Below are 56,901 nucleotides of genomic sequence, written 5' to 3'. Positions count from 1 at the left end.
GGCCGCGACTGGTTCCGCCAGTCGACGCTCATCAACCGCAACGTCTTCAACGACGGCTCGCCGCAGTATCTCTACCTAGATAATGCACAGCCCTATAACTACACCAAGTACGGCCTGATCACCGCCGGCCCGCTGCAGGGCACCGCGTTCGACCAGTCCGGCAACCCGTTCCAGTTCCAGTACGGCTCCAACGGCGTGCCGCGGCGCGACGCGGCCGGCACCGTCGCCGGCTGCTATCCGGGCTTCTGCATCGGCGGCGACCTTTCGGGGAACGTCGACGCGGGCCGCTCGCTCCAGTCGGGCATCCAGCGCCTGAACGGCTATACCCGCATCGGCTATGACTTCGCGCCGAACAACGAGATCTACGTCTCGGCGAACATCGCGCAGGTAAAGACGAACAACGTGCCGGTCGCCGGCGCGAACCGCCCGAACCTGACGATCCAGTGCGCCAATCCGTTCGTGCCGGCGCTGGTTCGCTCGGCATGCGCGACGGCGGGGATTACCAACTTCCAGTTCGGCACCAGCAACGCAGCCGTCGGTGACGCCAAGGTGCACACCGATCGTCGCCAGTATCGCTTCGTCGTCGGTGCCAAGGGTCGCCAGTCGGTGTTCGGCTCCGACTGGAGCTACGACGCCTATTATCAGCGCGGCCTCAACTACTCCGACATTGACGTCAGCAACGTGCTGATCTCGCGCCGGTTCAACCAGGCGATCAACGCGACCACGCTGAATGGCGCGATCGTCTGCGCCGATCCGGTCGCACGGGCAAATGGCTGCCAGCCGTTCAACGTCTTCGGCGGCAATCCGTCGCAGGCGGCGCTGGATTACGTCCTTCCCGCCAACGGCCCGTTCCAGCGTACGCGCCAGACCCAGGATGTCGTCAGCCTCAACTTCTCGGGTTCGCCGTTCAGCCTGTGGGCTGGGCCGGTGTCGTTCGCGTTCGGCGGCGAATATCGCCACGAATATTACAAGGTGCGTGCCGACGCCTATGGCGCGGGCATCGCGAACACGCCGTTCGACGACGCCTATCCGGCCGACCCGGTCCTGCTGCCGGACGGCAACAACTGGTATGCCGGCAACTACAAGAACGGCAACGGCGCCTACAGCGTGAAGGAAGCCTTTGTTGAGGTCGACGTGCCGATCCTCGACTCCGACACGCTCGGCCGTGCGAACATCAACGGCGCCGGCCGTGTCACCGACTACAGCACCTCCGGCACCGTCTGGGCGTGGAAGGTCGGCGGTACCTGGGATCTGCCGGTCGACGGTTTCCGCCTGCGCGGCGTGACCTCGCGCGACGTGCGCGCGCCGAACCTGTCGGAACTGTTCGCAGCCCCCGTCACGACGACGCTGCCGAACTTCTTCGACCCGTTCAACAACCAGAACGTGCTGGTCATCCAGAACACCATCGGCAACACCAACCTGACGCCGGAGATCGCGCGCAACACGACGGCGGGCATCGCGTTCGCGAACTCGTCGTGGCTGCCGGGCCTGAGCGTGTCGGTCGATTACTACCACATCAAGATCACCGACGTGATCTCGAGCCTGGGCGCGCAGGAAATCGTCAACCTGTGCTACTTGGGAATTCGTCCGGAAACCTGCGGCGTGTTCAACCTGAACAACCAGTCGGGCCCGAACTTCGTGAACGTGCAGGCGTTCAACCTCGCCTCCATCGTCACCGAGGGTGTCGACATCGAGGCGAGCTATCGGTGGCAGCAGCCGCTGGGCCTGCCGGGCACCTTCACCGCGCGCGTCCTGGCGACCAACATCCGCAAGTTCGTGACCGACACCGGCCTGCCCAACCAGATCCCGGTCGACAGCGCGGGCGTGAACATCGGCAGCACGCCGGACTGGAAGTGGCTGGCGCAGCAGACCTATGCGACCGACCGCTTCTCGATCCTGCTTCAGGAGCGTTGGTTCAGCGACGGTGTGCTCGGCAACCAGTATATCCAGTGCACGCCCGGCAGCTGCCCGACCTCGACCAACAACCGGCCGACCATCGACAACAACTTCATCCCGGGGTCCTTCTACATGGACGTGGGCGGTACCTATAACGTGACGGACGCGGTGACGGCCTATTTCAAGGTCGACAACCTGTTCGACAAGGAGCCGGAGCCCTCGCCCTACTTCGTGAACCCGGCTTTGTACGATGTGCTTGGCCGAACCTTCCGTGCTGGCGTACGCTTCCAGTTCTGACGCATCGGTCCGGGGGCGCGAGCTCCCGGACCATTTGCCGCCAGGCGGTGCCGGTGCGGCGAAGGAGATTTGACGTGAAGCTTTTCCGACTGGCCATTCCGCTGTTGCTGGCGACGTCCCCGATGCATGCGGCTGTTGCTGCCGGGCCCGAGCGGCCGGTCGGCGCCAACCCGATCATCCGCGACAAGTTCACTGCCGATCCCGCACCGATGGTCGATGGCGACCGGCTGTACCTCTACGTCGGGCACGACCAGGCGCAGCGGGACGAGATGTTCAACATGAAGGAATGGCTCGTCTATTCCACGACCGACATGAAGAACTGGCAGGACCATGGTCCGATCATGAATGTCAGCGACTTCAAATGGGCGAAGAAGGACGCCTGGGCGGCCCAGACCATCAAGAAGAACGGCAAATACTGGTTCTATGCCGCGGTGGAGCATGACAACACCCACCCGGGCAAGGCGATCGCGGTCGCCGTGTCGGACAGCCCGACCGGTCCGTTCGTCGATGCGAAGGGATCGGCGCTCATCACCAACCAGATGACGCCCAAGGGCACGCACAGCTGGGAAGATATCGATCCCACCGTCTTCACCGACGATGACGGCACGACCTGGATCGCCTGGGGCAACCGGCAGGCCTATATCGCCAAGCTGAAGCCCAACATGATCGAGATCGATGGCGAGATCACCGAGATCACGCCGCCGCATTTCGAGGAGGGCCCGTGGCTGCACAAGCGCGGCAACCTCTATTACCTGACCTATGCCTCGCTCGACCGCAGCACGCATCGTGACGAGCGCGTCTCCTATTCGACCGCGCCGTCGATCAAGGGCCCCTGGACCTATCGCGGCGAGCTTACCGGGTCGGGCAAGTACAGCTTCACGATCCACCCGGGCATCACCGAGTTCAAGGGCAAGTGGTACCTCTTTCTGCACAATGCCGCGCTGGAGATCGGGGACCTGAACGGGTCGATCGGCCGTCGCGCCGTCACCGTCGAGCACCTCCAGTACAATCCGGACGGGACGATGGTGCCGGTGGTCCAGACCGACGCTGGCGTCACCGCACCGCCGCCGCCGCGCAAGAAATAACTCGTCGCCGGCCGGGGCCCCACGGGGACCCCGGCCGCATGGCGGTCAGTCGAAGTTCTTGCGCTCCAGGGTGAGCCGGCCGTCCTTGCAGAAGCCGCAGTTGCGCCCCTGGAAGCGCCGCGCCGCCGTCGGATCATTCCTCAGCCGCCAGTCGAGCCAGGCGGTAACGACGCTGGCGCCGACGCCGCCGTGCGGCTCCATATAGGTGCCGCCGTGGCCCACGGGGATGTTGACCAGCGCCGCCGGGATATGGCGAATGCGCTTATAGTCGTCGGTACCGTTCGCCACCGCGATGTCGGTGGGGCCGCCCAGCACGTAAAGCACCGAGCCGCGTAGCGTCTTCAGCAGTTCCTTGTCCGAAACCACGCCCTGGATCGGGTTGGTGCCCGGGCTGAAGAAGCCGCTGTTCATGATGACCGCGGTCTTCACGCGCCGGTCCTGCGCCGCCGAAAGCGCCTGGAGCCCGCCGCAGCTGAAGCCGGAAGCGGCCACCTGATCGGTGGCGATGCGCCCCTTGAAGGGGCTGTCGGCGCGGTCGTTCTCTCGCTGTGCCCAGTCGATCGCGTCCGTCAGCGCGCGCGTGGGCGTCGCCGCCTCGAGCCGGCCGACCGGGCCGGGAGCGGGTTCCGGGCGATCTGCGCGCGGGATGACGCCGGATGCGATCACGAGATAGCCGTGCGACGCGATTTCGAGCAGGTGGTTGCGCGAGCTGGTGCCGTCGGCGCTGCATCCGCCGTTGCCGAACACATAGACCGGCAGTGCGCGCTGCCCGAGCGCATCGAGGTTCGCCGGGCGATAGACGACATGGTCGGGCAGGTCCGGCCGTTCCTCGTACAGCGCCGGGAAGGGGCCGCTGCCCACTTCGGGAGCAGGATCGGCCGCGTGGGCCGAGGCACAGAATCCAGACAGAATCGCCACACCGGCAAGCGCGCGCAGTCGCATCCATGATCTCCTGACGTCGTTATGTCAGGAGCGAACCTGTCACGGGTGCCCCGGCGCGGCAATGGCCCCCGCCGGGCGTGCCCGATCAGTCCGGGCGGGAAGGCCGCTCCGTCGATTCCCGCTCGATCAGCTCGTGTTTCAAGACCCGCGGGCGGCGCGCGACTTTCGCCGGGCTGGAGCCTTCGCGCATCTCGCGGATCAGGAGCTGCAACGCTTCGGAGGCGAGTTCCTGCACCGGCTGGCGGATGGTCGTGAGCGGCGGCCAGAGGGTCACTGCCGCGGTGCTGTCGTCAAAGCCGGTGACGGTGAGGTCGCCGGGCACGTCGAGGTGGCGGCGGTGCGCAACCGAGACGACCGCGGCGGCCATGTCGTCGTTGCTCGCAAAGACGGCGGTCGGCGGGTTCGTGGCGTCCAGCAGCTGCTCGCCCGCGACCAGCCCGGACGCATAGCTGAAGTCCCCCTGCACGACCTGGGTCGTGACGTCGCCGGCCTCGTCCACCGCTTCCTCAAAGCCCTGCAGCCGCTCTGCGCTGGCGGACTGGTCGGGATTGCCGAGGATGAAGCCCAGCCGCCGGTGGCCGAGTTCGATGAGGTAACGGGTCATGTCATAGGCCGCCGCCCGGTTGTCGATGCCGACCGAAATCGCCCCGCGGGCGGTGGCGCCGACGACGGCGACGGGCAGGTTCGCATCCTGCACCACCTGGCGCACCGCGGCGACTTCGCCCAGCGGCGGCGCCAGGATGATGCCGCCCACGCCCGAAGCGATGAGGCCCTCGACCGCTTCCTTGGTCGGCGGCTTGCCATCCTTGCCCTTGAGCAGGATGAGCTGGGCGGCACGCGACGAAGCTTCCTCGAACACACCCGCCAGAAAGTCGCTCATGAACGCGGCGCTGGGATTGGAATAGACGACGCCGATCCGGATCTCACGCGACGTCACCAGGCTGCGCGCCATCATGTTGGGCTTGTAGTTGAGTTCGCGGATCGCCTCCGTCACCAGCGCGCGCGTCTGATCGCGCACGCCCGGGTCTGCATTGATGACGCGCGACACCGTCATGGGTGAGACACCCGCGTGTTTGGCGACATCGATGATGGTGACCCCGCGGGGACGTCGGGTAGGCTGTACCAAGCTTTTCTCTGAACCTCGCGAGCAGGATATAGGGGACGTGCATCGCCAGTTGCGACCTCGTCAATGCCCTTCGACATTCGACTTTGGTCGCAATCTTTCATCACGCTGCGTGCATCGGTCGCAATAACAGGTCTATTCTCGGCGCAGTGCCTTGCGCTAGGCGCTCCCGAACGCCTACGAGCGACGTGGTAACGTTACCGGGAGGGGTGCGGCAGGGTGAAGCGTTTTCCCTATATTCGCTGGACGATCATCGGCCTGTTCGTCGGTGCGATGGTCATTAACTATTTGACCCGCAGCATCCTGGGCGTGGCGGCTCCGGCCATCATGACCGAGCAGAATATCTCCTCGGAACAATATTCCTGGATCACCGGTGCCTTCCAGATCGGCATCATGTTCCAGCCGGTCGCGGGCTATCTGCTTGACCTGATCGGGCTGAAGACCGGCTTCTCGCTGTTCGTCATCGTCTGGTCGCTGATCACCATGGCGCATGGCCTGGTGACGGGCTGGATGGGCTTTGCCGCGCTGCGCGGGGCGCTGGGCGTGGTCGAGGGGTCGGGCCAGCCGGCGGGCATGAAGGTGGTGGCCGAATGGTTTCCCGCACGCGAGCGCGGGGTGGCCGGCGGCATCTATCAGATCGGAGCCTCGTTCGGCGCAGTGCTGGCGCCGCCGCTGGTCGCCTGGGCGGTGCTCAACCACAGCTGGCGCGCGGCCTTCTTCGTCGCGGGCGGGCTGGGGCTGATCTGGGTGATCGCCTGGCTGTTCTGGTACGCGCCGCCGGGGCGTCACCGCGCGCTTTCCAAGGGCGAGCACGACCTGATCGTCAGCGGGCAGGAGGCGTCACTTGCCAAGCAGCGCAAGCGGCCGCCGATCGGCGAGCTGCTGCGCCGCCGCAACCTGTGGGCGATCGCGGGCGCGCGGTTCCTGGCGGACCCGGTGTGGGGCATGCTGTCGCTGTGGATGCCGCTCTACCTGGTGCAGGTCCGCAACTTCGACCTCGCCCAGATCGCGATGTTCGCATGGCTGCCGTTCCTGGCGGCGGATCTCGGATGCCTGTTCGGCCCGGCGGTGGTGGCGTGGCTCCAGCGGCGCGGCGTGAACCTGATCGACGCTCGGCGCGGCGCTTTCACGCTGGGCGCCGTACTGATGATGGGCATGATGTTCGTCGGCACCGTCGACAGCCCCGTGGCCGCGGTCGCGCTGCTGTCGCTTGGCGGCTTTGCCCACCAGACGCTGTCGGTGACGGTGATCACCATGTCGTCCGACCTGTTCCCGCAGGATCAGGTCGCAACCGCCACCGGCGTCTCCGGTACTGCCGCCAATCTCGGCGTGCTGATCTTCACCCTGGTGCTCGGCTCTCTCGTCGACGAAGTCGGCTACCAGCCCTTTTTCATCCTGCTCGGCCTGCTCGACCTGCTCGGCGCCGCGCTGCTCTGGACCTTGGTGCGAAAACCCGCATGACCATCCGCAACCCGATCCTTCGCGGCTTCAATCCCGACCCGTCGATCGTCCGCGTCGGCGACGATTATTATGTCGCCACCTCCACCTTCGACTGGTTCCCGGGGGTGCAGATCCATCATTCCCGGGACCTCGCCAACTGGCGGCTGGTCGCGCGTCCATTGTGCCGCCCGGGCCAGCTCGACATGCGCGGAAACCCGGACTCCTGCGGCGTCTGGGCGCCGGACCTGACCTATGCGGACGGGCGCTTCCACCTGATCTACAGCGACGTGAAGCGCTATGGCCGCACGACCGTGGACGGCGCCAAGGGCGCGTCGCTGCGCGACTTCCACAATTACTGGAGCTGGTGCGACCGGATCGATGGCGACTGGTCCGACGCCGTCCACCTCAACAGCAGCGGCTTCGACCCGGCGCTGTTCCACGACGACGACGGGCGCAGCTGGATCCTCAACATGCTGTGGGACCATCGGCCGGGCCGCCGCCGCTTCGCGGGCATCGTCGCGCAGGAGATGGACCTCACCAGCGGACGGATGCTCGGCGAGCGCCACGTGATCTTCGAGGGCACGTCGCTCGGCTTCACCGAGGGGCCGCACGTCTACAAGCGCGACGGCTGGTACCATCTGCTGGTCGCGGAAGGCGGCACGGAGCGGAACCATGCGGCGGTGATGGCACGGTCGCGCTCGCTGCTGGGGCCGTATGAGGTGCATCCCGATTGCGCGGTGCTGACCGCGCGCGACAAGCCCGACGCGCCGCTGCAGCGCGCCGGCCATGCCGACTTGGTGGAGACGCCGACCGGCGAGACGTGGATGGTCTATCTGTGCGGCCGCCCGCTGCCGTCGAGCGACCGCTGCGTGCTGGGGCGCGAAACCGCGATCCAGCCGATGCGCTGGTGCGAGGACGGCTGGCTGCGGACGCTGGACGGCAGCGCCACGCCGGTGCTGGAAGTGCCGGTGGACGGCGCGGACAGCGTGGAAGCGCTGACCGAGGATCGCCATGCGTTCGACACCGGCACGCTGCCGGAGCCGTTCCAGTGGCTGCGGACGCCGTACCCCGAGGAAATCTTCAGCCTGGATGCGCGGCCCGGGCATTTGCGGCTCTATGGTCGCGAGACCATCGGCAGCTACTTCACCCAGGCGTTGGTCGCGCGCCGGCAGCAGGCATTCCGCTATCACGCGCAGACGCTGGTGGACTTCGAGCCCGAGCATTTCCAGCAGGCGGCCGGGCTCACCTGCTATTACAACAGCACCAAGCTCCATTACCTGCACGTGACCGCCGGCGATGCGGGCGAGCGGCAGATCCAGGTGCTGTCGGTACTGCCGGAAGGTGAGGGGCGCAGCCTCCTGACCGATCCGATCCCGGTCGGTCCCGGCCCGGTCGAGCTACGCGTCGAGGTGGACCATGAAGCGCTGCGCTTCGGCTATCGCATGGCCGGTGCGGACACGTGGCAGTGGCTTCCCGAGACGTTCGACGCCAGCATCCTGTCCGACGAGGCGACGCTGCAGGGCCTGCCGAACTTCACCGGCACCTTTGTCGGGATGGCGTGCCAGGACATGTCGGGCGCGGGCCGTCACGCGGACTTCGCCTATTTCCACTATGTCGAGCATGCCGACGACGGCACGCCGTTTCCGCACGGCGAGGGCTGAGGCCGGAAGCACAGCCGGATCAGAACCGGAGCGTCTGCACCTCTGCGCCCGGAGGGAGCGGCGGCGCCCCGGGGGCCCGCCGCACGAGGACGTCAGCGAGGGCGAGCGTAGCCTGTCCCGAGGCCGACTGGCGATCCAGGACCTCGACCCCGGCGGAACCCCGCGTGCCGCACAGGAACGACTCCCGTGGGCCGACGCCATCGGCCGGGGCCGCGAGGCGCGCGGACTGCCAGTCGAGACCGGCGGCAAAGCCGCGCCCGCCAAGCGCCGTGAGCAGGGGGACCAGGAACAGCCGGGCGATCGTCATCGCCGCCGTCGGATTGCCGGGAAGCCCGAGCACGTGCCGGCCCTCGATCATGCCGTGCCACGCTGGTTTGCCCGGCTTCATCGCGACACCGGCGAAACTCGTGACGAGTCCCAGCGGCGCGAGGCTCGATCGCGCGAGGTCGCGTTCGCCGCGCGAGGCGCCGCCCGCCATCACCAGCACGTCGCATTCGAGCAGCGCCGCTTGCGCCGCGGCGGTGATGGCGGCGGCATTGTCGGGCACGCGGGTCGTACCCGCGGGCTGCCCGCCCCATTGGCGGACGAGCAGCAGTGTCGCCTCGGAAAGGCTGTCCGGCACCAACGGTTCGGCGGCGGACGCATCGCCCGGAGCAACCAGCTCGTCGCCGCTCGCGATTACGTGCACACGCGGCCGCTGCCAGACCGTCAGCTGCGCTGCGTCGGCTGCGGCGGCGACCACCAGCGCGCGCGGGTCGAGCATCCGGCCGGCGGGGAGGACAGGGGTGCCCGCGGCGAAATCGGAGGCCTGGGCGCGGACGTGCCGCCTTTCCGAAAGCGTCTGCGGAAGCAAGACCCAGCCGTCCTCCTGCGTCAGCAGCTCGACCGGGACCACGCGGTCGGCACCCTGCGGCAGTGCGGCTCCGGTAGTGACGCGCACCGCGGCTTCCCTGACGTCGCCGACGAAGGGGCTGCCGGGATAGGCCGCGCCGACGATCGGGAACCGGCGCTGGCCGGCGTCGAGGTCGCACGTGCGCACGGCAACGCCGTCCATCGCGACCGCGTCCCGCCGCGGTGAGTCAAAGGCGGCGCGTACCGGCTCGGCCAGAACCCGCCGGCCCGCCTTGCCGAGGCGTACGCGCTCGGTGCCGAGCGGCGCGGCGCGCTCCATGAGGATGGCGTGTGCGGCGTCGAGGTCGACCTCGGCCCAACAGACGGTCTGCTCGCCCGATGTCACTGTGACCTGTCCTTTCACGCGCGCACGCTTTTTCCAAATCCCGGGAACTCCATCCGGTTGCATCGCGACCGGTTACGGCGACGATTGCGTGTCCACGGCCCGTGCTTGAAAGCCGGGGCGCCGGGGTCCAACGGGTTGGCACCAGCGGCGGAACGCGCAGGCGGCATAGGGAGCGGGCCTGAATGAAGAAAGACGATCTGTACGCGAGCGGGCAGGTGGTACGCGAATCGCTGGTCTGGATCGGCGTGAATGGGGAGCGGTCGGCAGTCGAACGGCCGATCGCGGTAGAGCGGCCGATCGCGATCGAATTCAACGGCCTAGGCTATGCGGTGGTCATGGCGACGCCGGCCGACCTTGCCGACTTTGCGACCGGCTTTGCGCTTTCCGAGCGGCTGATCGAGCGCGCCGAGGAGGTCGTCGACGTGGACGTGCATTCGACGCCGGACGGCGACCTGCTTCGCGTGACCCTTGCGCAGAACCGTGTTGCCGGGATTGTCGAACGGGTCCGCCATCGCGTGACGGAATCCTCCTGCGGCCTGTGCGGGATCGAGAATCTGGAGCAGGCGATCCGCCCCCTCCACCGCGTGCCCGAGGCGCCGGAGCCGGCCGAGGCCGCGATCTTCGCGGCGGTGGAGCGGCTGCGCGCGCACCAGCCGTTGAACCGCGCAACCGGCGCGGTCCATGCCGCCGCGCTTGCTGCGGCCGACGGTACGCTGCGGCTGGTTCGCGAGGACGTGGGCCGCCACACTGCCTTCGACAAGCTGATCGGCGCGATGCTGCGCTCCGGACTGACCTGGGATGGCGGCTTTGCCCTGCTCTCGTCGCGCTGCTCCTATGAACTGGTCGAGAAGGCGGCGCTGTCGGACTGCCCGATGCTGGTGACGATTTCGGCGCCCACCAGCCTGGCAATCGCGCGCGCGCAGGACGCGGGCGTCCGGCTGGTCGTGCTCGCGCGATCGGATGCGGTGCTGGCGGTGCCGGAACGGCAATGAGGATCCTTGGCGCGATCCTGGCCGGAGGACGGGCGAGCCGGTTCGGCTCGAACAAGGCGCTGGCGCTCTATCGCGGCGAGCCGCTGATCGCGCATGCCGCGCGGACGCTGGGGCGGCAGGTCGAGACGGTGGTGGTGTGCGGCGGCGGGCGCCTATTGCCGGGGGTGGTGCATCTTTCGGACCGGCCCAAGTCTGGACTGGGCCCGCTCGGGGGCCTCGCTGCCGCGCTGTTTCACGCCGAGCACGATGGATTCGATGCCGTGGTGAGCGTCGGCTGCGACACCCCGGTCCTGCCGGACAGCCTGGTCGCGCAGATGAACGGGGGGGAGGCGGCGCGGTTTATGGAGGCGATGCCGCTGATCGGGTGGTGGCCGAGTCATCTGAGCAGCGCGCTCGACGCGTTCCTGGTGCACGACCCGCGCCGCTCGCTGCGGGGCTGGGCAGCGGCGGCGGGCGCGACCGCGACGACGATCCAAGAGGTCGTGCCCAACATCAACACGCCGCAGGATTTGAGAGCGCTTCCGCCCGGGGACGATTGAGGGCGGAGCCTCTCAACCCGGGACATGATTTCGCAAGACCGCGGCGCCGAATTTCGACGATCTGACTCAGGAACCTTCGATCCGGAAGCGCGCTTTCAGCCGGACCATCTGGAGGACGAAGTCATGGCTCAAAAGACCCTCGACACCCTGTTCTACGATACGCTCAAGGACATCTATTATGCCGAGCGCAAGATCCTGCGCTCCCTGCCGAAAATGGCACGGGCCGCGCAGTCGGAGACGCTGAAGGCGGCGTTCGAAAAGCACAAGGAGCAGACCGAAGGACAGATCGAGCGGCTGCAGCAGGTGTTCGAGATCATCGGCAAGGCGCCTCGCGGCAAGACCTGTGAAGCGATCGACGGCATCATCGGCGAGGGCGAGGAGATCATCGAGGAGTATAAGGATACTCCGGCACTCGACGCAGGGCTGCTCGCGGCGGCACAGGCCGTCGAGCATTACGAGATCACCCGCTACGGTACGCTCAAGCGCTGGGCGGGCGTGCTGGGCCTGGACGAGGCCGTGAAGCTGCTCGACGAGACGCTTCAGGAGGAGTCGCGGACCGACGAGGACCTGACCGCCATCGCGGATGCGGAGATCAACGAAGAGGCGCTGCAGGAAGCCTGAAAAGGAATGGCCAGCGCTTCCGTAGAGCAGGCGCTGGCCAAAGGCTCGGTCGGGCAGAAGACGTTAGCGCGCCGGCAGGCTGCGCAATTGGTCGATGTGACCCTGGACGACCGGCACTGCGGTAGCTGCTACCTGGCGCAGCTGTGCGGTGTCGCCGCTGGACGCATAATTCTGGTGCAGGCCGAGCGCCATTTGGTGGGCGGTGTGCTGCTGCTGCAGGTAGGTGCGCTGGAATGCCGCGTCGTTGAGCGGCTGAAGCTTGTCGAGCAGTGCCTGATGCGGGGGCAGGAGAGCGGGCGGGGGCGGCGTCATTCCGGCGGCCTGGGCAGCCTGGGCCACCTGCTGCGTCGTCATGGTGTGATGGTCGATCATCATCTGCGCGAACTGCTTCACCGCCGGGCTGGGCGCGCGCTGAAGGGCCAGGCGCGAGGATTCGAGTTCGTAGAGGTCGCTCGAGCCGGCCGTCGCGACATAGGGCATCGCTGCAGTGGGCGTTGCGTCCGCGGACATGCCGGCGCCGACGCCGGTCGCGGTATCGCCACCCATCGGCGTGCAGGCGGCCGCGAGCGTGAGCAGGCTCGCGCAAAGAACCAATCGTTTCATCTTAAATCCTCCCTGTTGTCCCATCGCTAACAGGGGGGTGAAATCAATGGTTCCTGATACTTGCACAGGTTAAGACGTTTCCGGGATCTTGCCTGGAAAGTACTTTGCAATATTCTGCCGGTCCGTCCTTCGGCAGGAACCTGGCGAAGGTTTTAGACGATGTGGTCGGGATCGTCTTCCGGAGCTTCGGGTGGAAGGTTGCGGTGATCGGTCTCCGGCGCGGCGGGGGCGCGCTGGTGCGTCCCCTTTGCTTCGGCAAAGCTGGTGCCGGATGTTTCTTCCACCACGATCGTACGATCCTCGGCCGTGACGGTGCGGCGCTGGTCCGGGTGGTCCGCGGAGGGGTCGTCCGTCCGCTCGCCACGCATTCCGGTGACGCCCTGGCCCTGTTTGTCGGAGCTGCCCTGGTGATCCAGGGGAATCCCGGTTCTCTTGTCGGTCACGATGTGCGCTCCATGTAGCGGTTCCCTGAACCAACCCCGGGCTCGGCGCGCTGTTCCCCCGTCAGCCGCGCCAATCATGGATGGCGCGGTCGTAGCGGTCGCGGGCGCTTTCCAGCTGGCGCGCGAGCTTCGCCTGTTTGGCCGCCTGCTGTTTCTCCAGGGACTTGCGTTCCCGTGCCAGCGCCGCCTCCCGCCGGGCGAGTTCGGCCAGGGCATCGGCGTGCCGCGCCTCCGCCTCGGCAAGTGCGTGCTCGGCCTCTCGAACGGGTGCGCGATCGGGTCTCGGCTTTGGCTTGGGTGCGGTCTTGGCGGGCCGGGAGGGGGCTTGGGCCTCGGGCGGATCCCGGCGGGCGCGCGGCTTGTCCTTGGGAAGGGCGGCAATCTGTTCGGCGGTGGTGCCGCGCAGCCGCCGGATGACGGTGCCGGGGTGTTCGAGGGGTTCGCGGGTGAGTTCCGGGTCCTCCACCCGTTCGGCGATGCCGCGCGCAAACAGGTCATGGTCGGAGCCCCAGGCCGCCAAAGCCGCCTTCTGGCTGGGCGCCGCGACATAGGCATCGTGGAAGCCGGTGGGCGTCCGGAACACCTTGAGCTTCGGCGCCTTGGCCATCACCGACGTCCGCGGGCGAACGGCAGGGGTGCTCTGGCGCGGTCGGTCATGGCAGGGGAAACGGACGAGCGAATGAAAGGCTGCCTGGCGGTTAGCGGCGGCCGATCTGGAGGAGCGCATAGCCCATGATGCCGCTTATCCCGACAGCGATGGCGAGGCCGGTGAGGGCGCCCCAGATGGCGCCATCGGGTCCGGCAAGCAGCGCGCCTAGCACCAGCCCGATCAAGGGAAGGACGACAAGCGCCAGGCATCCGACGGCGATCATGGCTGGAAGGTCGGTGCGGTGGAGAAAGGGGCCAAGTGCCGGTGCCCGCATATCTGGAGGTGGTGGGCGCTGACGGGCTCGAACCGCCGACCCTCTCGGTGTAAACGAGATGCTCTACCAACTGAGCTAAGCGCCCCCTCTCGGGAGACGCGGAATAGCGGCATTTGCGGCGGCCGCAAGAGGGCATCGCGCTGATCCGGAAAGCGCGGTGACAGGCCGTGGTGTCTCGGCGTGCCCTGCGCGCGCCAAGACGTGCATGCCCCTTCTGCTACAGCTGAAGCCATTTTGCCGCTTTGCGTCGTCACGCTGAAATCCCGCGCGGTCCAAGGGTGCGCGCCTCTCTGCTCGAAGCCGGCGCACGGGAGGCGACCGGCACGGTCCGAACGCCGGCCAAGGCTGCAGAAGGGAGTGGCGCGTGCAGAGCAACGGGACTGATGCTCGCCGGATCGGCGGATTAGGGGCCGCCGAGCTATGGATCACACCAGGTCCTGCGCGGCCTGAGGACCGGCTCGTGTCGCTGGACGTGCTGCGCGGATTCGCGCTGCTCGGCATCCTGGTGCTGAACGTCGAGACCTTTGCCGGGCCTTCGAGCCTGCATGACATCCCGATGGGGACAGGCCACGTGGCCTTCGTCGGATGGCACGCGCCGCTCGACTATCTGATCCTGTCGATCAAGTGGATGTTCTTCGAGGGCAAGATGCGCACCCTGTTCGCGATGCTCTTTGGGGCGGGCGCGGTGTTGCTGACCCAGCGGCTTGAGCAAGGCGCTCAGCCTGAACGGGCCGCCGACATCTTCTGCAGGCGCAATTTGTGGCTGCTGCTGTTCGGCCTGATCCACGGCACGCTGATCTGGATGGGCGACATCCTGTTCAACTATGCGCTGCTTGCCCTTCTGTTCCTGTTTCCGCTGCGTCGGGTCGCCACCCGCAAACTGATCCTGCTGGGACTGATCGTCGGCATTGTGGGCGGGGGTATCGGACTCGTCCGCCGGATCGATGTGCCGACGATCTTGAGGCAGGAGACGCTGGTGGGCGAAGCCAGGGCAGCCATCGCCGCGCATCGCACGCCCACGCCGGCCCAGCGTCAGGCGCTCGCCGCCCAGGCGAAGGAAGACGCCGGCGCGGCCAAGAGCATCGCCGAGGAGGTCCAGGCGGGCCGCTCGCCGTTCCTTGAGAGTATCGCGCCGCGTGCGGACATGTTCCTGAAGGTTCAGTTCGCCCTGTTCACCAGCGGCATGGTGCTGGAGGTGGTCGGCAGCATGATGCTGGGCATGGGCCTCTACAAGAGCGGCTTCTTCACCTGCGCGCTGCCGCGGCGGCGCTACGTCGAGATCGCGGCGCTGGGCTATGCGGTGACGATTCCGATCGTGGTGACCGGATTGGTCCAGGCCGCGGCCGGCGGATTTTCACAGGCGGCGGCGGTGCGCTGGCTCTTTCTGCCCTACACGTTCGAGATCATCCCGGGGGCGGTGGCCAACGCGGCGGTGCTGTTGCTGGTGATCCGGCAAGGATGGTTGCGGCCGGTCACCGGCGCGCTTGCGAACGTCGGGCGGACGGCGCTCTCCAACTACGTCCTGACCAGCATCCTGTGCCAGTTCCTGTTCGCCTGGGGTCCGTGGAAGCTGTTCGGCGTGCTGGAATATTACCAACAGCTCTATGCCGTGGCAGGCGTCTGGGCGATCAACCTGATCGCGAGCGCGCTCTGGCTGCGGGCGTTCCGCTATGGCCCGCTGGAATGGGTGTGGCGCTCGCTCGTCTATTGGAAGCGGCAGCCGATGCTGCGCCGGCGGCTGGCGACGGAGCCGGGGTGGAGCCTCGCCTGAGCCACGCCCGCGGCCGTGAAAGCCGCAGGCGCAACGGGTCAGCCGCGTGCGTTGAGGCGCTGCATCGCTTCTGCGGCGATCCGGGTGCTGCGGAGCCGGTCCGCGGGATCGTACATAGCGCCGGTGATCATGACCTCATCGACCTTGGTGCGTTCCAGGAACGCGGCGAGGCCGCGCTCTACCGTCTCGGGCCCGCCGATTGCCGAGCATTCGAGCACCTGATCGAGGATCGCCGCGCCCTGCGCGCCGATCGATGCGCGATAGTCCTGCACCGGCGGCGGCATCTGGATCGCGTTGCCGGTGCGGATCGCGACGAACGACTGTTCGGTCGAGCTGGCGAGGAAGCGCGCTTCCTCGTCGGTATCGGCGGCGAGCACGTTGAACGCGGCCATCGCATAGGGCTTGTCGAGCTGCGCCGAGGGTTGGAAGTCGCGACGGTAGATCGCGAGCGCCTGGTCGAGCGCGGCCGGCGCGAAGTGCGAGGCAAAGGCATAGGGCAGGCCGAGCGCGGCGGCGAGCTGGGCACCGAACAGGCTGGAGCCGAGGATCCACAGCGGCACGTTGGCGCCGCCGCCCGGCACCGCTTCGATGCCGGTGCGGCCGTCGCCCGCGAACAACGACTGGAGCTCCATCACGTCCTGCGGAAAGGCGTTGGGGTCGGTTTCCAGCGTCCGGCGCAGCGCACGCGCGACGCGCTGGTCGGAGCCCGGCGCGCGGCCGAGGCCCAGGTCGATACGCCCCGGGAACAGCGCGTCGAGGGTGCCGAACTGCTCGGCAATGGTAAGCGGGGCATGGTTGGGAAGCATGATGCCGCCCGCGCCGACGCGGATGGTGCGCGTGGCGGCGGCGACATGGCCGATCACGACCGCGGTGGCGGCGCTGGCGATGCCGGGCATGCCGTGATGTTCGGCAACCCAGTAGCGCTTGTAGCCCAGCCCCTCGGCATGGGCGGCGAGATCGGCGGCATTGGCAAGGGCGGTGCCGGCGTTGCCCCCGGCGACGATGGGCACGAGATCGAGCAGCGAATAATCGGTCATGGACAGGAAGATGGGGACGGACCTCGCCCGCGCCAACCAGGCACGGGCAGGGGGGCGTCTCGGGCCGGACGCTAGGAGGCGAGTTCGCGCTTCACCCGCTCTGCCGCCTCCATCACCCGCAGGACGTTGCCGCCCGCGAGCTTGGCGATGTCGGCATCGCTCCAGCCGCGGCGCATGAGTTCGGCGAGAAGCGCGGGGTAGGTCGTCACGTCCTCTAGCCCGTCCGGCAGGGTGTCGCCGACCCCGTCATAGTCGGAACCGAGCCCGACATGATCCACCCCGGCGACCCGCGCGACATGCTCGATATGATCTGCGACCTGGGCGAGCGTGACGCGGGGCGCGGGGTTGGCGGCGAGCCAGGCGGCATATTCCGCCGCGGCCCGTTCGGGCTGGCCGATCGCGAGGCCGCCATAGGGAGGCGCGTTCAGCCGCGTCTTCTGCGCTGCCGAATCGGCCGACCAGCGGCGGTAGGCGTCCGAGACATAGGGGGGCGCATAGTCGACCATGACGACGCCGCCGTTGGTGCGGACCAGCGCGAGCACCGCATCGGAGACGTTGCGCGGATGATCGTTGAGCGCGCGCGCACCCGAATGGGAGAAGATCACCGGCGCCCGGGTGACCGAGAGGGCGTCGCGCATCGTCGCCTCGTTCACATGGCTGAGGTCGACCAGCATGCCCAGCCGGTTGAGTTCGGTCACGATGCGGCGACCGAAGTCGGTGAGGCCGTCGTGCCGGGGATTGTCGGTGGCGGAATCCGCCCAGTCGATGGTCCGCGAATGGGTGAGGGTGAGATAGCCTGCCCCCAGCTCTGCATAGCTGCGCAGGACCGACAGGCTGCCGTCGATCTGGCCGCCGCCTTCGACCCCGATCAGGCAGCCGATCCGGCCCGCACGATGCGCGCGGCGGACCTCCTCGGCGGTGCGGGCCATGGTGAAGGTGCGGGGATATCGGGTGCAGATCGACTTCACGAGATCGATCTGTTCCAGCGTCTGGATGACCTGTTCCTTGCCGGGCAGGTCGGGCGAGACCCACACCGACCAGAATTGCGCCCCCACCATGCCGCGCCGCAGCCGGTTGATGTCGGTGTTGTAGCGTTCGGGGCGCCCCGAAAGGTCGTTGAGGTCCAGGGTCCAGCGCGCCTCGCCCTCGCGCTCGCGCAGCGCCTCGGGCCAGTCATTGTGGCCGTCGATCAGCGGCGTTGTCTTCAGGATGCGAGCAACGCGGGCGTCATAGGCCTGGGCATGGGCAGCGACGGGTGCGGTGGCGAGGAGAGCCGCCAGCAGGGTAAGGGCGCCCTTCACTTGCGCGCCTTGCCGCGGCGGGGCGTGACGGTCGCGGGGCCGTTCTCGTTCACCGCGCCGGCACCCAGGCGCTGTTCCTCGTGGATGGTCAGCAACGATTGCATCAATTCTTCCTCCGCACTGGACATCACCGCCAGGACCTCGGCCTTCTCGCAATCCTCGGCGGCGAGGTAAGCGTGGCCCATGCTGGAATCGATGTAGAGCGCCTGACCCGGCTCCAGCGTGACCGGATCGTAGAATTCGGTATGCACCACGACCTTGCCGCTCAGCACGTAGAGGAACTCCTCTCCGCTGTGCCGAACCAGGTCGCCGAACTGCTCCGAGGAATGCGCGCGGATGGTGGTGAGGACGGGCACCATCCGCTTCCGGCGAAGCTCCGTGCAGAGATAATGATAGTCGTAGTTCGGCGTCTCCACGCGCACCGACCGGGTGATGTCGCCGAGGCTGCGGCGCGCGGTGACGGGGTGGGCCGTGTCCTCCTCGCCTTCCGCGAACAGCTCCGACATGCGCATGCCAAGCCTTTGGCCGAGCTGCTGGAGCTTGTCGTAGCTGAGCGTCAGCCGGTCATGCTCGATCTTGGAAAGCGTCGAAACCGGGATGCCGGTCCGGGCGCTCATCTCCTTCAACGTCCACCCCTCTCGGCCCCGTAACCCGCGCAGCAGGGCGCCAAGGGTGGGCGGGGGTGTGGCAGACGGTACGGACACGCGCTTCTCCTGGGTGCAAACCCATTGACAAATTCTCTGATCAGGACATCACTATCCTGAACGGACATGCCGGCAACCTTATCGGCACACGCCCGGCACGGCAACGGGGGAGGCGGTTATGCGCATCAAGGGACTGGTGGCGACGCTGGCGGCAATGGCCGCCCTGATCGGGGGCGTCTCACTCGCCCAGGCGCCGGATACGCCGCCGCTGACGCCGGATCCGGCGATCACCGCGCCCGCCACGCCGGTGACGGCGCTCGCCGAGGGCCCGCACGCGCTCACCGCCGCCGACATTGACAGCTGGCTCGACGGCTATCTGCCCTATGCGCTGCACAGCGGCGACATCGCCGGGGCGGTGGTGACGGTCGTCAAGGACGGCCAGGTGATCGCGGCGCGTGGCTATGGCTATGGCGACATCGCCAAGCGCCAGCCGGTCGACCCTGCGCGCACCCTGTTCCGCCCGGGCTCGGTGTCGAAGCTGGTGACCTGGACGGCGGTGATGCAGCAGGTGGAGGCCGGCAAGCTCGACCTCGACCGCGACGTCAACGCCTATCTCGATTTCCGCATCCCGCCCCGCAACGGCCAGCCGGTCACGCTGCGCCAGATCATGACGCACACGGCCGGGTTCGAAGAGGCGATGAAGGACCTCATCCTCGACGATCCCAAGGACGTGCAGTCGCTGCGCGGATATCTCAAGCGCTGGACCCCGCGCCGCATCTACGATGCCGGGACGACCCCGGCCTATTCCAACTGGGCCACGGCGCTGGCGGGCTATATCGTCGAGCGGGTGTCGGGCGTGCCGTTCGACACCTATGTCGAACAGCGCATCTTTGCGCCGCTGGACATGCAGACCGCGAGCTTTCGCCAGCCGCTGCCGGCGAAGCTCGCGCCGTTGATGGCGGTGGGCTATCCGCGCGCATCGGAGCCGGCGCAGCCGTTCGAGATCGTGGTTCCGGGCCCGGCGGGAGCGCTGTCGGCTTCCGGCCTCGACATGGCGAAGTTCATGATCGCCCACCTGGAGAACGGGCGCGGCATCCTGAGCCCGGCGACCGCGGCGATGATGCAGGACAGCCCGCTCGACCGGGTGAACCCGGCCTCGCTGATCCCGCCGCTCAACCGCATGGAGCTCGGCTTTTTCGAGACCAACATCAACGGGCGCGACGTGATCGCGCACCTGGGCGACACCAACAACTTTCACACCTCGCTGCACCTGTTCCCGGCGGAGCATGTCGGCTTCTACGTGTCGTTCAACAGTGCGGGGCGCGAAGGTGCCGCGCATGTCGTCCGTGGGCAGCTGTTCCAGGATTTTGCCGACCGCTATTTCCCCGCGACCGGCCGGGACGGCCGCGTGGATCCCGAGACCTCGGCCGAGCATGCGCGGATGATGGTGGGGCATTGGGCGAACAGCCGCCGCTCCGAAACTGCCTTTCCCGCGATCCTGAACCTGTTCGGGCAGACCGTCGTGACTGTGGATGGCGAGGGGCGGCTGGTGGTGCCTTCCCTGACCGGCCCGGGCGGTGCGGTGCAGCGCTGGGAGGAGATCGCCCCGTTCGTGTGGCGCGACGTCAACGGGCATGACCGGCTCGCCGCCAAGGTGGTGGATGGCAAGGTCGTTCGCTGGAGCTTCGACCTGATCGCCCCCTTCATGGTGTTCGACCGCGTGCCCGCTTCGCTGTCGGCCGCCTGGCTGACGCCGGCGCTCTGCGCGAGCCTGGTCGTGCTGCTGCTGACCGCGCTCTACTGGCCGGCGAGCTGGTTGCTGCGCCGGCGCTCCAAAACGCCGATCGGGGTCAGCGGGGCGGCGCTCAAGGCCTATCGCGCGACGCGGATCATGGCGCTGGCCAGCCTGGTGGTGGTGGCCGGCTGGGCGATCTTCATCACCCGGGCATTCTCCAGCATCTCGCTGCTCTCCGACGGGAGCGACGGCATATTGTGGCTGCTGCAGATTGCCGGCGCCATCGTCTTCGTGGGCGCCGTCGGCATTGCCGGCTGGAACGCCTGGCTCAGCTGGCGGGACGGACGGCGCTGGACACGCAAGCTGTGGAGCCTGCTGGTGCTGCTCGCCACGCTGGTCGTGCTCTATGTCGCCTGGGCGTTCGGGCTGATCGCGATGACGGTGAACTACTGATGGGTGCGCTGCATCTTGCGGTGACAACCGATACGTTGCGGCTCGCCCAGCCGTTCCGGATCGCCGGCTATGTGTTCGACACGGCCGACGTGCTGGTCGTGACGCTGGACGACGGCAGCTACCGCGGGCGCGGCGAGGCGGCGGGGGTCTATTATCTCGGCGATGACCTCGCCCATATGCGTGCCGCGGTCGAAGGCGCGCGCGCGGCGCTCGAGGCGGGGCCGACGCGTGAGGAACTGCGCGCCATCCTGCCGCCGGGCGGCGCGCGCAATGCGGTGGATGCCGCGCTGTGGGAGCTGGAGGCGCAGCGAACCGGCCGTCCGGTCTGGGCGCTTGCCGGGCTTGCGGCGGAGCCTGCGCCGATCGTCACGACCTTTACCGTCAGCGCCGACACGCCCGAGGCGATGGCGGCGGTGGCCAAAGGCTATGCCGATGCGAAGTCGATCAAGGTCAAGCTGACCGGCGACCTCCAGCTCGATCTTTCCCGCGTGGCCGCGATCCGGGCGGCGCGACCCGACGTGTGGCTGGGCGTCGACGGCAACCAGGGCTTCGGTGCGGCCGATCTTGGGGCGCTGGTCGCGGGGCTGGGCGCCTATGGCGTCTCGCTGCTCGAACAGCCGCTGGCGCGCGGGCAGGAGGCGGAGCTGGAGGGATTCCGCTCGGCCATCCCGATCGCGGGCGACGAGAGCCTGTTGTCGCTGGAGGACGTGGGGCCGGCCAAGGGCAGGTTCGATGTCGTCAATATCAAGCTCGACAAGTGCGGCGGCCTGACCGAGGGCCTGCTGATGGTGGCCGAGGCGCGCCGGCTGGGTCTGGGCGTGATGGTGGGCACGATGATCGGGACCAGCCTGGCCACCGCGCCGGGGTTCGTGCTGGGTCAACTGGCCGACCTGGTCGACCTGGATGGTCCCACCTTCCTGGCGACGGATCGCACGCCTTCGGTCCGCTATCGCGACGGCATGCTCTACGCCGGACCGGAGGTATGGGGCGCCGGCGGGACCGGCCCTGCATGAGCGAGCCCCGTCCCTGGTTCGGACAGCCGCGCGGGCTGACGATCCTGTTCCTGACGAACATGTGGGAGCAATTCTCCTACTACGGCATGCGCGCGCTGCTCGTCTATTACATGACCAAGCAGCTGATGATGGCGCAGGGCACCGCGTCGATCGTCTACGGCACCTACACCGCCTGCGCCTACTTTACCCCCATCGTGGGCGGGGTGATCGCCGACCGGCTGCTGGGCAAGCGGCGCGCGATCATCCTGGGCGGATCGATCATGGCGGCGGGTCATTTCATGATGACGTTCGAGCCGCTGTTCTACCCGGCGCTCGCGACGATCGCGCTGGGCAACGGGCTGTTCCTGCCCAGCCTGCCGAGCCAGATCGACGACCTGTACGAGCCCGGCGATCCGCGGGTCGGCTGGGCGTACAACGTCTATTATGTCGGCGTGAACATCGGCGGTTTCCTCGCGCCGCTGGTGTGCGGGACGCTGGGCGAGCTTTATGGCTGGCACTGGGGGTTCGGCGCGGCCGGGATCGGGATGGTCGGCGGCCTCTCCATCTATCTGTGGGGGCAGCGGTACCTGCCGCCCCAGGCGCGTCGCCCCGTGGTCGAGCGTGGCGCCGCGCCGCGTGCGCGCTTTCCGCGCGACACGGTGGTGCTGCTGCTCGCGATCGGCCTGGCCGTGACGGTGTTCCGGAGCGCCTATGAACAGGTCGGCAACACGGTGGCGCTGTGGGCGGATGCAGGGGTCGATCGCCGCACGGGCGGCGGCGTGATCCCGATGACCTGGTTCCAGGCGCTCAACCCGCTGCTCGTCATGGTGATGACCCCGCCGCTTCTGGTCTTCTGGCGCCAGCGCGCCGAGCGCGGCAAGATCACGCGGCCGGCGCGCAAGATGGCGACCGGGGCGCTGGTGGTGGGCGGCGCCTATCTGCTGCTGGCGGCGCTGGAGACGATCGGCGGCCCCACCCATTGGGCGTGGCTGGTGCTGTTCTTTGCCACGCTGACGTTGGGCGAGCTCTACATCCTGCCGACCGGCCTTGGCTTGTTCGCGCGCCTGGCGCCGCGCGGGCTGGGCGCGACCACGGTCGCTGCCTGGTATCTCGCGACCTTCGCCGGGAGCCTGACCGCCGGCTTGGTGGGGACCCTGTGGAGTCGCACCAGCCACGCCGTCTTCTTCCTGCTGCTCGCGATCCTGTGCGGCGTGGCGGCGATGATGTTGCGTGCGCTCGATCCGATGGAGCGCTGGCTCGAGCGGCAAGACGAGCGCGTATAATCAGGTTGACTATTTTCCGATTAGGACAATAGTTTCGTAATCGGCATTTGATGCTCGCGGGGGGTAGCGATGAAGAAGACGGTCCTGGCCTGTTCGATCTCCAGCGCACTGGCCGCGCTATTCCTCGCGAGCGGTGCATCGGCGCAATCGCAAGCGGTAGCATCTGCCGAAGATGCCGCCGGGCAGTCCGGCGCCCAGCGCACTCGGGACGAGGTTTCCACCGAGGAGGTCATCGTCACCGCGCAAAAGCGTAAGCAGGTGCTGATCGACGTGCCGCAATCCGTGTCGGTGGTCGGCGGCGAGACGCTGGAGCGGCAGCAGGCGTTCAATTTCCAGGACTATGCCAAGCTGGTTCCGGGCCTCCAGCTCGAGCAAAGCACGCCCGGCGAGGCGCGGATCGTGCTGCGCGGCATCAACACCGGCGGCGTTGCGGCGACGGTCGCGACCTATGTTGACGAGACGCCGTTCGGATCGTCGAGCGGCCAGGTCAACGCCGCGATCCTGGCAGGCGAGTTCGACACCTTCGACGTGGAGCGCGTGGAGGTGCTGCGCGGGCCGCAGGGGACGCTCTACGGCGCGAGCTCGCTGGGCGGCGTACTGAAGTTCGTGACCACGCCGCCGAACCTGAACGAGGTGGAGGCACGAGGCCGTGCCTCGCTGGAAACGGTGGACGGGGGCGATCTCTCCTACATGGGCTCTGCGGTGGTGAACGTGCCGCTTTCGGGGACGATGGCGGTCCGCGCGTCCGGGTTCTACCGCAACTATGGCGGCTGGATTGATTCGATCGGGACCGGCGGCTCCGACATCCAGAAGAACATCAACGATACGAAGAGCTATGGCGGGCGCGTGTCCGCGCTGTTCAAGCCGAGCGAGGCGTTCCAGATCCGCCTGACCGCGATCCTGCAGAACCTCGACACCAACGCGCCGAGCCTGGTCGAAAGCGATCCTGTGACGATGCGCACGCTCTATGGGCGGGAAACGCAGTCGCAGTTCGTGCCGCGATATACCGACGTCGCCTATCGCCTCTACAATGGCGCGTTCGATGTCGACCTCGGCTTTGCGACGCTGACTTCCTCGACCAGCTACAGCACGCTCGAACAGTCGCTGCGCGACGACCTGACGGTTGCCTATGGCCTGCAGCTGGGGCTGTACGACGACGCCACCGGCCCGCTCGCCGACATCGGCCTGATCCAGCAGACCAATACCAAGCGCTTTACGCAGGAGGTGCGGCTGTCCTCCCCCGCCAGCGAGACGTTCGAATGGCTGGTCGGCGGCTATTACAACCACGAGAAGGGCGAGATCCTGCAGCGGATCGACGTGTACGAGCCCGGGACCTTCACGATCTTTGACGGGATTCCCCAGCTTTTCGACGGGGGCACGCGGTCGCGCTACGAGGAGTTCGCCGGCTTTGCCAACGGGACCATCCACTTCGGGCCGCGCTTCGACCTGACGCTGGGGGGGCGCTACAGCCACAATGATCAGGACGCCGACCAGGGCGGCACCGGCCTGCTGGCGCCGCCTGAGCTCAGTTCGGCGTCCAAGGAGGACGTGTTCACCTGGTCCGTGGCGCCCAAGTTCAAGATCAGCCAGACCGCCGCCCTCTATGCGCGGGTGGCAAAGGGCTTCCGACCGGGCGGGCCCAACATCGTGCCCCCCAACGCGCCGGCGGGGATCGCGACCTATGACTCGGATTCGCTCATCAGTTACGAGGTCGGGGTAAAGGCGGAGACGGCGGACCGCAGTTTCAGCATCGACATCGCCGCGTTCCACATCGACTGGAAGGACATCCAGCTGTTCGCCCAGGTGGAGGATTTCGGCATCAACGCCAATGGCGGCAAGGCGAAGAGCGACGGCGTCGAGTTCACCGCAATCCTGCGCCCCACCCGTGGCTTCGCCATCTCGCTCAACGGCGCCTATACCGACGCCAAGCTGAAGGATGACACCGACCTCAACATCGTGGGCGGGCGCAAGGGCGACCAGTTGCCCTACACGCCCAAGGTCGCAGTGTCCGCGAACGCCGACTATGACTGGCACATGGCGAACGGTGCGAAGCCCTATGTGGGTGCGTCGCTACGCTTCCTGGGCGACCAGTCCGGCCCCTACAGCCCGACCTTTGTCGCGGCGACCGGGCGGCAGTTCCGCATCCCCTCCTACGCCGTGGTCGACCTGCGCGCCGGCGTGACGTTCGACCGCTTCTCCGTCGAGGCCTATGCAAAGAACCTCACCAATTCGGAGGGCAAGACCAGCGTTGCCGGGGAGGGGAATTATCCGTTCGGCGCGGTAGGCACCGGCGTGATCCGGCCCCGCAGTGTTGGCGTGACGCTGGGCGCGGGTTTTTAAGGTCGTGACCGACCTTACCCCGATCGACCGGCCGGTCGTAGCGGTACACGCGCTGCCAAGCCCGTACCTGCTGTTCCTGGGGGACGTGACCGAACCCGGGTTCGCCAAGACGGCTTTTGGCTTGCGCGACTGGGCCGGCGATCGCTGCATCGGCGAACATGCGCTGCCGAGTGCCACCGTCACGACCGGGCTGGAACGGCTGACGCCGGCGGAGGCGGCGGCGAGGGGAGCGCGGGCGATGGTGATCGGCATCGCCAACCAGGGCGGGGTGATCCCGTCGAGCTGGATGCCGGAGCTGCTGGCCGCGATCGAGGCCGGGCTCGACCTGGTCGCGGGCATGCATCGCCGGCTGGGCGAGATCGCGCCGCTCCGGGAAGCCGCGGCGCGGCGCGGCGTGCGCCTGCACGACCTGCGCGTACCCCCGGCCGATCTGCCGGTCGCGACCGGGCGCAAGCGGTTGGGGCGGCGGTTGCTGACGGTGGGCACCGATTGTGCGCTGGGAAAGAAATATACGGCGCTGGCGATCGCACGCGGGCTGGCGGCGCGGGGCGTCGACGCGACCTTTCGGGCGAGCGGCCAGACCGGAATCATGATCGTGGGGCGCGGGATCGCGATCGATGCGGTGATCGCCGATTTCGCCGCGGGCGCTGCCGAACTGCTGAGCCCCGACGCACCGCCCGATCACCTCGACGTCATCGAGGGGCAGGGGTCGCTGTTCCACCCTGCCTATGCACCCGTGTCGCTGGCGCTGCTGCACGGCAGCCAGCCCGACACGTTCGTCGTCTGCCACCAGCCGGGGCGGAAGGGCATCCTGGGGACGCCGGGCTACCCGGTGCCCTCGATCGAGGCGGTGATCGAGCAGACGGTGCTGGCAGGGCGGCTGACCAACCCCGCGATCCGCTGCGTCGGGATCAGTCTCAACACGGGAGGGATGACGGACGAGGCGGCGGCGGACGTGCTCGCCGAAACGGCGGCGCGGCTGGGCCTTCCGGCTGCGGACCCGATCCGGGGTGGGGACGCCTTCGAACGGCTGCTCGACGCATGCCAAGGTTGAGCCCGGTCGCGGCCGACCGGTTTCGCCGGTTCGTGCTGCCGGGGCTCGCGTTCAAGGCGGTGGTGATCGGCGGCGGCTATGCCACCGGGCGCGAGATCGCGGAGTTCTTCCTGCCCGCGGGGCCGTGGGGCGGGCTGGCGGCGATGCTGCTGGCGACGCTGATCTGGGCGGTCGTGGCGGCCACCACCTTTCACCTCGCCCACAAGATCGGCGCCCGCGACTATCGGACCTTCTTCAAGGCGCTGCTCGGCCGCGGATGGGTGGCGTTCGAGGCGGCGTATCTGGTGTTCATCGTCCTGATCCTGGCGGTATTCGGGGCGGCCGCCGGCGCGATCGGGCAGGCGACGCTGGGCTTGCCGGCAGCCGTGGGCACGGTCGCGCTGATGGTGGGGATCGTCGGCTGTGTGGCCTGGGGCAATGCGGGGGTCGAGCGGGTGTTCGTCTGGGTCTCCGTGCTGCTCTATGCGACCTATGCGACGTTCCTGCTGCTGGCGCTGACCGGGATCGGCGAGCGGATCGCGGCCGCCTTTGAAAGCGCGCCGCCGCCGTCGGGCGACTGGGCGCTCGGGGGCATCACCTATGCGGGCTATAACGTCGTCGGCGCGGTGATCGTGCTGCCGGTGACGCGGCATTTCCGGTCGGGGCGGGACGCCGTCGTCGCGGGGGTGATCGCGGCGCCGCTGGCGATGCTTCCCGCGCTGCTGTTCTTCGTCAGCATGACCGCGTTCCTGCCGGAGATCGCAAGTGCGGTCCTGCCTTCGGATTATATCCTCGTCCGGCTGGGCCACCCCGGCTTTCACCTGCTGTTCCAGGTGATGATCTTCGCGGCGCTGCTGGAAAGCGGCAGCGGCGCGGTGCACGCCGTCAACGAACGGATCGCCCATGCAAGCGCGGGGCGGATCGTGCTGCGGCCCCTCGCCCGCGCGCTCGCGGCCCTGGCGTTGCTGGTGCCGTGCATGCTGATCGCCGAGCGCATCGGGCTGGTGGCGCTGATCGCCTCTGGCTATCGCGCGCTCGCCTGGATGCTGATCCTCCTCTACGTCCTGCCGCTGCTCGTGATGGTGGCGCTGCGCCGCGTCGCAGGCCCGGCGATCCAGCCGGAGACACCATGATGAAGCGCTGCCTTCTCGCCCTGCCGCTGCTGCTGGCCGGGGCACCGGCGCTGGCCGACCCGCCCGCCGGCTTCGACGCGCGCGTGGAGTCCATCCGCACCGCCACCGAGACGCCCGGCATCTCGATCGCGATCGTCGAGGACGGCAAGGTCGTACTCGCCAAGGGCTATGGCGTGCGTCGGCAGGGAGCCGCGCCGAAGGTCGACGCCGACACGCTGTTCATGATCGGGTCGACCGGCAAGGCGTTCACGGTCGCGGCGCTTGCGACCCTGGTCGATGCCGGCAAGATCGGCTGGGACGACAAGGTCATCGACCATCTGCCCGGCTTCCAGATGTACGATCCCTGGGTCACGCGCGAGATGACGGTGCGCGACCTGCTGGTGCATCGCAGCGGCTTAGGGTTGGGTGCGGGCGACCTGCTGCTGGTGCCGCGCGGCAAGCTGTCGCGCGCCGAAGTCGTGGGACGGCTGCGATATCTGAAGCCGGCGACCAGTTTTCGCTCGGGCTATGCCTATGACAACATCCTCTACATCGTCGCGGGCGCGCTGATCGAGGCGGTCAGCGGGCAGGGCTGGGAAGAGTACATGCGCGACCATGTGTTCCGGCCCGGCGGCTTTCCCAACGCCACCGCCGAGATGGCACGGCAATTGTCCGTGCCCGACCGGGCCCAGCCACATGCGCGCTATGGCGGGCCCGTGCGCGGCATCGGCCCTGTTCGGGTGCTCGACGAGCGCGACCGGCTGGGACAGGCAGGCGCGCCTGCCGGGCTGATCGCGGCGAGCGCCAGCGACATGGCGCGCTGGTTGCAGATCCAGCTGGCGGGCGGCGCGCTTCCCGGTGGCAAGGGGCGGCTCTTCAGCGAAGCGGCGGCCAGGGAGATGTGGACACCGGTCACGCCGATGCCGATCGAGCCCTATCCGGAGCCGGTCGCCGGCATCACCCCCAGCTACCAATCCTATGCGCTGGGATGGGACGTGCGCGATTATCATGGCGCCAAGGTGATCTGGCATGCCGGCGGGCTCTTCGGGTTCACGACCGTGGTGGTGCTGATCCCGGAGAAGAAGGTCGGCTTTGCGATCGCCATCAACAGCGAGGAGATCGAGCCTCGCTATGGCCTGATGTACGAGCTGCTCGACCATTATCTGGGGCTGCCGAAGCAGGATTGGCCCGCCCGGTTCGCGGCGTTCAAGCGCAACCGGATCGCTGGGGCCGAGGCGGCGGTGCGCCAGCAGGCGGCAACGCCCGCCCAGGTCGGCCCGTCGCTGCCGGTGGCGCGCTATGCCGGGCGCTATGTCGATCCCTGGTATGGGGCGCTGGCGGTGGGTTCGGACGCAAAGGGGCTGACGGTCGACTTCACGACCACGCCCGGAATGGCGGGCCGGCTGGAGCACTACCAGTATGACAGCTTCGTCGCGCGCTTCGACGATCCGGCGATCGAGCCGGCCTATCTGACCTTTGCGCTGGACGCGGACGGCAAGGTCGCGCGGGTGACCGCCAAGCCCGTGTCGCCGATCGCCGACTTCAGCTTCGACTACAAGGACCTGGACTTCGTGCCCGAGGGAGAGCGGCCATGATGCGACGTTGGTTGGCGGGCCTCGCCTGCGTGATTGCCGCAACCGCGGCGGTTGCCCAGAACGAACTGGCCGTCACGCCGCAGCCGGCGGCGCCCGTGGCCCCGGCCGCCGCATCCGCCCCGGCCCAGCCGGACGCCGCCGCTGCCGCGCCGGCGCTTACCGCGGGCGACGTTGGCACCTGGCTGGACGGCTTCATGCCCACCACGCTGGAGGGGGGCGAGATCGCCGGCGCGCAAGTGGTAGTGGTCAAGGACGGGCAGGTGCTCTTCAAGAAGGGCTATGGCTATGCCGATGTGGCGGCGAGGAAGCCGATGGACGTCGACCGCACGCTGATGCGGATCGGCTCCACCTCCAAGCTGTTCACCTGGACCGCGGTGATGCAGCTGGTCCAGGCGGGCAAGCTCGACCTCAACGCCGACGTCAACCGCTACCTGGATTTCCGGATCGAGCCCAAGGGCGGCCGGGCCATCACCCTCAACGACCTGATGCGCCACCGCGGCGGGTTCGAGGAGGGGCTGAAGGACCTGATGGCGACGGACCCCGCCAAGTGGAAGGATACCGAGCGCTACCTGAAGGAGAATCTGCGCCCGCAGCTGTTCGTCGCGGACCAGGCACCCGCCTATTCGAACTATGGCACCGCGCTGGCCGGCTACATCGTCCAGCGCGTGTCCGGGCAACCGTATGACGTCTACATCGAGCAGCACATCCTGGCGCCGCTCCGCATGGAACGCACCACCTTCCGCCAGCCGCTGCCGCCGGCGTTCGCCCCGCTGATGTCCAAGGGCTATGCCCAGAGCGACATGCCGCCGGTGCCGTTCGAGCTGGTGGGAACGCCGCCCGCGGGTGCCGCCAGCACCACAGGTGCCGACATGGCCAACTTCATGATCGCGCATCTGCAGGACGGACGCTTCGGTGACACCCAGATCCTGCGGCCGGAGACGGCGCGCCTGATGCAGACGCCGGCGGTGCCGCCGCAGCCCGGCTTTGATACGCTCGCGCATGGCTTCTTCTGGGGGCATCGCAACGGGCGGCTGGTGATCGGGCACGGCGGCGACACCATCGTGTTCCACACCGATTTCAACCTGCTGCCACAGGAAGGCGTCGGGTTTTACGCCAGCTTCAACAGCCGGGGAGAAAATGACGCGACCTATGGCGCGCGCGAGCGCCTGTTCCAGCTGTTCCTGGACCGCTATTTCCCGGCGCCGCCGACCCAGACGCCGCCGGCCATCGCCAGCGCTGCCGCCGATGCGGCGGCGCTCGCGGGCTATTACGAGGGTTCCCGACGGGTGGAATCCGGCTTCATCGGCATCTTCTACCTGCTCCAGCAGACCCAGCTGATCCCCAACGAGGACGGCACGATCAGCCTGACGACCCTGCCGGGCAAGCAGTTCCGCGAGATCGCGAAGGGACTTTGGCGGGACGTCGACGGCACCCGGATGCTCCAGGTGTCGGAGGTGAACGGGCGCCGCGCGATCCTCGACAGCCGCAACCCGGTGGAGGTCCTGCAGGCGACGCCGCTTTCGCGCAATCCGACGTTCAACATGGTGATCGCGGCGTTCTCGGTGCTGGTGCTGCTGGCGACGGTGATCGCCTGGCCGGCAACGGCCTGGATCCGTCGCCGCTACGGCGCCCCAAACCCGCTGACGGGCCGGGCGAAGCTTGCCCACCGGCTGGTGCAACTCGCGGCACTGGCCGACCTCGTCTATCTCTTCGGCTGGTACAGGGTGCTTGCGCCGATCCTGAAGCTGCAGGTCGAGGTCTATAACAACGACATGGACGCGACCATTCGCGCGCTCCAGATCGCCGGAATCGTTCCGGTGGTTGCGGCCGCGCTTGGCGTCTGGAACGCGGTGCTGACCTGGCGGCCGGGACGGAGCTGGGGGGAGCGGCTGCGCGCGATCCTGATCGCCGCCGCACTGATCGGCGTGCTGTGGCTCGCCTGGGTGGGCAAGCTGATGAGCTACAACCTGAACTATTGAGCCATCACACGGGCAGGACGGTCGTCGACTTGATCTCCGACAGGGCAACGGTGGAGACGACCTCCTGCACGCCGGGCACGCGCGACAGCTTGTCGAAGAAGAAGCGCTCATAGGCTTCGATATCCTCGGCGACGACGCGCATCAGGAAATCGACCGGGCCCATCAGGACGTAGCATTCCAGCACTTCGGGAAAGGCACGGATCGCCTCTGCGAAATCGTCCAGATGCGCGCGGCCGTGGGCGTTCAGCCTCACCTGCGCAAAGACGTGCGCGTTGAGCCCGATGGCGCGCCGGTCGAGCAGTGCCACGCGCTTTCGGATGATGCCGTCGCGCTCCATCCGGTCGATCCGCCGCCAGCAGGGCGAGGGGGAAAGGCCGACGCGGTCGGCGACCGCGGCAGTCGGCAGACTCGCATCCTCCTGAAGGACGCGGAGGATGCGGCGTTCGGCATCGTCGAGCGGCTGGGTCATTCCATCCTCCATTCCCGCAGCAGGCGGTCAGACTCTTCTCATATCCGAGTTCAAACGGGCGACAAAGGCAAGAACGCCCCGGCTGCCCCGGCTATTTGTTCTGCATGAACTCAGCACAGGGAATGGGTAGATGGACGAACTGATGCCGCCGGAAGCCGTGGTCCGGCTCGACGATCCGCAGACCGGCCTGCGCGGGTTCATCGTACTCCACTCGACCGCGCTCGGGCCGGCCGCCGGCGGGTGCCGGCTGTGGCGCTATGCCGATGAGGCGAGTGCCAGCGAGGACGCGGTTCGGCTCGCGGCCGGCATGACGATGAAGAACGCGCTGGCCGGGCTGCCGCTGGGCGGGGGCAAGGCGGTTCTGATGCTGCCGGATGCGCCGTTCAGCCGTACGCAGCTGTTCGAGGCATTCGGCCGGGCGGTGAACGCACTCGACGGTCGCTATGTCACGGCCGAGGATGTCGGAACGGCGGTCGAGGACATGGCGCTCGTGGCCCAGCACACCCCGCATGTCGCTGGACTGCCGCAGCAGGGCGGGAAGCCCGGCGGCGATCCGTCGCCCTGGACGGCGCTTGGCGTAATCCGGGCGATGGAAGTGGCGGTTCGGCGGCGGCTCGGCCGGTCGCTGTCCGAGGTGACGGTCGCGGTCCAGGGCGTCGGCCATGTCGGGATGGCGCTGTGCGAGTTGCTCCACGCCGCCGGGGCACGGCTGGTGATCGCCGAAGCAAGGTCGGAGGTCGCGGCACGGGCGGCCACCCGCTTCGGCGCGGACCTGGTGTCCTCACGCGCGATCACGACCGTGCCCGCGGATGTGTTCGCGCCCTGTGCGCTGGGCGGCGTGTTGAACATGGCGACGGTGCCCACCCTGACGGCAAAGGTCGTGTGCGGGGCGGCCAACAACCAGCTGGCGATGCCGGAGGCCGCTGCCCTGCTCGCCCGCCGCAAGGTGCTCTATGCCCCCGATTATGTCGTGAACGCGGGCGGGATCATCAATGTCGCGGCGGAGTATCTCGGCTGGTCGCAACAGTCGGTGTCGGTGCGGGTCGACGGGATTGCCGACCGGCTGAGCCAGGTGCTCGACGTGGCGGAGGGACGCGGCATCTCACCGGAACGGGCGGCCGCGCTGCTCGCCCGCCAGGAGGTGGTCGGCGGGCGGCCCGGATGCGACAAGACCGCGTTGGCGGCATGACCACGGCCGCCGTACCGAGCCTGAGCGTCACCGGAGCAGCATCGCCGGCGTTGCTGATGCGGGTCGTCAACCTGATGGCCCAGCACGCGCTGGCGTTCACGCGGCTGGAGGCGGAGCTGGACGACGAGGCGATGGTGATCCGCCTGGACTTCGGCGAATGCGAGCCGCCGCCCGCCAGCCTGGAAAAGCTGCGCTCGTTCGTCGAGGTCTCGGCCGTCCAGCTGGTCCGACGGTAGCAGGGACGACGGGGACGGCGCTTACTTGCCTCCGGAAATGGTGAATTCGGCCATCGCCGACCAGTCCTTTTCGCCAAGTCCCGCTTCCACCGTCTCGGTCATGCGGGCGTGGACGGCGCGCAGCATCGGCAGCGAGCGGTTGGCCGCCTCCGCCGCCTCGGTCGCCAGGCGCAGGTCCTTCAGGCCCAGCACCGCCTTGAACCCGGGCTCATAGTCCCCCTTGGCGATGTTGGCCGAATAGACCTGGTAGGAGCGGCTGCCGAACAAGGTGCCCAGGATCAGCTCCAGGAACTGGTCGCGACCGACACCATTGGCTTCGGTCAGCGCCAGCGCCTCTCCCATCGCCTCGATCGCCATCGCGATCATCATGTTGCAGGCGACCTTGGCGGCGTTGGCCGCCGGCGGCTCGGTGCCGAGATCCCAGATGCGCGCGCCGATCACCTCCAGCAACGGGCGCACGGCGTCGATGTCGGAAGGGGCACCCGCGGCAAGGATGTTCAACTCGCCCCGGGCGGCGACATCCGGCCGGCCGAGTACGGGGGCCGAAACATAGCGGACACCGGCCGCAGCATGCGCTTCGACCAGTTCGCGCGCGAACGCGACGGAGATGGTGGACGCGCCGACATGGATGAGGCCCGGCTTCGCCTGCCCCAGCACCCCGCTGTCGAGCAGTACCGAGCGGATCGCCGCGTCGTCGGCCAGCATGGTCAGCACGGCGTCGCCCTGCAGCGCCTCGGCTGGGGTTTCCACCAGGGTCACGCCCTCGACCCTGCCGCCGGAGCGGTTCCAGGCCTTTACCGTGTGGCCGGCCGCCGCAAGGTTGCGCGCCATCGCGCTTCCCATTGCGCCCAGGCCGATGATGCCAATGTCCATGACTGCGTCTCCTGCTGTGCGTGGGACGGAACGGCTCAACGCTCCTCGCTATCCGTCAGAAGCGTGATCGGGGCACCGGTGCTGCCGCTGCTGAGGCTGTCGGGGGTGACGACGACGGTGGTGCCCGCCACCAGCAGCGGCTGCAGCCGCGCGCGAAACGTCGGGTCCACGGTGATGCTGTCCTTGCCGACCGCTAGCGTCGCCGCGTCTGCGGTCTTGCTGTCCCAGGGGAGGGCAACCCGGGTCCAGCGGGGCCCCGTCGCATCGATGCCGCCGACGACATAGGCGGCGGGGCGGGGGATCGCACCCTTCAGGCTGATGGGCGCGGCGCCGATCTCGATGCCGTTCCGAAGAACCAGCACCCGGCGGTCGGCGGCGCTGACGATGATCGATACCGGCCCGGAAGGCGCACGCTCCGGCTGCCAGAAGCCGGGCTGTGCGGGGGGCGTGCGCGAGGTCTTCCCCGCCTTCAGCAGTTCCGGCGTGGGCGCGACCCGCGGCACCGGCGCGTCGTCGGTAATGACGACCGTCATCCCCCTGCTGGTGACGCCGTAGAGCAGCCGCGCAAAGGCGAGCGGCAGCCGGACGCAGCCGTGGGAGGCGGGATAGCCGGGCAGATTGCCCGCGTGCATCGCGATCCCGTCCCACGTCAGCCGCTGCATGAACGGCATGGGCGCGTTGTTGTAGAGGTTCGACTTATGGTCGACCGCCTTTTGCAGGATCGTGAAGACGCCGGTCGGCGTCTCGTGCCCCTTGGTCCCGGTCGAGACGGTGGAAACGCCGATCATCACCCCGTTGCGATAGACATAGGCGCGCTGGAGGCGAAGGCTGACGACCACCAGCATGGGCCCGGCGGGTGCGACCTGGGGCGCCCAGAAAAAGCCGCCGGGCTTCAGCTTGTGCACCGCCTCGACGACGCTGAGGGCGGAGGGTTCCGACTGTCGCGCCGCAGCGCCCGGCGCGGCCAGGAGCGTAGCGGCGAACATCAGGCGAGCGAGCGAACAAGACCGGAGAAGCATGGCAACCGCTATCGCGTATTTGCGGGCATCGGACCAGCCGGTGCCGCGTCCCGCCCACCAGTGTTACCTGCTATTGCGAATGAGACGCATTTCGCATAGCCACATGCGCGTCGGGCTTCGGAGTCGAAGGCCGGGAGTGTGGGGAAAGTCATGAAGTCGAAGATCGCGTTCTTGCTTGGCGGTGCATCCGTCCTCGTTGCCGTGCCGGCCACGGCGCAAGTTGCCGAGGAAGAGGGTTCGGGCGAGGAGATCGTGGTGGTCGGGTCCTACACGCTGCCGGACGCGATCGACACGGCGACGGGCCTCGGCCTGACGGTGCAGGAGACGCCGCAGTCGGTCAGCATCGTGACCGCGCAGCGCATTCTCGACCAGAATTTGATCAGCGTGAAGAATGTTATCGAGAACGCCGTGGGCGTTACGGCCAACGAGACCGATGACGTGCGCAATTCCTTCTACGCACGCGGATTCCAGATCACCAACACCCAGCTCGACGGCGTGCCGACCGCCTGGGCGCTGGGCGGCGACTCCGGCGAGACCCTGGCCGACGTCTCGATCTATGATCGCGTCGAAATCGTGCGGGGCGCGACCGGCCTGTTGAGCGGGGCTGGCGACCCGTCCGCTTCGGTCAACCTGGTGCGCAAGCATGCGGTCAGCACCGACCTGACCGGCTATGTCAGCGGCAGCTATGGCAGCTGGGATACGTGGCGGCTGTCGGGTGATATCGGCGGCGCCGTGACCCCGGACGGCAGCCTGCGCTTCCGAGCGGTGGGTCGGTACGAGGAAGGCGGCAGCCAGATCGACGGCTATCACAACGACAAGCTGGTACTCTACGGCACGATCGACGCGGACATCACCAAGGACACGTTGCTGCGTGTCGGCTTCAGCCACCAGGAGGGCAATCCTAATGGTGCGGCCTGGGGCGCGTTGCCGTCCTTCTACAGCGACGGCAGCTTCGCCCGCTGGAAGCGGTCGAAATCGACGGCTGCGAAGTGGACGCACTGGGACAGCAGCAACCAGAACTTCTTTGTGAGCCTGCGTCACGACTTTGGTGGCGGCTGGAGCGCGCAGGCGAACTATAATCGCATCCGCAACACGCAGAATACCAAGCTTCTGTATCTCTACGGCCTGGTGGACCGGGATACCGGCCTGGGCCTCGCCAGCAATCCCTATCATGCCGAGGGCGAGAGCATCCAGAACAGCTATGACGGCCAGATCAAGGGCAAGGTCTCGCTGTTCGGCCGCGACCATGAAGTCGTAGTGGGGGCGCTGCGCAGCAATCTAAAGCGTCACGCCGATACCTTCGCCGCGCTCAACATTCTCGATCCTTCCGATCCGTTCTCGTGGCCGCCCGCCGGTGATTTTAACAATTGGACGGGCGAGTCATACGCCTATCCCGGCTTTTCCGATGTGGCGGAGCGCGCCTCGCAGGAGAAGATCACCCAGACCGGCTTCTACGGCGTGGTGCGGGCCAATATTTCCGATCGGCTGAAAGTAATCGGTGGCGGGCGTCTCGCCAGCTGGAAGCAACGCGGCTTCGCCTATGGCGTAACCAGCAACTACGGGAATGACAATGTCTTCATCCCCTATGTCGGCGCGCTCTATGACCTGACGCCCAACCACCATCTCTACGCAAGCTATACCAAGATCTTTCAGCCGCAGAACAACCTCGACCGGAACCTGCGCCAGCTCGATCCGCTCGACGGCAAGGCGTATGAGATCGGGTTGAAGAGTTCGTTCTTCGGGGACGCGCTGCAGACGTCGCTCGCGCTGTTCCGGATCGAGCAGGACAACCTCGCCGTGCTCGATGGGCCGCCGATCCTGGTTCCCGGCAATGCGCTGCCGGTGCAGCCGTACATCGCCGCCGACGGCGTGGTCAGCAAGGGATTCGAGGTCGAAGTCACGGGCCGGCCGCTGGAGGGCTGGAACGTCAACTTCGGCTACAGCCAGTTCAAGATGGACGCCAACTATGACCAGCCGCGACGCCTGCTGAAGCTGTTCACGACCTATACGGTCGGCGACCTGACGTTCGGCGGCGGCGTGAACTATCGGAGCAAGGCCTATACCGACGGCCTCAACCCGGTCACCGGCGGGAACTTCCGCTTCCAGCAGGACGGCTATGCCCTGGTCAACCTGATGGCGCGCTACGCCGTGACCGATAACCTGCAGGTCCAGGCGAATGTCGAGAACCTACTCGACAAGACCTATTTCAGCCAGATCGGCTTCTTCAGCCAATATCGCTACGGCCTGCCCCGCACCGCCACGCTCACGGCGACCTATCGCTTCTGAGGACGCGCGCGCCTGACAGCGATCAGGCGCGCGCTGCGGCCGCGGCGGCGAGCGCGCGTTCGCGTCCCTCCCGGTGGCCGATGCGGGGGCGGGGGTAGCCGGCCGGGGCGACGCCGGCGGCGTGCGGATCGTGGATCGCCGCGTCGTCGAGCCTGGCGAGTTCGGGCACCCATTCGCAGATATAGCCGGAGGCGTCGAACTTGGGCGACTGGACGAGCGGGGCCATGATGCGGCCGAAGGGGCTTGAGTCCACGCCGGTGCCTGCCACCCATTGCCAGTTGACGCTGTTGTTGCCGTAGTCGGCGTCGACCAGGCAGTCCCAGAACCAGCGCTCGCCCCGGCGCCAGTCGATCAGCAGGTGCTTTACCAGGAAGCTCGCCGTGATCATTCGCACGCGATTGTGCATCCAGCCGATGTGCCACAGCTGTCGCATGCCGGCGTCGACGATCGGATAGCCGGTGCGCCCGCGCGTCCAGGCGCGGAAGTCGGCGTCCGCCGCTTCGCCGGTTCGCCAGCGCAGGGCATCCATCGCCGGCCGACCATTGGCCGTGGCATAATCGGGCAACTGCAGGATCAGGTTGGCCGCGAAGTCCCGCCAGCCGAGCTCGCGCAGATATGGCTCTGCGCCGGTGCGCCGGGCGAGGGCATGCCACACGGTCGCGGGTGAAATCTCGCCGAAGTGGAGATGGGGGGAGAGGCTGGAGGTGCCGTCGATGGACGGCAGGTTGTGGTTCTGGTCATATCCTCCGACCTCCTCCGCAAAGGTTTCGAGCCGTTCGGCGGCGCCGGCCGCACCGGGGGTCCAGTGCGCGAAACCTCCTGCCCAGTCGGGAGCGCGCGGGAGCAGGTCCCAGTCCTCCAGGCGCTCTCCACGGGGCGGGCTTGCCATGCCGCGCAACGATTCCGGCACAGGCTGGGGGGCAGGGGGCGGCATCTGCTGCTGGAGCGCGCGCCAGAAGGGGGTGAAGATGCGAAAGCGACCGCCGGTGCCGGTGCGCACGAGCCCGCTCTCCGCCAGCAGCCGGCCGGGGTGACGGACGAGTTCGACCACCTCCGCGAGCGCCGCTTCGGCGGCGCACCACCAAGGCTCCTGGTGGGCGAGGCAGTGGACCCGGGCCGCACCCACTTCTCGCGCCAGCCGCGCCACTTCTTCGGCAGCGCGACCGCGCCGCAGCACCAGGGGAACGCCGCGCGCCGCCAGCGCATCGGCAAGCGCCTTCAGCGCGTGGTGCAGCCACCAGCGTTGCGCGGCGCCGATCCGCCAGTCGCCGGGTGTCTCGTCATCGAGGACATAGACCGCGAGCACGGGCCCTTCGGCCGCGGCCGCAGCAAGGGCCGGCTGGTCGGCAAGTCGCAGGTCCTGTCGAAACCAGACGATGCTGGGGGTATCGGATTTGGCCATCGCGGCTGAATGCGCGAGGCGGGTCGCCGGATGCACGCCGCGCCGCTTTATATGGGCATTCGCTATGGGGCTCAGGTGGCGCGGCCGTCCTGGGGAGGCGCAAAGGCGCGCAGGAAGATGTCGGCGGCGTTCTGCGCCTCCCGCTCGATCTCCTGCTCAGACGGGGCGGGCGCGCCCCACAGTATCCGCTGCTGAACGCCGAGACACAGCGAGGTCAGCGCATAGGCGGCGACATGGGGATCCGCCTGGCGCAGCTGGCCCGCCTTCATCGCGGCCTCAAAGAAATCGGCGAGCAGCTGACGGGTGCGTTGCGGCACCCGCGAGAAAATCTTGCCAACTTCGGGCGATCGCGCGGCTTCGGCCGCGACCAGGCGATGGAGCTGGACAGCCTCGATCGAGGTAGTTTTTGCGAGGAATCCGCGTGTGAAGGCGAGAACCGTTGCTGCCACGTCTGGCGTGGGCCGCAATAAATCGGTGAGTTTCTGGCGATAATCGGCGGTCGCATCGTCGAGGACGGCCGAAAAAAGCTCTTCCTTGGAAGGAAAATAATTCCAGAGAGTCGCCTTGGATCCCCCGACCTCGGCAGCGATGGCGGACATCGAGGTTGCCGCATAGCCGTTATCGAGGAACATCCTCCTCGCGGTGGCAAGCATGCCAAGACGACGGTCGTGCTTGCGCGCTTCGCGCTTGCCGGAGACCTTGGGTTCGGCGGGTTCCATTGCTGTACTATAGAGTACAGTTTCATGTTGACAAGACAAACGACCGGGCCCATCTCCCTGACCGTACCAACCAGTACGGTATTATTTTCACATGAACCAAAGCATGTTTCGGCCGCTGTTGCTCGCTGCAGCGGCCGGTGTCGTCCCGCTGGCTGCGTGTGCGCCAGTACCGCAGCTCGGGGCCCGGCCAGAGGTGCGCGCTGCGCAGAGCTATGCCGCTGAGCAGAGCCTTGCCGCGCGCGGCACCGCCGCCGCATGGCCGGCAGCCGACTGGTGGAGCAGCTTCGGCGATCCGCAGCTCAGCGCCCTGATTGAGGAGGGACTGGCCGACTCGCCGGACGTGGTTGCGGCCGCGGCGCGGCTGCGCTCCGCGCGTGCCTTTGTCGAGCGGACAGAAGCCTCCCGGCTGCCGTCCGTGGGCGTCGAGGCGAGGGCCAGCGAGAACAAGCAGAGCTACAACAACGGCATCCCGGCCGAGTTCGTGCCCAAGGGCTGGAACGATACCGGCTCGGTCGCGCTCAACCTGGGCTTCGACCTTGACCTGTGGGGCCGCAACCGCGCCTCGCTCGCCGCGGCGACGTCCGAGGCGGAGGCATCGCGGATCGACGTCGAGCAGGCGCGGCTGGTGCTCTCCACCAACATTGCTGCCGCCTATGCGGACCTGGCGCAGCTTGCCGCCGAGCGTGACGTGCAGCTGCGCGCGCTCGAAGTGCGCGGCCGGACGCAGCAGCTGGTCGCCCAGCGCGTCGCCAACGGTCTCGATACCCGCGCCGAGGTCAAGCAGGCCGAGGCGGCGATCCCGGCCGTGCGCGCGCAGATCGCCGCGATCGACGAGAACATCGGCCTCACCCGCAACCGGCTCGCCGCGTTGCTCGGCAAGGGGCCGGACCGGGGCCTCAGCATCGCGCTGCCGCCCCTTCCCGCGGCACGCCGGACCCTGCCCGCCGGCGTCACGACCGACCTGATCGGCCGCCGTCCCGATATCGCCGCCAGCCGCGCACGGGTCGAGGCGCGTGCGAGCGAGATCAAGGTGGCGCGCGCAGACTTCTATCCCGCGATCAACCTCAATGCGCTGATCGGCTTCCAGTCGCTGGGCCTTGGCAACCTCTTCAAGAGCGGGTCGACCTATGGTCAGGCCGGGCCTGCGCTCAGCCTGCCGATCTTCCGCGGCGGACAGCTCTCCGGCCAATACCGGGGTGCGCGCGCCAGTTATGACGAAGCCGTCGCCAGCTATGACAGCACCGTCACCGCGGCCTATCGCGAAGTCGCCGATGCGGTGACCAGCCAGCGCGCACTGGTCGACCGGCTGGCGCAGACGCGCGAGGCACTGGCCGCATCCGAGCAGGCCTGGTCGCTCGCGCGCCAGCGCTACGAGGGCGGACTTTCAACCTTCCTCGACGTCCTTACCGCGGAAGACCGCGTGCTCCAGAACCGCACTGCGGTGGCAGAGCTGGAGGCGCGGGCGTTCACGCTCGACGTCCAGCTGGTCCGCGCGCTTGGCGGCGGCTTTTCCCTCAACACCGCGGCCGAGACCGCACGCAAGGACCCGACCCATGGCTGACGCCGCCCTCCCCAACCAGGCCGCAGTCGATGCGGCCAAGCCCAACGGGCGCCGCAAGAAGCTGCTCGGGATCATCGCGCTGGTCGTGGTGATCGCGGCGCTGGCCTATGGCACCTATTACCTGCTGGTCGCGCGCCATTATGTCAGCACCGACAACGCCTATGTCGGCGCCGACACCGCCAGCGTCACCCCCATGCTCGCGGCCCAGGTGGCGAGCGTCGAGGTCGCCGATACCCAGACGGTACGCCGTGGCACCGTGCTCGTCCGGCTCGACGACGCCGACGCCCGCATCGCCGTGGCACAGGCCGAGGCGGAGCTCGCCCGGGCTCGCCGCCAATATGGCCAGACCTCGGCCACCAGCACGGCGCTTGCCGCGCAGGTGCAGGCGCGCGATGCCGATATCACCCGCGCGCGCGCCCAGCTGGTCGCGGCCCAGGCCGATTATGATCGCGCCCGGATCGACCTGGAGCGCCGCCAGCGGCTGGCGCCCAATGGCGCGGTCTCCGGCGAGGAACTGAGCAGCGCGACCAATGCCTTTGCGACGGCGCGCGCCAATCTGGAGCTGGCACGCGCCGGCGTTTCCCAGGCGAGCTCCACGCGCGGGGCGGCGACCGGGCAGCTGGCGGCGAACAACGCGCTGATCAGCGGCACCACCTCGTCGACCGCGCCCGAGGTGCTGGCGGCACAGGCCAAGCTCGCCCAGGCGAAGCTCGACCTGGAGCGGACCGTGATCCGCGCGCCGGTCGATGGCGTCATCACCCGTCGCAACGTGCAGGTCGGCCAGCGTGTCGCACCGGGCACGGCGCTGATGCTGATCGTGCCGCTCAACCAGCTCTACGTCGATGCGAACTTCAAGGAAGGCCAGCTGAACCGCGTCAAGGTCGGACAGCCCGTGACCCTCACCTCCGACCTTTATGGCGGGGACGTGGAATATCACGGTCGCGTCGTCGGCTTTTCCGGCGGCACCGGATCGTCGTTCGCGCTGATCCCGGCGCAGAACGCGACCGGCAACTGGATCAAGGTGGTCCAGCGGCTGCCGGTGCGGGTCGCGCTCGATCCCAAGGAGCTCCAGGCCCACCCCCTGCGGGTCGGCCTTTCGATGGACGCCGAGATCGACCTGCGGTCGCACTGAGGACAAGCGCATGAACGGCAAGCCCGAAGCCGCCACGTCCCTGTCGGGCGTGCGGCTGTTGCTCGCGGGTGCGGTGCTCGCGCTCACGAACTTCATGGTGGTGCTCGACACCACCATCGCCAACGTCTCGGTTCCGCACATCTCGGGCAGCCTCGCCATTTCGAGCAGCCAGGGGACGTGGATCATCACCTCCTATGCGGTGGCGGAGGCGGTGTGCGTGCCGCTCACCGGCTGGCTTGCCGGGCGGTTCGGGACGGTGCGGGTCTTTACCTTCGGGATGATCGGCTTCGGCGTCTTTTCCGTGCTGTGCGGGCTTTCGACCACGCTCGGCATGCTGATCGCGTGCCGGATCGGGCAGGGGCTGTGCGGTGGCCCGCTGATGCCGCTGTCGCAGGCACTGTTGGTCCGCATCTTTCGTCCCGACCAGCGCGCCCAGGCGATGGGGGTGTGGTCGATGACCACCGTGGTCGCGCCGATCATGGGGCCGATTTTGGGCGGCACGATCAGCGACAGCTGGTCGTGGCACTGGATCTTCTTCATCAACATTCCGGTAGCCGCAGTCTGTGCCTTTGGTGCGATGCGCCTGTTGCGGGAGGTGGAGACGCCGACCCAGCCCGTGCGGGTCGACCGGGTCGGCCTGATGCTGATGCTGCTGTGGATCGGCGCGCTCCAGATCATGCTCGACCTGGGTCGCGAGCACGACTGGTTCAACGACCGCACCATCGTCATGCTGGCGGTGATCGCAGTCGTCGGCTTCCTGGTGTTCCTTGCCTGGGAAGCGACGGAGAGCCAGCCGATCGTGGACCTGCGCGTGTTCCGGCATCGCGGCTTCAGCGTGGCGGTGGCCTCGCTTGCCTTTGCGTTCGGCACCTTCTTCGCGTCGGCGGTGATCATCCCGCAATGGCTGCAGATGAGCATGGGCTATACGGCGACCTATGCCGGCTATGCCACGGCCTTCACCGGGGTGGCGGCGGTGATCATGTCACCGATCGTGGCTAAGATGTCGAACAAGATGGATCCGCGACCGCTGATCTGTTTCGGGATCGTCTGGCTGGGCCTCGCGTCGCTGCTGCGGGTGCATTGGAACAGCGAGGCGGATTTCTGGTCGCTGGCGCTGCCGCAGATGCTCCAGGGCTTCGGCATGCCGTTCTTCTTCATCCCGCTCACCACCCTCGCGCTCAGTTCGGTGGAGCCGCAGGAGACGGCGTCGGCGGCCGGCGTGATGGCGTTCCTGCGCACCATGGCCGGCGCGATCGGGACTTCCGTGGTGGCGACAATGTGGGACGACAGCGCGCGCGTCGCGCGCAACGAGATCGTGAGCAACCTCAACGACGGCCGCACGGTGGAAGCGCTGACCGCACAGGGCATGCCGCTGGACCAGATCCGCGCGGTGATCGCCCAACTGGTCGAGCGCGAGAGCATGGCGCTGGCGACGACGCACGTGTTCCTGATCTCGGCGATCGCCTTTTTCGCGGCGGCGACGATCATCTGGCTGGCGCCACGTCCCCGCCGTGCCGCGGACCGGAGCGCGGCACACTAGAGTGTCCGGGCGGCGTGGTTCTGCTGCGCCGCCCGCACTTGCCGCATGGTTGCAGGCAGAAGGACGGCGCACAGCCGCGCCCAGCACGTCCGCGCGGGTCCCCGAGGGGAGTATCTGATTTTCTAGGAGAAAATGGTGCTGCCGGTGAGGATTGAACTCACGACCTCAGCCTTACCAAGGATGCGCTCTACCACTGAGCTACGGCAGCACACGCGGGCAGTTGCCAGCGGAGGGGCGCCTATGTGCGGGGCGCGAAAGATTGTCAACCCGCTGTCCGGCGGTTTATCCCGGGCAGAGATGAACGATACCGAGAAACAGGCGCGACTGGCGCGGGCGCTGCGGGAGAATCTTCGGCGACGCAAGGCACAGGCGCGGGCCGCCGACGCGGAACCAGCGGCTGCTGAGGCGGACCCGAAGGAAGGGCCGCCACAGCAGCGCTGATCGCGCGCGCCCTCAGTCGAGCGGCGCGCACTTCCCGGCAAGCCATGCCCGGGTGTCCCCATCGAGCAGCGGCCCGGCGCGGCGCAGCGTTTCGGCATGGTAGGCGTCGACCCAGGCGCGCTCCTGTGGTGTCAGCAGCGCGGGATCGATGAGGCGGCGTTCGATGGGCACGAAGCTGGTCGTCTCGAACGCGAGCATCGGCACCTCTCCGCCGGCGATCGGGCGATCCACCACCAGCATCAGGTTCTCGATGCGGATGCCGTATTCGCCGGCCTTGTAATAGCCGGGCTCGTTGGAGAGCAGCATGCCCGCGCGCAGCGGCTCGAGCGGGCCGCCGCCGGGATAGGTCGGCTGGGCGATCCGCTGCGGCCCCTCGTGAACCGACAGATAGGCGCCGATGCCGTGGCCGGTGCCATGCGCGAAATCGAGGCCGACTTCCCACAGCGGGCGGCGGGCGAAGCCGTCGATCTGTGCCCCGGTGGTGCCGTGGGGGAAGACTGCGGTGGCAACCGCGATGTGCCCCTTGAGCACGCGGGTGAAGCGGTCGCGCATCTCGGCAGTCGGCTCCCCCACCGGCATCACGCGCGTGATATCGGTGGTGCCGTCCGCATATTGGCCGCCGGAGTCGATCAGGAACAGCTGGCCCGGCAGGATCGGCGCGTTGGATTCGGGTGTCACCTTGTAGTGCGGGCTGGCGCCATGCGCGCCGGTGGCGGAGATCGTCTCGAACGACAGGTCCTTGAGCACCCCGGTTTCGGCGCGAAAGGCGTGCAGCTGCTCGGCGGCGTCGATCTCGGTCAGACCGCCTTCGGGTGCGGTCTGTTCGAACCATTTGAGGAACCGCACCAGCGCGGCGGCGTCACGGGCCTGGGCAGCGGCATGGCCGGCGATCTCGACGGGGTTCTTGATCGCCTTTGCGAGCACGACGGGGTCGCGCACCGGCAGCAGCGTGGCGCCGGCAGCATCGAGCGCATCGAAGATCGCCGCGACGGCGCGCTCGGGATCGACGGCGACGCGCTTGCCGGCGAGGGCGCGCAGGGCCGGGGCGAACTCGGCCTTGTCGCGGACGCGCACGGCGTTGCCGAGGTGACGGTGAACGGCGTCGCCGACCTTGTCCGGCGCGACGAACAGCTCGGCCGTGCCGTCGGCGGCGACCAGCGCATAGGAAAGGGCGACCGGGGTGTGGGTGACGTCGGTGCCGCGCACGTTGAATGCCCAGGCGATCGAATCGAGCGCGGAGAGCACCAGCGCGTCCGCGCCCTGGCCGCGCAGCCAGTCGGCGAGCTCGGCACGCTTGTTCGCGGCGCTGCGGCCGGCGAGATCGTCCGGCTGCACGGCAAGCGGCGCATCGGACGGCTGCGGCCGGTCCGCCCAGAGCGCATCGATCGGGTTGGCCGCGACGGCCACCAGCATGCCGCCGCGCGGGGCGAGGGCGGCGGCCGTCTGCTCTACCCAGCCGCGCGTGTGCAGCCACGGGTCATAGCCGATCCGTCCGTCCTTTGGCGCATGGCCCGCGAGCCAGCCGGCGACGCTCTCCTGCGGCACCTGGCAGAAGCTCCAGTCAGCACTGTCGACCTGCTCGCGCACCTGCAGCGTGTAGCGCCCGTCGGTGAACATCGCCGCGTCGCCCGCGAGCACGACTGCGGTGCCGGCCGATCCCTGGAAGCCGGTGAGCCATGCCAGCCGCTGGGCATAGCCACCGACATATTCGCTCATGTGTTCGTCGGTCAGTGGGACGACGAAGCCGTCTAGCCCTTCCTGCGCAAGGCGGGTGCGAAGGGCGGCGAGGCGGTCGGAAAAGGGGGGCATGATGCAATCCATCTGGTTTCGGTGCCGCAGCCGATCAGCAGCATGCGGCGCAATCCGGGTCGATTTGCCAGATTTGTCCGTGCCGCGACAGGGCTGCGCGGCGAGTCGCCCTGCCGCATGGGGGTTCATTCCCGGACGGGGCTGGGCTACCCCATCGAGCATGCTCGATGCGATCCGTACGCCATCCGCCGCCCCGTCGATCCGCGGAGGGTTGTGGCTGGCGCTGTTGGTGACGCCCTTGCTCGCGGCCTGCGGCACGACCCGATACCGGCCCGTCAGCGACACGCCGGTCAAGATCGGCAAGCCCTATACGGTGCGCGGCATCCGCTACACGCCGGCCGAGAACCCGCAGTATGACGCGGTCGGATTTGCCAGCTGGTACGGGAATGAATCCGGCAACCAGACCGCCAATGGGGAGCGTTTCCGGCCCAAGGCGGTCACCGGCGCGCATACGACCTTGCCGCTGCCCAGCTATGTCGAGGTGACCGCACTCGACACCGGGCGGACGATCCTGCTGCGGGTCAACGACCGCGGTCCGTTCTCGCGCGGGCGTATCCTGGACCTGAGCCGGGGTGCGGCCGAGCAGCTGGGCATCCGCACGCAAGGCTATGCCGCCGTGCGAGTGCGCCGCGTCGATCCGCCGGAGAAGGATCGCGCCCGGCTGCGCAAGGGCAAGCCCGCACCGGAGCGCCGGCGTGCTTCCGAAACCGAGCTGGCGAACCTGCGCGAGCGGCTGGCGCTGGAGAGCGGGCAGCCGCTCCGCACCCCGCCAGGCACCCGGGGCGGCCAGTAGGGTCGCACGGGACCGCGGGGTAGGCCAGCACAGCAGCGCCTCCGCCTGGTCCAGCGTCTCCTTGAAGCTCTGGGCCGGCTGCCGGGACGGGGCCGGTGCCGAGCACCGTCAGTTCCGCGGCCGAAAGGGAGGGGCAAAAGAAAAGGGCCGGAGGTTTCCCCCCGGCCCCTTCCTTTGGGACGGCACCGGCATTGCCGATGCGGCCGATCCGTTTCGGGTACCGGGCCAGCCTGCGCTTGCCCGGTACCCCGCCGGATCAGAAGTCCATGCCGCCCATGCCGCCGCCGGGCATGCCGGCCGGCATCGAGGGCTTGTCGTCGGGCAGCTCGGCCACGGTTGCTTCCGTGGTGATGAGCAGGCCCGCGACCGACGCGGCGTTCTGGAGAGCGGTGCGGACGACCTTGGTCGGGTCGATCACGCCGGCTGCAACCAGGTTCTCATAGGTGTCGGTCGACGCGTTGAAGCCGAACGAGGTGTCGTCCTGGTCGAGCAGCTTGCCCGACACGACGGCGCCGTCGTGGCCGGCGTTCTGCGCGATCTGGCGAACCAGCGAGGTCAGCGACTTGCGAACGATGTCGATGCCGCGGGTCTGGTCCTCGTTGGCGCCCTTCAGGCCGTCCAGGGCCTTGGTGGCGTACAGGAGAGCCGTGCCGCCGCCCGGGACGATGCCTTCTTCGACTGCTGCGCGGGTTGCGTGCAGCGCGTCGTCGACGCGGTCCTTGCGCTCCTTCACCTCGACCTCGGTTGCGCCGCCGACCTTGATGACGGCAACGCCGCCGGCCAGCTTTGCAAGACGCTCCTGAAGCTTCTCGCGGTCATAGTCCGAGGTCGTCACCTCGATCTGCTGACGGATGGCATCGGTGCGGCCCTTGATCGCGTCGGCTTCACCCGCACCATCGACGATGGTGGTGTTGTCCTTGTCGATCGTGACGCGCTTGGCGGTGCCGAGCATGCTGAGCGTGACGGACTCGAGCTTGATGCCCAGGTCCTCGGAGACGACTTCACCCTTGGTGAGGATCGCGATGTCCTCGAGCATCGCCTTGCGACGATCGCCGAAGCCCGGAGCCTTGACCGCTGCGACCTTCAGGCCGCCGCGCAGCTTGTTCACCACGAGCGTGGCCAGAGCCTCGCCCTCGATGTCCTCTGCGATGATCAGGAGCGGACGACCCGACTGAACGACGGCTTCCAGGATCGGGAGCATCGCCTGCAGGTTCGAGAGCTTCTTCTCGTGGATCAGGATGTACGGGTCGTTGAGCTCGACCGTCATCTTTTCCGGGTTGGTGATGAAGTAGGGCGACAGGTAGCCGCGGTCGAACTGCATGCCCTCGACGACGTCGAGCTCGAATTCGAGACCCTTCGCCTCTTCGACGGTGATCACGCCTTCCTTGCCGACCTTCTCCATGGCTTCGGCGATCTTTTCGCCGACTTCCATGTCACCGTTCGCCGAGATGATGCCGACCTGGGCAACTTCCGACGAGCCCGAGACGGGCTTGGAGCGCGACTTCACGTCCTCGACCACCTTGGTCACGGCGATGTCGATGCCGCGCTTCAGGTCCATCGGGTTCATGCCGGCCGCAACCGACTTCATGCCCTCGCGGACGATCGCCTGGGCGAGAACGGTCGCGGTGGTGGTGCCGTCACCGGCAACGTCGTTGGTCTTCGAGGCCACTTCGCGCACCATCTGGGCGCCCATGTTCTCGAACTTGTCCTTGAGCTCGATTTCCTTGGCGACCGAGACACCGTCCTTGGTGATGCGCGGTGCGCCGAAGGACTTGTCGATCACGACGTTCCGACCCTTGGGGCCGAGGGTGACCTTGACCGCGTCGGCGAGGATGTCGACGCCCTTCATGATGCGCTCACGCGCGTCGCGCGAAAATTTGACTTCCTTGGCTGCCATTTGGCTACCTTTCTCTGATTGCTGTCCCGGCCGCGGCCGGGGCGAGTTGCGAGATCATTCGTTCCGGACCCCGGCCTTGGCCGGGGAAGGTCAGCGCTGGATCAGCCGACAATCCCCAGGATGTCGCTTTCCTTCATGATCAGCAGGTCTTCGCCATTCACCTTGACCTCGGTGCCCGACCACTTGCCGAACAGGATGCGGTCGCCAGCCTTGACGTCGAGCGGCGTAACCTTGCCATCCTCAGCCTTGGTGCCGTTGCCGGCGGCGACAACTTCGCCTTCCTGCGGCTTTTCCTTGGCAGTCTCCGGGATGATGATCCCGCCAGCCGTCTTTTCCTCGGCTTCGACGCGGCGAACGAGCACGCGGTCATGCAACGGACGGAAGTTCATGCGCGCTTTCCTTTCTAAAAACAGGTTTTTGGCACTCACCCCCAGCGAGTGCCAGCGCCCCGCATATGCGATCGCCCCCATGCATCGTCAACGGGTCGCCCCATCGAAAAATTGCACGCCGCGCCAGCGCGTGTCGGAAACGGGTGAGACCGTCCGGCCAAGAGGAATCGTCCCGGGCGCTAACCCCTTGGCGGACGCGCGGTTTACTCGCTTCTGGCGCTGCTCTAGCACCGGGAATCTGCAGAGGGGATTGTGCGCGTGAGACTCGTTCGGGGTACGTGGAAGTTGTTGGTCGCGGTCAAGGACGGGCTCGTCCTGCTGGCGATGCTCCTGTTCTTCGGGGCGCTGTTCGCGGCGCTGGTGGCGAAGCCCAACCCCTCGATCAAGCCCGGCGCACTGCTGGTCGCGCTCGACGGCACCGTCGTCGAACAGCCGAGTGCGGTCGATCCGTTCGCCGCGCTCAGCGGCACGCGGGTCGCGCGCGAGCATCGGCTGCGCGACGTGGTGCACGCGCTGGACAAGGCGCGCGACGACAAGCGGGTAAAGCTTGTGGTGCTCGATCTTGATCGCTTCGTCGGCGGCTATCCGGCGGTGGTGGCCGAGGTCGGCGCGGCGGTCGGCCGGGTGCGCGCAAGCGGCAAGCCGGTGCTGGCCTATGCGACCGCGTACACCGACAGCGGCTATCTGGTCGCAGCGAACGCGAGCGAGATCTGGGTCAACCCGATGGGCGGGGCGATGTTCAGCGGCCCGGGCGGCTCGCAGCTCTACTACAAGGGCCTGATCGACAAGCTGGGCATCAACGCGCACGTCTATCGTGTCGGCGAGTTCAAGTCGGCGGTGGAGCCCTTTACGCGCACCGACCAGTCGGAAGCCGCGCGTGCGGCGAACCAGGCACTCTATGGGTCGCTCTTTTCCCAGTGGCGGGAGGCGGTGGCCAAGGCGCGGCCCAAGGCGAAGATCGACGATTTCGTCACCCAGCCCGACAAGCTGGTCCTGGCCGCCGGGGGCGACATTGCGAAGGCGAACCTGGCCAGCGGCCTTGTCGACCAGGTCGGCGACCGCATCGCGTTCGGCAATCGCATCGCCGCGATCGATGGCGTCGGCCCGGCCGACAGCAAGGCGGCCGGCAGCTTCAAGGCGATTTCGTTGAAGAACTGGATCGCCGCCAACCCGCAGCCCAAGTCGGGCGCCGCGATCGGTGTCCTGACCATCGCGGGGGAGATCGTTGACGGCAAATCCGGCAGCGGCACTGCGGGCGGCGACACGATATCGAAGCTGATGCTGCAGGGCCTGGCGAAAAAGGACCTCAAGGCGCTGGTGGTGCGGGTCGATTCACCCGGCGGATCGGCGCTCGCGTCCGAACAGATGCGCCTGGCGATCCTGCAGGCAAAGGAAAAGGGGCTGCCGGTCGTCGTCTCGATGGGCGGCCTGGCAGCGAGCGGCGGCTATTGGGTGTCGACCCCGGGCGAGGTGATCTTCGCCGAGCCCAACACGATCACCGGGTCCATCGGCATCTTTGGCCTGATCCCGACCTTTGAGCGTACGCTCGCCAAGATCGGCGTGACCACCGATGGCGTGCAGACGACCCCGCTGACGGGGCAGCCGAACATTTATGCCGGCACCAACGCGGCCTTCGACACGCTGGTGCAGGCGACGATCGAGAACGGCTACAGCCGCTTCATCGGGCTGGTGGCGCAGTCGCGCCGGATGACGCCGGAGCGGGTCAACCAGATCGGCCAGGGCCGCGTTTGGGATGGCGGCACCGCACGCCAGCTGGGGCTGGTCGACCGGTTCGGAACCTTGTCCGACGCGGTCGCAGAGGCGGCGCGGCGCGCGAAGCTCGATCCGGACAAGGTGCATGCCGCCTATCTGGAAAAGGAGCCGGGCGCCTTCGAGCAGTTCGTGGACGCCATGACATCGAGCGACAATGACCGCGTGGGATCGGAGCCCGGCGACCTTGTCTCCCGTCTCGCCGGCGAGCGGCGCGCGCTGCTGGCGCAGGCTGTGGGCGATGCGCGACGGCTGGTGAAGGGCAACGCGGCGATGCAGGCTCGGTGCCTGGAGTGCGCAGGGCTGGGGCCGGCGGTGCCGGCGGCCGAGGACGTGCGGCTGCTCGACCTGATGCTGGCGCGGGTCGGCCTATGATCTCGATCCGGGCCGCGACTCCGGACGATGCCGAGGCGATCGCCGCGATCTATGCGGCCTATGTGACGGGCAGCACGATCAGCTTCGAGGAACAGCCGCCCGACGCGGCTGCCATGGCCGAGCGGATGTCGGCGCACGACGGCTTCTACCCCTGGCTGGTCGCAACCGGTACCGACCCGCTGGGGGAGACCGGGCCCGGCACGATCCTGGGCTACGCCTATGCCGGCCCGTTCCGGTCGCGCGCGGCCTATCGTTTCTCGGTCGAGACGACGATCTACCTTGCCGGTGCCGCCCATGGGCAGGGGGCGGGGCGGCTGCTGTACGAGGCGCTGATCGTCACGTTGCGTGCCCAGGGCTTCGCCCAGGCCATGGGGGTGATCGCGCTGCCCAACGGCCCCTCGATCTCGCTGCACGAGGCGGTCGGGTTCCGGCGCGCCGGGGTGATCCGCTCGATCGGCTACAAGCAGGGCCAGTGGATCGACATCGGCTTGTGGCAGTGCGCGCTGGCGCACACCCCGATGCCGCCGGCGGAACCGCAATCCTTCCGCGATGTCGGGGTCGTGCGCGCCTGAGCCGGTCAGGGCCGGGGCGGCTCAGTGCGTCCTCGGTAGGTGGGCAGACCCAGCTTCCAGTGGATGGCCGCGGCGCGGAGCAGGAAGCCCGCGGCAGAGGCCGCCAGTGCCGAGGCGAAGCTGGGAAGGCCCAGCGACACCAGCACGATATAAAGGCCGGAGGCGAGCGCCGCGGCTGTGACGTAGAGCTCCGGCCGCATCAGGATCGACGGTTCGCCCGCGAGCATGTCGCGCAGGATGCCGCCCACACAGGCGGTCACCACGCCCATGATCGCCGCCGGGACCGGGGGCACGCCGAACCCGAGCGCCTTGGCGGCGCCATAGACGGCGAACGGGGCGAGACCCGCTGCGTCGAGCCATTCGAACGCCTGCTGACGCCACCAGCGCTCCGGCGTGATCCAGATCAGCACGGCAACGGACAGGCAGAGCGCGGCCGTCTGCGCATCCCGCACCCAGAACACCGGCGCCCCGATCAGCAGATCGCGCACGGTGCCGCCGCCGACGCCTGTGATGAGCGCGAAGAACGCACCGGTCACCAGCGTCTGCGCACGCTGTGCTGCCGAGAGTGCGCCGGTGGCTGCGAAGACCGCGATGCCGACAAAATTGAGAACCTGCAAAACAGGCCCGAGCGAGAAGGTTTCTATAGGCACGACTTGGTCTCGCTAGCGTTTCAGTACAGATTGCGAAACCCCGCCCGCCGTGCGCGGGTGTGAAGGCAGGAAGGCAACCGTGTGCAACCCTTGTCCGCCCCGATGCTGCTCATCGCCATGCTCCTCGCAGCGTTCGCTGGATTCGTCGACGCCATCGCCTTTTCGGGCTTTGCCGGCTTCTTTGCGGCGTCGATGACCGGGAACACGACCCGGCTGGGTGTCGACTTCGCCGCCGGGTTCCAGGAAGCCTGGACCGCCGGCGCGGTCCTGTGCGGGTTCCTTTCAGGCGTGATGGGCGGCGCCATTGCCGATCGCGCCGGCGGCCTGCGCGGGCGGGAAGCGGTGATGCTGCTGGTGACCGTCCTGCTCGCGATCGCCGCGCTGTGCCTGAGCCTTGGTCCGCTACCCGTCGCGCTGGTGCTGCTGGCCGGTGCGATGGGCGCGCAGAACGCCGTCTTTATCGGCAGCAGCGATGGACGCGTGGGGCTGACCTACCTGACGGGCATGCTGGTGCGGCTGGGCCAGGGGCTGGCCGATGCGCTGATGGGGGTGGGGCCGCGGTTCGCCTGGGTGTGCGACCTCCTGTTCTGGTGCGCCTTTCTGGGCGGTGCGTTCGGCGGGGCTTCGATCTTCCGCGCGATCGACGACACGGCGGTATGGATCGCGGCCCTCCTCGCCGGGCTGTTGACGGTGCTGGTGGCGGTGGTTTCGAGACCCGCCCGGCGCGCCGCACCGGGCGCACACGCGCCAAGGCCCCGCGGGATGCGCGATCCAAGGATCTGATACGGAAAACGGCGCCGGTGGAGGTCCACCGACGCCGCTTTTCCTGGACCAGAAGGTCAGCCGATCACATGTGGATCGGCTTGCCCTGCACGGCCATGGCCGCTTCCTTGATCGCTTCCGAATGGGTCGGATGGGCGTGGCAGGTGTAGGCGATGTCCTCGCTGGTGGCGCCGAACTCCATCGCCTGGGCAGCCTGGGCGATCATGGTGCCCGCTACCGAGGTGATGATCCACACGCCGAGCACGCGGTCGCTCTTGGCGTCCGCAATCACCTTCACGAAGCCGGCGGTGTCGTCGATCGCCTTGGCGCGGCTGTTCGCCATCATCGGGAACTTGCCGACCTTGATCTCGCCGCGCTCCTTGGCCTGCTCTTCGGTCAGGCCGACGCCGGCGATTTCCGGGTGGGTGTAGACGACACTGGGGATGATATCGTGGTTCACGATGCCGGTGAGGCCGGCGATGTTCTCGGCCACCGCAATCCCCTCGTCCTCGGCCTTGTGCGCGAGCATCGGGCCGGGGATCACGTCGCCGATGGCCCACACGCCGTCGACGGCGGTGCGGAAGTCGTGGTCGGTCTCGATCTGCCCGCGCTGGTTGAGCTGAAGGCCGATCTTGTCGAGGCCGAGCCCGTCGGTGTTCGCGCGCCGGCCGATCGCGACGAGCACGGCGTCGGCCACGATCGTCTCGGCAGCGCCGCCGGCTGCCGGCTCGACCGTCACGGTCGCGCGGCCGCCGTCAACGGCAACGCCGGTGACCTTGGTGGAGAGCTTGAGCTCCAGACCCTGCTTCTTGAAGATCTTGGCGGCTTCCTTGCGGACTTCGCCGTCCATGCCGGGCAGGAGCTGGTCGAGATATTCGACCACGGTCACCTTGGCTCCAAGGCGCTTCCAGACCGAGCCGAGCTCCAGGCCGATCACGCCGCCGCCGATGACGACCAGATGCTCCGGCACCTTCTCCAGCGCCAGCGCGCCGGTCGAATCGACGACGACCTTCTGGTCGATCGCGACGCCCGGCAGCGGGGTCACCGAGGAACCGGTGGCGATGACGATGTTCTTGGCCGTGACGGTGCGGCCCGCAACCTGAACGGTGTGGGCGTCCTGGAAGGTGGCGAGGCCCTTCAGCCACTCGACCTTGTTCTTCTTGAACAGGAACTCGATGCCGCCGGTCAGGCCGCTCACGGCCTTGTCCTTGTCAGCCATCATGCCGGCGAGGTCGAGCTCGACGCCCGAGACCTTCACGCCGTGCTTGGCGAGGACGCCGGAGGCCACCTCGTCGAACTTCTCGGAGGCGTTCAGCAGCGTCTTGGAAGGGATGCAGCCGACATTGAGGCAGGTGCCGCCCAGCGTCTCGCGCGTTTCGGCACAGGCGGTCTTGAGGCCCAGCTGCGCGGCGCGGATCGCGGCGACATAGCCACCCGGGCCCGCACCGATCACGAGAACGTCGAAGTCGTATTCAGCCATTTTCTTCTCTTTCTTGTGCCCCGGTGAGGCCGGGGCCCAGTACCGAGACGGAAGCTGGTGCGCGTCTCGCTTCGTTACAAACCGGCAGCAACCGGACCCCGGCATGCGCCGGGGACCGGTTGCGTGTTCTTACAGGTCGATCAGCAGGCGCGTCGGATCCTCGATGGCGTTCTTGAGCGCGACCAGGAAGGTCACCGCCTCGCGGCCGTCGATGATGCGATGGTCGTAGCTGAGGGCGAGGTACATCATCGGGCGGACGACAACCTGGCCGTTGCGGACCACGGGGCGTTCCTCGATGCGATGGAGGCCCAGCACCGCCGACTGCGGCGGGTTGATGATCGGGGTCGACATCAGCGAGCCGAACACGCCGCCGTTGGAGATGGTGAAGGTGCCGCCCTTCATCTCGTCCATCTTGAGCGCGCCTTCCTTGGCACGCTTGCCGAAGTCGCCGATCGTCTTCTCGACCTGCGCGACGGACATCTGGTCGGCCGAACGGATGACCGGCACGACGAGGCCCTGCGGCGCGGAAACCGCGACCGAGATGTCGGCATAGTCGTGATAGACGATCTCATCGCCCTCGATATAGGCGTTGACCGAGGGGATGTCCTTCAGGGCCATGCACGCGGCCTTCACGAAGAAGCCCATGAAGCCCAGGCGGACGCCGTGCTTCTTTTCGAACAGGTCCTTGTACTTGGTACGCGCCTCGATGACCGCGGTCATGTCGACGTCGTTGAAGGTGGTGAGCAGGGCTGCGGTGTCCTGCGCCTCCTTCAGGCGGCGGGCGATGGTCTGGCGCAGGCGCGTCATCTTGACGCGCTCCTCGCGACGCTCACCGGCGGCGGGCGCTGCCGCAGGCGCGGCGGCGGGTGCTGCCGCAGGGGCGGCTGCCGGCTTGCTGGAGGCGGCGGCGACGATATCTTCCTTGGTCAGGCGACCGTCCTTGCCGCTGCCCTTCACGGTCGCCGGGTCGACGCCATGTTCCAGGATCGCGCGACGCACCGACGGCGAGAGCGCCGCAGCGTCGACGTTGCCGCCGGCTTCCTGCGGCGCGGCCGCCGGAGCGGCGGCCGTGGTGCCAGCCTCGGGCGCGGTGGTCTTAGCCGGGGCGCCGTCGCCCGCGTCGATGGTTGCGATCAGCGCGCCGACCGAGACGGTATCGCCCGGCTGGACCGCGTGTGCGCCCATGACGCCCGCGACGGGCGAGGGGACTTCGACCGACACCTTGTCGGTTTCAAGGCTGGCGATCGGCTCGTCGACCTGCACGGGGTCGCCGGGCTGCTTGAGCCATTCGCCAAGCGTGGCTTCAGTGATCGATTCGCCCAGTACGGGGACAAGGACTTCGGTTGCCATGGGTCTTCCTCTTGGTGCCCCGCCAGGGGCCGCAGACTGTGTTCGGATCAGGCGGTCGGCTTGCCAACGACAGCGTCGTCGGACTTGCGCGTGCGGCGGATTTCCTCGCGGACATTATGCCCGAGCGCCTCTGCGACGAGTGCGCCCTGCTCCGCGGTGTGGCGCTTCATCAGGCCAGTCGCGGGGGAGGCGGCGGCAGCGCGGCCGGCGTAGCGAGCCCGCGTGATGCGGGTGCCGGCCTTGGCGAGCGCTTCCTCGATCAGCGGATCGACGAAGGTCCAGTAGCCGTTGTTCTTCGGCTCTTCCTGCGCCCACACCACGTCCTCGAGGTTCGGCATCCGCTTCAGGCGCTCGACCAGCGGCTCGCCCGGGAACGGATAGAGCTGCTCGACGCGCACGATCGCGGTGTTGCGGTCGCCGGCGGCATCGCGTGCCTCGATCAGATCGTAGGCGACCTTGCCCGAGCACAGCACCAGGCGCTTCACCTCGGTGTCGGCCGGTGCCGACGGGTCCGAAATCAGGCGACGGAACTGGCTGTTGCCCAGGAAGTCTTCTGCCTTCGACACGGCCATCTTGTGCCGGAGCAGCGACTTGGGCGTCATCAGCACCAGCGGCTTGCGGAAGGCGCGATGCATCTGGCGACGCAGCAGGTGGAAGTAGTTCGCCGGCGACGTGACGTTGGCGACCTGCATGTTGTCCTGTCCGCACAGCTGCAAAAAGCGCTCCGGACGCGCGGAACTGTGCTCCGGGCCCTGACCCTCATAGCCGTGCGGCAGCAGCATCACGAGGCCGTTGGCGCGCAGCCACTTGGACTCGCCCGACGCGATGAACTGGTCGATCATGATCTGGGCGCCGTTCACGAAGTCGCCGAACTGCGCCTCCCACAGCACCAGCACCTTCGGATCGGTCAGCGCATAGCCATATTCGAAGCCGAGCACGCCATATTCAGAGAGCGGCGAGTCGAGCACCTCGAACCGGCCGTGTTCGACCTGCTGAAGCGGCACATACTTGTGCTCGTCCTTCTGGTCGACCCAGACGGCGTGGCGCTGCGAGAAGGTGCCGCGACCCGAATCCTGGCCCGACAGGCGGACGCCGAAGCCTTCGGAAAGC

Annotated in this window: 49 protein-coding genes and 2 tRNA genes (2 of these 51 only partly in view); 27 read left to right on the top strand and 24 right to left on the bottom strand. The window is 67.9% G+C overall.

Translation table 11 applies throughout. The features are described 5' to 3' along the window. Both QP045_RS06950 and QP045_RS06945 read left to right on the top strand, forming a co-directional pair. On the top strand, positions 1-2,193 hold the 3' portion of the coding sequence (locus tag QP045_RS06950) for a TonB-dependent receptor plug domain-containing protein (protein ID WP_422514246.1). It extends 780 nt beyond the left edge of the window; 2,193 of the gene's 2,973 nt are visible here — the last part of the coding sequence; its start codon lies off the left edge, out of view; the stop codon is at positions 2,191-2,193. A 74-nt stretch (positions 2,194-2,267) separates the two neighbouring features. After that, on the top strand, positions 2,268-3,278 hold the full coding sequence (locus QP045_RS06945; RefSeq protein WP_422514245.1) for a glycoside hydrolase family 43 protein: 1,011 nt from the start codon (positions 2,268-2,270) through the stop codon (positions 3,276-3,278). A 45-nt stretch (positions 3,279-3,323) separates the two neighbouring features. On the opposite strand, the gene QP045_RS06940 is transcribed toward QP045_RS06945, so the two are convergent. Both QP045_RS06940 and QP045_RS06935 read right to left on the bottom strand, forming a co-directional pair. Next, positions 3,324-4,220 (bottom strand): hypothetical protein, encoded by an 897-nt coding sequence (locus QP045_RS06940; RefSeq protein WP_422514244.1) that lies wholly within the window; start codon positions 4,218-4,220, stop codon positions 3,324-3,326. A gap of 85 nt (positions 4,221-4,305) precedes the next feature. Beyond that, entirely contained in the window at positions 4,306-5,346 is a 1,041-nt protein-coding gene (locus tag QP045_RS06935; protein ID WP_422514243.1) for a LacI family DNA-binding transcriptional regulator, read from the bottom strand. Between the two features lie 216 nt (positions 5,347-5,562). On the opposite strand from QP045_RS06935, the gene QP045_RS06930 reads away from it, so the two are divergent. Together QP045_RS06930 and QP045_RS06925 are read left to right on the top strand one after the other, a co-directional pair. Further along, complete coding sequence (locus QP045_RS06930; RefSeq protein WP_422514242.1) at positions 5,563-6,804, top strand: MFS transporter; 1,242 nt, start codon at positions 5,563-5,565, stop codon at positions 6,802-6,804. Beyond that, on the top strand, positions 6,801-8,444 hold the full coding sequence (locus QP045_RS06925) for a glycoside hydrolase family 43 protein (RefSeq protein ID WP_422514241.1): 1,644 nt from the start codon (positions 6,801-6,803) through the stop codon (positions 8,442-8,444). The genes QP045_RS06930 and QP045_RS06925 overlap by 4 nt, the downstream gene beginning before the upstream one ends. A 19-nt stretch (positions 8,445-8,463) precedes the next feature. On the opposite strand, the gene QP045_RS06920 is transcribed toward QP045_RS06925, so the two are convergent. After that, positions 8,464-9,681 (bottom strand): molybdopterin molybdotransferase MoeA, encoded by a 1,218-nt coding sequence (locus tag QP045_RS06920; protein WP_422514240.1) that lies wholly within the window; start codon positions 9,679-9,681, stop codon positions 8,464-8,466. A gap of 182 nt (positions 9,682-9,863) precedes the next feature. Here QP045_RS06920 and fdhD point away from each other — a divergent pair, with 182 nt between their 5' ends. From fdhD to QP045_RS06905, 3 genes are all read left to right on the top strand, one after another. After that, positions 9,864-10,673: a formate dehydrogenase accessory sulfurtransferase FdhD gene (fdhD, locus tag QP045_RS06915; RefSeq protein WP_422514239.1), complete on the top strand. Its 810-nt coding sequence runs from the start codon at positions 9,864-9,866 to the stop codon at positions 10,671-10,673. Further along, the gene (gene mobA / locus QP045_RS06910; RefSeq protein WP_422514238.1) at positions 10,670-11,212 is read left to right on the top strand and encodes a molybdenum cofactor guanylyltransferase; all 543 of its coding nucleotides are present in this window, start codon (positions 10,670-10,672) and stop codon (positions 11,210-11,212) included. The genes fdhD and mobA overlap by 4 nt, the downstream gene beginning before the upstream one ends. A 123-nt stretch (positions 11,213-11,335) precedes the next feature. Then, positions 11,336-11,833, top strand: coding sequence for a ferritin-like domain-containing protein (locus tag QP045_RS06905; RefSeq protein WP_422514237.1), 498 nt, complete (start codon positions 11,336-11,338; stop codon positions 11,831-11,833). 63 nt (positions 11,834-11,896) lie between these two features. Here the strand turns inward: QP045_RS06905 and QP045_RS06900 are convergent, their stop codons facing one another. The 5 genes from QP045_RS06900 to QP045_RS06880 form a co-directional block, all read right to left on the bottom strand. Beyond that, positions 11,897-12,436, bottom strand: a complete 540-nt coding sequence (locus tag QP045_RS06900; protein ID WP_422514236.1) for a DUF4142 domain-containing protein — start codon at positions 12,434-12,436, stop codon at positions 11,897-11,899. Between the two features lie 152 nt (positions 12,437-12,588). Continuing rightward, the gene (locus QP045_RS06895; RefSeq protein ID WP_422514235.1) at positions 12,589-12,879 is read right to left on the bottom strand and encodes a hypothetical protein; all 291 of its coding nucleotides are present in this window, start codon (positions 12,877-12,879) and stop codon (positions 12,589-12,591) included. Positions 12,880-12,940: 61 nt separating this feature from the next. Beyond that, entirely contained in the window at positions 12,941-13,486 is a 546-nt protein-coding gene (locus QP045_RS06890) for a hypothetical protein (RefSeq protein ID WP_422514234.1), read from the bottom strand. 91 nt (positions 13,487-13,577) lie between these two features. After that, positions 13,578-13,751, bottom strand: coding sequence for a hypothetical protein (locus QP045_RS06885; RefSeq protein WP_422514233.1), 174 nt, complete (start codon positions 13,749-13,751; stop codon positions 13,578-13,580). A 60-nt stretch (positions 13,752-13,811) separates the two neighbouring features. Continuing rightward, a tRNA-Val gene (locus QP045_RS06880) sits at positions 13,812-13,887 on the bottom strand. Positions 13,888-14,166: 279 nt separating this feature from the next. Between QP045_RS06880 and QP045_RS06875 the strand changes: the two genes are divergently transcribed. Next, positions 14,167-15,573 carry a DUF418 domain-containing protein gene (locus QP045_RS06875; RefSeq protein WP_422514232.1) on the top strand — a complete coding sequence of 469 codons (1,407 nt, stop codon included), beginning with the start codon at positions 14,167-14,169 and terminating at the stop codon, positions 15,571-15,573. Positions 15,574-15,611: 38 nt separating this feature from the next. On the opposite strand, the gene QP045_RS06870 is transcribed toward QP045_RS06875, so the two are convergent. The 3 genes from QP045_RS06870 to QP045_RS06860 all read right to left on the bottom strand — a co-directional run bounded on the left by QP045_RS06870 (position 15,612) and on the right by QP045_RS06860 (position 18,615). Then, positions 15,612-16,610, bottom strand: a complete 999-nt coding sequence (locus QP045_RS06870) for an LLM class flavin-dependent oxidoreductase (RefSeq protein ID WP_422514231.1) — start codon at positions 16,608-16,610, stop codon at positions 15,612-15,614. A 71-nt stretch (positions 16,611-16,681) separates the two neighbouring features. Continuing rightward, positions 16,682-17,911 (bottom strand): dipeptidase, encoded by a 1,230-nt coding sequence (locus tag QP045_RS06865; protein ID WP_422514230.1) that lies wholly within the window; start codon positions 17,909-17,911, stop codon positions 16,682-16,684. Then, the gene (locus QP045_RS06860) at positions 17,908-18,615 is read right to left on the bottom strand and encodes a helix-turn-helix domain-containing protein (protein WP_422514229.1); all 708 of its coding nucleotides are present in this window, start codon (positions 18,613-18,615) and stop codon (positions 17,908-17,910) included. Before QP045_RS06860 ends, QP045_RS06865 begins: the two co-directional genes overlap by 4 nt. Positions 18,616-18,733: 118 nt before the next feature. Between QP045_RS06860 and QP045_RS06855 the strand changes: the two genes are divergently transcribed. From QP045_RS06855 to QP045_RS06820, 8 genes are all read left to right on the top strand, one after another. Further along, the gene (locus QP045_RS06855) at positions 18,734-20,743 is read left to right on the top strand and encodes a serine hydrolase domain-containing protein (RefSeq protein WP_422514228.1); all 2,010 of its coding nucleotides are present in this window, start codon (positions 18,734-18,736) and stop codon (positions 20,741-20,743) included. Next, a complete protein-coding gene (locus QP045_RS06850; protein ID WP_422514227.1) occupies positions 20,743-21,756 on the top strand; it encodes a dipeptide epimerase in 1,014 nt (337 codons plus the stop codon). Before QP045_RS06855 ends, QP045_RS06850 begins: the two co-directional genes overlap by 1 nt. Beyond that, on the top strand, positions 21,753-23,018 hold the full coding sequence (locus QP045_RS06845; protein ID WP_422514226.1) for a peptide MFS transporter: 1,266 nt from the start codon (positions 21,753-21,755) through the stop codon (positions 23,016-23,018). Before QP045_RS06850 ends, QP045_RS06845 begins: the two co-directional genes overlap by 4 nt. Before the next feature lie 69 nt (positions 23,019-23,087). Continuing rightward, positions 23,088-25,358, top strand: coding sequence for a TonB-dependent receptor (locus QP045_RS06840; RefSeq protein WP_422514225.1), 2,271 nt, complete (start codon positions 23,088-23,090; stop codon positions 25,356-25,358). A gap of 4 nt (positions 25,359-25,362) precedes the next feature. Beyond that, positions 25,363-26,412 (top strand): DUF1611 domain-containing protein, encoded by a 1,050-nt coding sequence (locus QP045_RS06835; protein WP_422514224.1) that lies wholly within the window; start codon positions 25,363-25,365, stop codon positions 26,410-26,412. Beyond that, the gene (locus QP045_RS06830) at positions 26,400-27,524 is read left to right on the top strand and encodes a hypothetical protein (protein WP_422514223.1); all 1,125 of its coding nucleotides are present in this window, start codon (positions 26,400-26,402) and stop codon (positions 27,522-27,524) included. The genes QP045_RS06835 and QP045_RS06830 overlap by 13 nt, the downstream gene beginning before the upstream one ends. Beyond that, complete coding sequence (locus QP045_RS06825) at positions 27,524-29,098, top strand: serine hydrolase (protein ID WP_422514222.1); 1,575 nt, start codon at positions 27,524-27,526, stop codon at positions 29,096-29,098. Before QP045_RS06830 ends, QP045_RS06825 begins: the two co-directional genes overlap by 1 nt. Then, positions 29,095-31,077 (top strand): serine hydrolase domain-containing protein, encoded by a 1,983-nt coding sequence (locus QP045_RS06820; protein ID WP_422514221.1) that lies wholly within the window; start codon positions 29,095-29,097, stop codon positions 31,075-31,077. Before QP045_RS06825 ends, QP045_RS06820 begins: the two co-directional genes overlap by 4 nt. A 4-nt stretch (positions 31,078-31,081) precedes the next feature. On the opposite strand, the gene QP045_RS06815 is transcribed toward QP045_RS06820, so the two are convergent. Then, positions 31,082-31,546, bottom strand: a complete 465-nt coding sequence (locus QP045_RS06815; RefSeq protein WP_422514220.1) for an Lrp/AsnC family transcriptional regulator — start codon at positions 31,544-31,546, stop codon at positions 31,082-31,084. A 130-nt stretch (positions 31,547-31,676) separates the two neighbouring features. On the opposite strand from QP045_RS06815, the gene QP045_RS06810 reads away from it, so the two are divergent. Together QP045_RS06810 and QP045_RS06805 are read left to right on the top strand one after the other, a co-directional pair. Continuing rightward, complete coding sequence (locus QP045_RS06810; RefSeq protein WP_422514219.1) at positions 31,677-32,735, top strand: Glu/Leu/Phe/Val family dehydrogenase; 1,059 nt, start codon at positions 31,677-31,679, stop codon at positions 32,733-32,735. After that, on the top strand, positions 32,732-32,971 hold the full coding sequence (locus QP045_RS06805; RefSeq protein ID WP_422514218.1) for a hypothetical protein: 240 nt from the start codon (positions 32,732-32,734) through the stop codon (positions 32,969-32,971). Before QP045_RS06810 ends, QP045_RS06805 begins: the two co-directional genes overlap by 4 nt. Before the next feature lie 21 nt (positions 32,972-32,992). Here the strand turns inward: QP045_RS06805 and QP045_RS06800 are convergent, their stop codons facing one another. Next, the gene (locus QP045_RS06800) at positions 32,993-33,844 is read right to left on the bottom strand and encodes an NAD(P)-dependent oxidoreductase (protein ID WP_422514217.1); all 852 of its coding nucleotides are present in this window, start codon (positions 33,842-33,844) and stop codon (positions 32,993-32,995) included. 35 nt (positions 33,845-33,879) lie between these two features. Continuing rightward, positions 33,880-34,863 (bottom strand): L,D-transpeptidase, encoded by a 984-nt coding sequence (locus QP045_RS06795; RefSeq protein WP_422514216.1) that lies wholly within the window; start codon positions 34,861-34,863, stop codon positions 33,880-33,882. 150 nt (positions 34,864-35,013) lie between these two features. Between QP045_RS06795 and QP045_RS06790 the strand changes: the two genes are divergently transcribed. Beyond that, positions 35,014-37,149 (top strand): TonB-dependent siderophore receptor, encoded by a 2,136-nt coding sequence (locus tag QP045_RS06790; protein ID WP_422514215.1) that lies wholly within the window; start codon positions 35,014-35,016, stop codon positions 37,147-37,149. Positions 37,150-37,171: 22 nt separating this feature from the next. On the opposite strand, the gene QP045_RS06785 is transcribed toward QP045_RS06790, so the two are convergent. Beyond that, positions 37,172-38,551 (bottom strand): cryptochrome/photolyase family protein, encoded by a 1,380-nt coding sequence (locus QP045_RS06785; protein WP_422514214.1) that lies wholly within the window; start codon positions 38,549-38,551, stop codon positions 37,172-37,174. Between the two features lie 71 nt (positions 38,552-38,622). Then, positions 38,623-39,270, bottom strand: coding sequence for a TetR/AcrR family transcriptional regulator (locus QP045_RS06780; protein ID WP_422514213.1), 648 nt, complete (start codon positions 39,268-39,270; stop codon positions 38,623-38,625). Between the two features lie 103 nt (positions 39,271-39,373). Here QP045_RS06780 and QP045_RS06775 point away from each other — a divergent pair, with 103 nt between their 5' ends. Genes QP045_RS06775 through QP045_RS06765 form a run of 3 tightly spaced genes read left to right on the top strand, consistent with a single transcriptional unit; the run spans position 39,374 to position 43,503 of the window. Continuing rightward, a complete protein-coding gene (locus QP045_RS06775) occupies positions 39,374-40,831 on the top strand; it encodes an efflux transporter outer membrane subunit (protein ID WP_422514212.1) in 1,458 nt (485 codons plus the stop codon). After that, positions 40,824-41,963, top strand: coding sequence for an HlyD family efflux transporter periplasmic adaptor subunit (locus QP045_RS06770; RefSeq protein WP_422514211.1), 1,140 nt, complete (start codon positions 40,824-40,826; stop codon positions 41,961-41,963). Before QP045_RS06775 ends, QP045_RS06770 begins: the two co-directional genes overlap by 8 nt. A 10-nt stretch (positions 41,964-41,973) precedes the next feature. Next, entirely contained in the window at positions 41,974-43,503 is a 1,530-nt protein-coding gene (locus tag QP045_RS06765) for a DHA2 family efflux MFS transporter permease subunit (RefSeq protein ID WP_422514210.1), read from the top strand. Positions 43,504-43,636: 133 nt separating this feature from the next. On the opposite strand, the gene QP045_RS06760 is transcribed toward QP045_RS06765, so the two are convergent. After that, a tRNA-Thr gene (locus tag QP045_RS06760) sits at positions 43,637-43,711 on the bottom strand. Between the two features lie 89 nt (positions 43,712-43,800). On the opposite strand from QP045_RS06760, the gene QP045_RS06755 reads away from it, so the two are divergent. Then, on the top strand, positions 43,801-43,944 hold the full coding sequence (locus tag QP045_RS06755; protein ID WP_422514209.1) for a hypothetical protein: 144 nt from the start codon (positions 43,801-43,803) through the stop codon (positions 43,942-43,944). Positions 43,945-43,956: 12 nt separating this feature from the next. On the opposite strand, the gene QP045_RS06750 is transcribed toward QP045_RS06755, so the two are convergent. Beyond that, positions 43,957-45,753 carry an aminopeptidase P family protein gene (locus QP045_RS06750; protein WP_422514208.1) on the bottom strand — a complete coding sequence of 599 codons (1,797 nt, stop codon included), beginning with the start codon at positions 45,751-45,753 and terminating at the stop codon, positions 43,957-43,959. 160 nt (positions 45,754-45,913) lie between these two features. On the opposite strand from QP045_RS06750, the gene QP045_RS06745 reads away from it, so the two are divergent. Continuing rightward, entirely contained in the window at positions 45,914-46,546 is a 633-nt protein-coding gene (locus QP045_RS06745; RefSeq protein ID WP_422514207.1) for a septal ring lytic transglycosylase RlpA family protein, read from the top strand. Positions 46,547-46,802: 256 nt separating this feature from the next. Here the strand turns inward: QP045_RS06745 and groL are convergent, their stop codons facing one another. Both groL and groES read right to left on the bottom strand, forming a co-directional pair. Then, on the bottom strand, positions 46,803-48,443 hold the full coding sequence (gene groL, locus QP045_RS06740) for a chaperonin GroEL (RefSeq protein WP_422514206.1): 1,641 nt from the start codon (positions 48,441-48,443) through the stop codon (positions 46,803-46,805). A gap of 101 nt (positions 48,444-48,544) precedes the next feature. Then, positions 48,545-48,832 (bottom strand): co-chaperone GroES, encoded by a 288-nt coding sequence (groES, locus tag QP045_RS06735; protein ID WP_422514411.1) that lies wholly within the window; start codon positions 48,830-48,832, stop codon positions 48,545-48,547. A 258-nt stretch (positions 48,833-49,090) separates the two neighbouring features. On the opposite strand from groES, the gene sppA reads away from it, so the two are divergent. Both sppA and QP045_RS06725 read left to right on the top strand, forming a co-directional pair. Continuing rightward, positions 49,091-50,977, top strand: a complete 1,887-nt coding sequence (gene sppA / locus QP045_RS06730) for a signal peptide peptidase SppA (protein WP_422514205.1) — start codon at positions 49,091-49,093, stop codon at positions 50,975-50,977. After that, entirely contained in the window at positions 50,974-51,549 is a 576-nt protein-coding gene (locus QP045_RS06725) for a GNAT family N-acetyltransferase (protein ID WP_422514204.1), read from the top strand. The genes sppA and QP045_RS06725 overlap by 4 nt, the downstream gene beginning before the upstream one ends. A 5-nt stretch (positions 51,550-51,554) precedes the next feature. On the opposite strand, the gene QP045_RS06720 is transcribed toward QP045_RS06725, so the two are convergent. Further along, entirely contained in the window at positions 51,555-52,199 is a 645-nt protein-coding gene (locus QP045_RS06720) for a trimeric intracellular cation channel family protein (RefSeq protein WP_422514203.1), read from the bottom strand. A gap of 102 nt (positions 52,200-52,301) precedes the next feature. On the opposite strand from QP045_RS06720, the gene QP045_RS06715 reads away from it, so the two are divergent. Then, on the top strand, positions 52,302-52,982 hold the full coding sequence (locus QP045_RS06715; protein WP_422514202.1) for a YoaK family protein: 681 nt from the start codon (positions 52,302-52,304) through the stop codon (positions 52,980-52,982). A gap of 64 nt (positions 52,983-53,046) precedes the next feature. Here the strand turns inward: QP045_RS06715 and lpdA are convergent, their stop codons facing one another. The 3 genes from lpdA to QP045_RS06700 form a co-directional block, all read right to left on the bottom strand. Continuing rightward, positions 53,047-54,441, bottom strand: a complete 1,395-nt coding sequence (gene lpdA, locus QP045_RS06710) for a dihydrolipoyl dehydrogenase (RefSeq protein WP_422514201.1) — start codon at positions 54,439-54,441, stop codon at positions 53,047-53,049. Positions 54,442-54,570: 129 nt separating this feature from the next. Next, entirely contained in the window at positions 54,571-55,791 is a 1,221-nt protein-coding gene (gene odhB / locus QP045_RS06705) for a 2-oxoglutarate dehydrogenase complex dihydrolipoyllysine-residue succinyltransferase (protein ID WP_422514200.1), read from the bottom strand. Between the two features lie 47 nt (positions 55,792-55,838). Next, a protein-coding gene (locus tag QP045_RS06700; protein WP_422514199.1) for a 2-oxoglutarate dehydrogenase E1 component crosses the window boundary here: on the bottom strand, positions 55,839-56,901 show its 3' end. It continues 1,910 nt past the right edge of the window; 1,063 of the gene's 2,973 nt are visible here — the last part of the coding sequence; its start codon lies off the right edge, out of view; it ends in the stop codon at positions 55,839-55,841.

The organism is Sphingomonas sp. 3-13AW (genome assembly GCF_049311085.1).
GTDB lineage: Bacteria > Pseudomonadota > Alphaproteobacteria > Sphingomonadales > Sphingomonadaceae > Sphingomonas.
The sequence above is the reverse complement of the archived record's forward strand: the minus strand, read 5'-3'. Positions and strand labels throughout refer to the sequence as shown.

What these genes read in the sequence shown, in the direction of transcription:
- QP045_RS06765 (WP_422514210.1), top strand. Translation starts at nt 41,974, where the DNA reads ATGAACGGCAAGCCCGAAGCCGCCACGTCCCTGTCGGGCGTGCGGCTG.
- QP045_RS06855 (WP_422514228.1), top strand. Translation starts at nt 18,734, where the DNA reads ATGCGCATCAAGGGACTGGTGGCGACGCTGGCGGCAATGGCCGCCCTG.
- QP045_RS06790 (WP_422514215.1), top strand. Translation starts at nt 35,014, where the DNA reads ATGAAGTCGAAGATCGCGTTCTTGCTTGGCGGTGCATCCGTCCTCGTT.
- QP045_RS06870 (WP_422514231.1), bottom strand. Translation starts at nt 16,610, where the DNA reads ATGACCGATTATTCGCTGCTCGATCTCGTGCCCATCGTCGCCGGGGGC.
- groES (WP_422514411.1), bottom strand. Translation starts at nt 48,832, where the DNA reads ATGAACTTCCGTCCGTTGCATGACCGCGTGCTCGTTCGCCGCGTCGAA.
- fdhD (WP_422514239.1), top strand. Translation starts at nt 9,864, where the DNA reads ATGAAGAAAGACGATCTGTACGCGAGCGGGCAGGTGGTACGCGAATCG.
- QP045_RS06890 (WP_422514234.1), bottom strand. Translation starts at nt 13,486, where the DNA reads ATGGCCAAGGCGCCGAAGCTCAAGGTGTTCCGGACGCCCACCGGCTTC.
- QP045_RS06830 (WP_422514223.1), top strand. Translation starts at nt 26,400, where the DNA reads ATGCCAAGGTTGAGCCCGGTCGCGGCCGACCGGTTTCGCCGGTTCGTG.
- QP045_RS06810 (WP_422514219.1), top strand. Translation starts at nt 31,677, where the DNA reads ATGGACGAACTGATGCCGCCGGAAGCCGTGGTCCGGCTCGACGATCCG.
- QP045_RS06800 (WP_422514217.1), bottom strand. Translation starts at nt 33,844, where the DNA reads ATGGACATTGGCATCATCGGCCTGGGCGCAATGGGAAGCGCGATGGCG.
- QP045_RS06785 (WP_422514214.1), bottom strand. Translation starts at nt 38,551, where the DNA reads ATGGCCAAATCCGATACCCCCAGCATCGTCTGGTTTCGACAGGACCTG.
- QP045_RS06885 (WP_422514233.1), bottom strand. Translation starts at nt 13,751, where the DNA reads ATGATCGCCGTCGGATGCCTGGCGCTTGTCGTCCTTCCCTTGATCGGG.
- QP045_RS06940 (WP_422514244.1), bottom strand. Translation starts at nt 4,220, where the DNA reads ATGCGACTGCGCGCGCTTGCCGGTGTGGCGATTCTGTCTGGATTCTGT.
- QP045_RS06755 (WP_422514209.1), top strand. Translation starts at nt 43,801, where the DNA reads ATGAACGATACCGAGAAACAGGCGCGACTGGCGCGGGCGCTGCGGGAG.
- QP045_RS06725 (WP_422514204.1), top strand. Translation starts at nt 50,974, where the DNA reads ATGATCTCGATCCGGGCCGCGACTCCGGACGATGCCGAGGCGATCGCC.
- QP045_RS06825 (WP_422514222.1), top strand. Translation starts at nt 27,524, where the DNA reads ATGAAGCGCTGCCTTCTCGCCCTGCCGCTGCTGCTGGCCGGGGCACCG.
- QP045_RS06795 (WP_422514216.1), bottom strand. Translation starts at nt 34,863, where the DNA reads ATGCTTCTCCGGTCTTGTTCGCTCGCTCGCCTGATGTTCGCCGCTACG.
- QP045_RS06775 (WP_422514212.1), top strand. Translation starts at nt 39,374, where the DNA reads ATGTTTCGGCCGCTGTTGCTCGCTGCAGCGGCCGGTGTCGTCCCGCTG.
- QP045_RS06780 (WP_422514213.1), bottom strand. Translation starts at nt 39,270, where the DNA reads ATGGAACCCGCCGAACCCAAGGTCTCCGGCAAGCGCGAAGCGCGCAAG.
- mobA (WP_422514238.1), top strand. Translation starts at nt 10,670, where the DNA reads ATGAGGATCCTTGGCGCGATCCTGGCCGGAGGACGGGCGAGCCGGTTC.
- QP045_RS06900 (WP_422514236.1), bottom strand. Translation starts at nt 12,436, where the DNA reads ATGAAACGATTGGTTCTTTGCGCGAGCCTGCTCACGCTCGCGGCCGCC.
- QP045_RS06770 (WP_422514211.1), top strand. Translation starts at nt 40,824, where the DNA reads ATGGCTGACGCCGCCCTCCCCAACCAGGCCGCAGTCGATGCGGCCAAG.
- QP045_RS06715 (WP_422514202.1), top strand. Translation starts at nt 52,302, where the DNA reads ATGCTGCTCATCGCCATGCTCCTCGCAGCGTTCGCTGGATTCGTCGAC.
- QP045_RS06745 (WP_422514207.1), top strand. Translation starts at nt 45,914, where the DNA reads ATGCTCGATGCGATCCGTACGCCATCCGCCGCCCCGTCGATCCGCGGA.
- QP045_RS06840 (WP_422514225.1), top strand. Translation starts at nt 23,088, where the DNA reads ATGAAGAAGACGGTCCTGGCCTGTTCGATCTCCAGCGCACTGGCCGCG.
- QP045_RS06815 (WP_422514220.1), bottom strand. Translation starts at nt 31,546, where the DNA reads ATGACCCAGCCGCTCGACGATGCCGAACGCCGCATCCTCCGCGTCCTT.
- lpdA (WP_422514201.1), bottom strand. Translation starts at nt 54,441, where the DNA reads ATGGCTGAATACGACTTCGACGTTCTCGTGATCGGTGCGGGCCCGGGT.
- QP045_RS06750 (WP_422514208.1), bottom strand. Translation starts at nt 45,753, where the DNA reads ATGCCCCCCTTTTCCGACCGCCTCGCCGCCCTTCGCACCCGCCTTGCG.
- QP045_RS06820 (WP_422514221.1), top strand. Translation starts at nt 29,095, where the DNA reads ATGATGCGACGTTGGTTGGCGGGCCTCGCCTGCGTGATTGCCGCAACC.
- odhB (WP_422514200.1), bottom strand. Translation starts at nt 55,791, where the DNA reads ATGGCAACCGAAGTCCTTGTCCCCGTACTGGGCGAATCGATCACTGAA.
- groL (WP_422514206.1), bottom strand. Translation starts at nt 48,443, where the DNA reads ATGGCAGCCAAGGAAGTCAAATTTTCGCGCGACGCGCGTGAGCGCATC.
- QP045_RS06925 (WP_422514241.1), top strand. Translation starts at nt 6,801, where the DNA reads ATGACCATCCGCAACCCGATCCTTCGCGGCTTCAATCCCGACCCGTCG.
- QP045_RS06805 (WP_422514218.1), top strand. Translation starts at nt 32,732, where the DNA reads ATGACCACGGCCGCCGTACCGAGCCTGAGCGTCACCGGAGCAGCATCG.
- QP045_RS06850 (WP_422514227.1), top strand. Translation starts at nt 20,743, where the DNA reads ATGGGTGCGCTGCATCTTGCGGTGACAACCGATACGTTGCGGCTCGCC.
- QP045_RS06845 (WP_422514226.1), top strand. Translation starts at nt 21,753, where the DNA reads ATGAGCGAGCCCCGTCCCTGGTTCGGACAGCCGCGCGGGCTGACGATC.
- QP045_RS06905 (WP_422514237.1), top strand. Translation starts at nt 11,336, where the DNA reads ATGGCTCAAAAGACCCTCGACACCCTGTTCTACGATACGCTCAAGGAC.